At 36.0% G+C, this 57671-nt stretch carries 61 protein-coding genes and 1 riboswitch (1 of these 62 cut by a window edge); of the genes, 44 read left to right on the forward strand and 17 right to left on the reverse strand.

Annotation, left to right across the window (positions count from 1 at the left end):
- Nucleotides 1-56: 56 nt before the first annotated feature.
- Nucleotides 57-173, reverse strand: coding sequence for a YjcZ family sporulation protein (locus tag ACFVQC_RS09800; RefSeq protein WP_002069235.1), 117 nt, complete (start codon nucleotides 171-173; stop codon nucleotides 57-59).
- Nucleotides 174-441: 268 nt separating this feature from the next.
- Nucleotides 442-912, reverse strand: a complete 471-nt coding sequence (locus ACFVQC_RS09805) for a hypothetical protein (protein WP_377894886.1) — start codon at nucleotides 910-912, stop codon at nucleotides 442-444.
- Nucleotides 913-1115: 203 nt separating this feature from the next.
- On the opposite strand from ACFVQC_RS09805, the gene ACFVQC_RS09810 reads away from it, so the two are divergent.
- Complete coding sequence (locus ACFVQC_RS09810) at nucleotides 1116-1427, forward strand: YbjQ family protein (RefSeq protein ID WP_000637510.1); 312 nt, start codon at nucleotides 1116-1118, stop codon at nucleotides 1425-1427.
- Nucleotides 1428-1546: 119 nt separating this feature from the next.
- Here the strand turns inward: ACFVQC_RS09810 and ACFVQC_RS09815 are convergent, their stop codons facing one another.
- The 5 genes from ACFVQC_RS09815 to ACFVQC_RS09835 all read right to left on the reverse strand — a co-directional run bounded on the left by ACFVQC_RS09815 (nucleotide 1547) and on the right by ACFVQC_RS09835 (nucleotide 5814).
- Nucleotides 1547-2734 (reverse strand): MFS transporter, encoded by a 1188-nt coding sequence (locus ACFVQC_RS09815; protein WP_377894916.1) that lies wholly within the window; start codon nucleotides 2732-2734, stop codon nucleotides 1547-1549.
- Nucleotides 2735-2804: 70 nt separating this feature from the next.
- Nucleotides 2805-3485, reverse strand: a complete 681-nt coding sequence (locus ACFVQC_RS09820; protein WP_377898246.1) for a FadR/GntR family transcriptional regulator — start codon at nucleotides 3483-3485, stop codon at nucleotides 2805-2807.
- A gap of 253 nt (nucleotides 3486-3738) precedes the next feature.
- The gene (locus tag ACFVQC_RS09825; protein ID WP_377894889.1) at nucleotides 3739-4044 is read right to left on the reverse strand and encodes a hypothetical protein; all 306 of its coding nucleotides are present in this window, start codon (nucleotides 4042-4044) and stop codon (nucleotides 3739-3741) included.
- Nucleotides 4045-4160: 116 nt separating this feature from the next.
- On the reverse strand, nucleotides 4161-5153 hold the full coding sequence (locus ACFVQC_RS09830) for a zinc-dependent alcohol dehydrogenase family protein (protein WP_377894891.1): 993 nt from the start codon (nucleotides 5151-5153) through the stop codon (nucleotides 4161-4163).
- Nucleotides 5154-5628: 475 nt separating this feature from the next.
- Nucleotides 5629-5814: a hypothetical protein gene (locus tag ACFVQC_RS09835; RefSeq protein WP_002064086.1), complete on the reverse strand. Its 186-nt coding sequence runs from the start codon at nucleotides 5812-5814 to the stop codon at nucleotides 5629-5631.
- Between the two features lie 94 nt (nucleotides 5815-5908).
- Between ACFVQC_RS09835 and ACFVQC_RS09840 the strand changes: the two genes are divergently transcribed.
- The 4 genes from ACFVQC_RS09840 (at nucleotide 5909) to ACFVQC_RS09855 (ending at nucleotide 8846) form a co-directional block, all read left to right on the forward strand.
- Complete coding sequence (locus ACFVQC_RS09840; RefSeq protein ID WP_002150131.1) at nucleotides 5909-7126, forward strand: sensor histidine kinase; 1218 nt, start codon at nucleotides 5909-5911, stop codon at nucleotides 7124-7126.
- Nucleotides 7116-7760 (forward strand): response regulator, encoded by a 645-nt coding sequence (locus ACFVQC_RS09845; RefSeq protein WP_002150129.1) that lies wholly within the window; start codon nucleotides 7116-7118, stop codon nucleotides 7758-7760. The genes ACFVQC_RS09840 and ACFVQC_RS09845 overlap by 11 nt, the downstream gene beginning before the upstream one ends.
- A 152-nt stretch (nucleotides 7761-7912) precedes the next feature.
- Nucleotides 7913-8347, forward strand: a complete 435-nt coding sequence (locus ACFVQC_RS09850) for a hypothetical protein (protein WP_377898247.1) — start codon at nucleotides 7913-7915, stop codon at nucleotides 8345-8347.
- Between the two features lie 100 nt (nucleotides 8348-8447).
- On the forward strand, nucleotides 8448-8846 hold the full coding sequence (locus ACFVQC_RS09855; protein ID WP_377898248.1) for an Ig-like domain-containing protein: 399 nt from the start codon (nucleotides 8448-8450) through the stop codon (nucleotides 8844-8846).
- A gap of 73 nt (nucleotides 8847-8919) precedes the next feature.
- Here the strand turns inward: ACFVQC_RS09855 and ACFVQC_RS09860 are convergent, their stop codons facing one another.
- Entirely contained in the window at nucleotides 8920-9060 is a 141-nt protein-coding gene (locus tag ACFVQC_RS09860) for a YflJ family protein (protein ID WP_377898249.1), read from the reverse strand.
- A 152-nt stretch (nucleotides 9061-9212) separates the two neighbouring features.
- Here ACFVQC_RS09860 and ACFVQC_RS09865 point away from each other — a divergent pair, with 152 nt between their 5' ends.
- A complete protein-coding gene (locus tag ACFVQC_RS09865; RefSeq protein WP_377894898.1) occupies nucleotides 9213-9575 on the forward strand; it encodes a hypothetical protein in 363 nt (120 codons plus the stop codon).
- A gap of 26 nt (nucleotides 9576-9601) precedes the next feature.
- Here the strand turns inward: ACFVQC_RS09865 and ACFVQC_RS09870 are convergent, their stop codons facing one another.
- Nucleotides 9602-9787, reverse strand: a complete 186-nt coding sequence (locus ACFVQC_RS09870) for a YhzD family protein (protein ID WP_377898250.1) — start codon at nucleotides 9785-9787, stop codon at nucleotides 9602-9604.
- Between the two features lie 253 nt (nucleotides 9788-10040).
- On the opposite strand from ACFVQC_RS09870, the gene ACFVQC_RS09875 reads away from it, so the two are divergent.
- The 18 genes from ACFVQC_RS09875 (at nucleotide 10041) to ACFVQC_RS09960 (ending at nucleotide 28829) form a co-directional block, all read left to right on the forward strand.
- Nucleotides 10041-11282, forward strand: a complete 1242-nt coding sequence (locus ACFVQC_RS09875) for a metallophosphoesterase family protein (protein ID WP_377894902.1) — start codon at nucleotides 10041-10043, stop codon at nucleotides 11280-11282.
- Entirely contained in the window at nucleotides 11279-14197 is a 2919-nt protein-coding gene (locus ACFVQC_RS09880; RefSeq protein ID WP_377898251.1) for an ATP-binding protein, read from the forward strand. The genes ACFVQC_RS09875 and ACFVQC_RS09880 overlap by 4 nt, the downstream gene beginning before the upstream one ends.
- 47 nt (nucleotides 14198-14244) lie before the next feature.
- Nucleotides 14245-15189 carry a 3'-5' exoribonuclease YhaM gene (gene yhaM, locus ACFVQC_RS09885; RefSeq protein ID WP_002159025.1) on the forward strand — a complete coding sequence of 315 codons (945 nt, stop codon included), beginning with the start codon at nucleotides 14245-14247 and terminating at the stop codon, nucleotides 15187-15189.
- Between the two features lie 308 nt (nucleotides 15190-15497).
- Complete coding sequence (locus tag ACFVQC_RS09890; RefSeq protein WP_199661887.1) at nucleotides 15498-16475, forward strand: ring-cleaving dioxygenase; 978 nt, start codon at nucleotides 15498-15500, stop codon at nucleotides 16473-16475.
- 120 nt (nucleotides 16476-16595) lie between these two features.
- Nucleotides 16596-17099, forward strand: a complete 504-nt coding sequence (locus tag ACFVQC_RS09895; RefSeq protein ID WP_377898252.1) for a DUF2199 domain-containing protein — start codon at nucleotides 16596-16598, stop codon at nucleotides 17097-17099.
- 388 nt (nucleotides 17100-17487) lie between these two features.
- On the forward strand, nucleotides 17488-18360 hold the full coding sequence (locus tag ACFVQC_RS09900) for an alpha/beta fold hydrolase (protein ID WP_377898253.1): 873 nt from the start codon (nucleotides 17488-17490) through the stop codon (nucleotides 18358-18360).
- Between the two features lie 78 nt (nucleotides 18361-18438).
- Nucleotides 18439-18639: a sporulation YhaL family protein gene (locus ACFVQC_RS09905; protein WP_002064098.1), complete on the forward strand. Its 201-nt coding sequence runs from the start codon at nucleotides 18439-18441 to the stop codon at nucleotides 18637-18639.
- 81 nt (nucleotides 18640-18720) lie between these two features.
- Nucleotides 18721-18873: a hypothetical protein gene (locus ACFVQC_RS09910; protein ID WP_377898254.1), complete on the forward strand. Its 153-nt coding sequence runs from the start codon at nucleotides 18721-18723 to the stop codon at nucleotides 18871-18873.
- 96 nt (nucleotides 18874-18969) lie between these two features.
- Nucleotides 18970-19689 carry a hypothetical protein gene (locus tag ACFVQC_RS09915; protein WP_377898255.1) on the forward strand — a complete coding sequence of 240 codons (720 nt, stop codon included), beginning with the start codon at nucleotides 18970-18972 and terminating at the stop codon, nucleotides 19687-19689.
- 1 nt (nucleotide 19690) lies between these two features.
- The gene (locus ACFVQC_RS09920) at nucleotides 19691-19921 is read left to right on the forward strand and encodes a hypothetical protein (protein ID WP_087970766.1); all 231 of its coding nucleotides are present in this window, start codon (nucleotides 19691-19693) and stop codon (nucleotides 19919-19921) included.
- 172 nt (nucleotides 19922-20093) lie between these two features.
- Nucleotides 20094-21290, forward strand: coding sequence for an oxalate decarboxylase family bicupin (locus ACFVQC_RS09925; protein WP_377898256.1), 1197 nt, complete (start codon nucleotides 20094-20096; stop codon nucleotides 21288-21290).
- A gap of 150 nt (nucleotides 21291-21440) precedes the next feature.
- Nucleotides 21441-22001, forward strand: a complete 561-nt coding sequence (glpP, locus tag ACFVQC_RS09930; protein ID WP_000394293.1) for a glycerol uptake operon antiterminator GlpP — start codon at nucleotides 21441-21443, stop codon at nucleotides 21999-22001.
- A 227-nt stretch (nucleotides 22002-22228) separates the two neighbouring features.
- The gene (gene glpF, locus ACFVQC_RS09935; protein ID WP_070141165.1) at nucleotides 22229-23050 is read left to right on the forward strand and encodes a glycerol uptake facilitator protein GlpF; all 822 of its coding nucleotides are present in this window, start codon (nucleotides 22229-22231) and stop codon (nucleotides 23048-23050) included.
- A gap of 12 nt (nucleotides 23051-23062) precedes the next feature.
- The gene (glpK, locus tag ACFVQC_RS09940; protein WP_377898257.1) at nucleotides 23063-24553 is read left to right on the forward strand and encodes a glycerol kinase GlpK; all 1491 of its coding nucleotides are present in this window, start codon (nucleotides 23063-23065) and stop codon (nucleotides 24551-24553) included.
- Between the two features lie 133 nt (nucleotides 24554-24686).
- Complete coding sequence (glpD, locus tag ACFVQC_RS09945; RefSeq protein WP_377898258.1) at nucleotides 24687-26369, forward strand: aerobic glycerol-3-phosphate dehydrogenase; 1683 nt, start codon at nucleotides 24687-24689, stop codon at nucleotides 26367-26369.
- Between the two features lie 235 nt (nucleotides 26370-26604).
- Nucleotides 26605-27138, forward strand: coding sequence for a sigma-70 family RNA polymerase sigma factor (locus ACFVQC_RS09950; protein ID WP_377898259.1), 534 nt, complete (start codon nucleotides 26605-26607; stop codon nucleotides 27136-27138).
- 4 nt (nucleotides 27139-27142) lie between these two features.
- Complete coding sequence (locus tag ACFVQC_RS09955) at nucleotides 27143-27550, forward strand: PadR family transcriptional regulator (protein WP_377898260.1); 408 nt, start codon at nucleotides 27143-27145, stop codon at nucleotides 27548-27550.
- Between the two features lie 7 nt (nucleotides 27551-27557).
- Nucleotides 27558-28829 carry an FtsW/RodA/SpoVE family cell cycle protein gene (locus tag ACFVQC_RS09960; protein WP_377898261.1) on the forward strand — a complete coding sequence of 424 codons (1272 nt, stop codon included), beginning with the start codon at nucleotides 27558-27560 and terminating at the stop codon, nucleotides 28827-28829.
- A gap of 101 nt (nucleotides 28830-28930) precedes the next feature.
- Here ACFVQC_RS09960 and ACFVQC_RS09965 read toward each other — a convergent pair whose 3' ends face one another.
- Together ACFVQC_RS09965 and helD are read right to left on the reverse strand one after the other, a co-directional pair.
- Nucleotides 28931-29494, reverse strand: coding sequence for a hypothetical protein (locus ACFVQC_RS09965; protein WP_377894911.1), 564 nt, complete (start codon nucleotides 29492-29494; stop codon nucleotides 28931-28933).
- Between the two features lie 86 nt (nucleotides 29495-29580).
- Entirely contained in the window at nucleotides 29581-31911 is a 2331-nt protein-coding gene (helD, locus tag ACFVQC_RS09970; RefSeq protein ID WP_377898262.1) for an RNA polymerase recycling motor HelD, read from the reverse strand.
- A 355-nt stretch (nucleotides 31912-32266) separates the two neighbouring features.
- Here helD and ACFVQC_RS09975 point away from each other — a divergent pair, with 355 nt between their 5' ends.
- Nucleotides 32267-32674: a hypothetical protein gene (locus ACFVQC_RS09975; RefSeq protein WP_377894914.1), complete on the forward strand. Its 408-nt coding sequence runs from the start codon at nucleotides 32267-32269 to the stop codon at nucleotides 32672-32674.
- A gap of 157 nt (nucleotides 32675-32831) precedes the next feature.
- Here the strand turns inward: ACFVQC_RS09975 and prsA are convergent, their stop codons facing one another.
- Both prsA and ACFVQC_RS09985 read right to left on the reverse strand, forming a co-directional pair.
- Complete coding sequence (gene prsA / locus ACFVQC_RS09980) at nucleotides 32832-33698, reverse strand: peptidylprolyl isomerase PrsA (protein ID WP_002150078.1); 867 nt, start codon at nucleotides 33696-33698, stop codon at nucleotides 32832-32834.
- 448 nt (nucleotides 33699-34146) lie between these two features.
- A complete protein-coding gene (locus ACFVQC_RS09985; RefSeq protein WP_000172692.1) occupies nucleotides 34147-34341 on the reverse strand; it encodes a hypothetical protein in 195 nt (64 codons plus the stop codon).
- Nucleotides 34342-34459: 118 nt separating this feature from the next.
- Between ACFVQC_RS09985 and ACFVQC_RS09990 the strand changes: the two genes are divergently transcribed.
- The gene (locus ACFVQC_RS09990; protein WP_002150076.1) at nucleotides 34460-34795 is read left to right on the forward strand and encodes a DUF1878 family protein; all 336 of its coding nucleotides are present in this window, start codon (nucleotides 34460-34462) and stop codon (nucleotides 34793-34795) included.
- A gap of 5 nt (nucleotides 34796-34800) precedes the next feature.
- Here the strand turns inward: ACFVQC_RS09990 and ACFVQC_RS09995 are convergent, their stop codons facing one another.
- The 3 genes from ACFVQC_RS09995 to ACFVQC_RS10005 all read right to left on the reverse strand — a co-directional run bounded on the left by ACFVQC_RS09995 (nucleotide 34801) and on the right by ACFVQC_RS10005 (nucleotide 36663).
- Nucleotides 34801-35358, reverse strand: coding sequence for an HTH-type transcriptional regulator Hpr (locus tag ACFVQC_RS09995; RefSeq protein WP_002150075.1), 558 nt, complete (start codon nucleotides 35356-35358; stop codon nucleotides 34801-34803).
- Between the two features lie 299 nt (nucleotides 35359-35657).
- Entirely contained in the window at nucleotides 35658-36020 is a 363-nt protein-coding gene (locus ACFVQC_RS10000) for a YtxH domain-containing protein (protein ID WP_377894181.1), read from the reverse strand.
- 208 nt (nucleotides 36021-36228) lie between these two features.
- Entirely contained in the window at nucleotides 36229-36663 is a 435-nt protein-coding gene (locus ACFVQC_RS10005; protein WP_001016832.1) for an HIT family protein, read from the reverse strand.
- A gap of 582 nt (nucleotides 36664-37245) precedes the next feature.
- Here ACFVQC_RS10005 and ecsA point away from each other — a divergent pair.
- The 6 genes from ecsA (at nucleotide 37246) to ACFVQC_RS10035 (ending at nucleotide 42904) form a co-directional block, all read left to right on the forward strand.
- Entirely contained in the window at nucleotides 37246-37989 is a 744-nt protein-coding gene (gene ecsA / locus ACFVQC_RS10010) for an ABC transporter ATP-binding protein EcsA (protein WP_001292616.1), read from the forward strand.
- A complete protein-coding gene (locus ACFVQC_RS10015; protein WP_377898263.1) occupies nucleotides 37982-39193 on the forward strand; it encodes an ABC transporter permease in 1212 nt (403 codons plus the stop codon). Before ecsA ends, ACFVQC_RS10015 begins: the two co-directional genes overlap by 8 nt.
- Nucleotides 39194-39206: 13 nt before the next feature.
- A complete protein-coding gene (gene ecsC, locus ACFVQC_RS10020) occupies nucleotides 39207-39914 on the forward strand; it encodes an ecs operon protein EcsC (RefSeq protein ID WP_377894186.1) in 708 nt (235 codons plus the stop codon).
- A 137-nt stretch (nucleotides 39915-40051) separates the two neighbouring features.
- The gene (locus ACFVQC_RS10025; RefSeq protein WP_377894189.1) at nucleotides 40052-40789 is read left to right on the forward strand and encodes a (Fe-S)-binding protein; all 738 of its coding nucleotides are present in this window, start codon (nucleotides 40052-40054) and stop codon (nucleotides 40787-40789) included.
- A 2-nt stretch (nucleotides 40790-40791) separates the two neighbouring features.
- Nucleotides 40792-42222, forward strand: a complete 1431-nt coding sequence (locus ACFVQC_RS10030) for a LutB/LldF family L-lactate oxidation iron-sulfur protein (protein ID WP_377898264.1) — start codon at nucleotides 40792-40794, stop codon at nucleotides 42220-42222.
- Complete coding sequence (locus ACFVQC_RS10035; RefSeq protein ID WP_377898265.1) at nucleotides 42203-42904, forward strand: LutC/YkgG family protein; 702 nt, start codon at nucleotides 42203-42205, stop codon at nucleotides 42902-42904. Before ACFVQC_RS10030 ends, ACFVQC_RS10035 begins: the two co-directional genes overlap by 20 nt.
- A 197-nt stretch (nucleotides 42905-43101) precedes the next feature.
- Here the strand turns inward: ACFVQC_RS10035 and ACFVQC_RS10040 are convergent, their stop codons facing one another.
- The gene (locus tag ACFVQC_RS10040; protein ID WP_377898266.1) at nucleotides 43102-43236 is read right to left on the reverse strand and encodes a sporulation protein YjcZ; all 135 of its coding nucleotides are present in this window, start codon (nucleotides 43234-43236) and stop codon (nucleotides 43102-43104) included.
- 156 nt (nucleotides 43237-43392) lie between these two features.
- On the opposite strand from ACFVQC_RS10040, the gene ACFVQC_RS10045 reads away from it, so the two are divergent.
- From ACFVQC_RS10045 to ACFVQC_RS10100, 12 genes are all read left to right on the forward strand, one after another.
- On the forward strand, nucleotides 43393-43974 hold the full coding sequence (locus ACFVQC_RS10045) for a TetR/AcrR family transcriptional regulator (protein WP_377898267.1): 582 nt from the start codon (nucleotides 43393-43395) through the stop codon (nucleotides 43972-43974).
- A gap of 2 nt (nucleotides 43975-43976) precedes the next feature.
- Nucleotides 43977-44150 (forward strand): hypothetical protein, encoded by a 174-nt coding sequence (locus ACFVQC_RS10050; RefSeq protein ID WP_377898268.1) that lies wholly within the window; start codon nucleotides 43977-43979, stop codon nucleotides 44148-44150.
- Between the two features lie 80 nt (nucleotides 44151-44230).
- On the forward strand, nucleotides 44231-44707 hold the full coding sequence (locus tag ACFVQC_RS10055) for a PH domain-containing protein (protein ID WP_377898269.1): 477 nt from the start codon (nucleotides 44231-44233) through the stop codon (nucleotides 44705-44707).
- Nucleotides 44700-46151, forward strand: coding sequence for a PH domain-containing protein (locus tag ACFVQC_RS10060; RefSeq protein ID WP_377898270.1), 1452 nt, complete (start codon nucleotides 44700-44702; stop codon nucleotides 46149-46151). The genes ACFVQC_RS10055 and ACFVQC_RS10060 overlap by 8 nt, the downstream gene beginning before the upstream one ends.
- 229 nt (nucleotides 46152-46380) lie before the next feature.
- Entirely contained in the window at nucleotides 46381-47034 is a 654-nt protein-coding gene (locus ACFVQC_RS10065) for a DUF975 family protein (RefSeq protein WP_377894210.1), read from the forward strand.
- A 290-nt stretch (nucleotides 47035-47324) separates the two neighbouring features.
- The gene (locus ACFVQC_RS10070; protein WP_377898271.1) at nucleotides 47325-47783 is read left to right on the forward strand and encodes a hypothetical protein; all 459 of its coding nucleotides are present in this window, start codon (nucleotides 47325-47327) and stop codon (nucleotides 47781-47783) included.
- Nucleotides 47784-47952: 169 nt separating this feature from the next.
- Nucleotides 47953-48198 carry a CPCC family cysteine-rich protein gene (locus ACFVQC_RS10075; protein WP_377898272.1) on the forward strand — a complete coding sequence of 82 codons (246 nt, stop codon included), beginning with the start codon at nucleotides 47953-47955 and terminating at the stop codon, nucleotides 48196-48198.
- A 371-nt stretch (nucleotides 48199-48569) separates the two neighbouring features.
- Complete coding sequence (locus tag ACFVQC_RS10080) at nucleotides 48570-49106, forward strand: TetR/AcrR family transcriptional regulator (protein ID WP_377894217.1); 537 nt, start codon at nucleotides 48570-48572, stop codon at nucleotides 49104-49106.
- Nucleotides 49107-49276: 170 nt separating this feature from the next.
- Nucleotides 49277-49369: riboswitch (cyclic di-GMP riboswitch) on the forward strand.
- 61 nt (nucleotides 49370-49430) lie between these two features.
- Complete coding sequence (locus tag ACFVQC_RS10085; RefSeq protein ID WP_377898273.1) at nucleotides 49431-55373, forward strand: SpaA isopeptide-forming pilin-related protein; 5943 nt, start codon at nucleotides 49431-49433, stop codon at nucleotides 55371-55373.
- Nucleotides 55374-55631: 258 nt separating this feature from the next.
- A complete protein-coding gene (locus ACFVQC_RS10090) occupies nucleotides 55632-55928 on the forward strand; it encodes a protoporphyrinogen oxidase (protein WP_377894223.1) in 297 nt (98 codons plus the stop codon).
- Nucleotides 55929-56002: 74 nt separating this feature from the next.
- The gene (locus ACFVQC_RS10095; RefSeq protein ID WP_377894225.1) at nucleotides 56003-56479 is read left to right on the forward strand and encodes a PH domain-containing protein; all 477 of its coding nucleotides are present in this window, start codon (nucleotides 56003-56005) and stop codon (nucleotides 56477-56479) included.
- On the forward strand, nucleotides 56472-57671 hold the 5' portion of the coding sequence (locus ACFVQC_RS10100) for a PH domain-containing protein (protein ID WP_377898274.1). Its footprint extends 216 nt past the window's final position; the window shows 1200 of its 1416 coding nt (coding positions 1-1200); the start codon lies at nucleotides 56472-56474; its stop codon lies beyond the right edge, outside the window. The genes ACFVQC_RS10095 and ACFVQC_RS10100 overlap by 8 nt, the downstream gene beginning before the upstream one ends.

Raw genomic sequence — 57671 nt, forward strand, 5'->3', positions numbered from 1 at the left:
CGGGGATTTTTTCATGAAGAAAAGACACTCACATGAGTGTCTTTTCCGATAGTTTTTTAGCAGAAGCAGCTAGCTCCAACTATGATTAATAAAATAAATAATACAACTAATAAAGCAAATCCTCCAGCGAAGCCACCGCCGCCACAACTACCACAACTACCACCAAATCCCATAATAGTTCCTCCTTTAGATAAGAGGATAAAACAAGGGGTCACTCATGTATTTTAACGGGTTCACTTTACTTTATGTTTTTAAGCATGAATTGAGCAGGTCCTTTTGAAAATAAAGAAAAGACACCTTATAAGGTGTCTTCCTTCGATTTGAAACATTTTAAGTTTAATAATCTAGGGTCTCGCCACTGACCTATTAGACTGAAATTTTATAGTGTTTCTGAACAAAATTTTGTGCTAATTTTGAATCATTAAGTTGATGGGGATCCTTTTACGTTTTATCATTTTTAAAAAAATCCTTCATTATCTTAGCGTCTTTAACGTTCAATGTCACACCTTCTACTTTATCTTTCTTTTCATCTTTAGCTATCGTAATTTGCTCCTTATTATCAACCCACACAAGAAATTCTTCTTTTGAGTCATCTTTATATGTAACGGTTATAGTAGAATGTGCAGATGCTCTCTTTTTTTGATCTAATGTGATTGTTTTCGTTGTTCCTTTTTGGACTGCTGAAGCGATTGATTGTATCATTTCCTGGTTATCTGTTTGAGATTTGGAACTAGTATTACTTGTTGTTCTAAGTAATTCAATGTTTGTAATGTCTGCGGAGTTGAATGGAATGGCATTTTGTACATGTTCTTGCTTAGTTTTTGGAGTATTATTTGTAGTAGAAGTGCTTGTACAACCAATTAAAGTAAAAGATAGAACACTTAGAGCACATATGTAAGTGATTTTTTTCATTTTATCCCCTCCTCTAGTTTAATTATAACAATATTCTGTTAGTTTAGGTGGTTATTGTAAAAGGAAGGTGAAATAATATTTCACCCTTACAAAATTGTCACATTCATGTAAGGTAATTCAATAGATTAGATACTTTTTCCATGTCATAATAAAGACATAAGAAAGCACATTAAAAACTACAACTTATTAGGAGAGTGTCAGTCATGATTGTAACAACAACGTCTGGAATCCAAGGTAAAGAAATTATTGAGTATATTGATATTGTAAATGGTGAAGCTATTATGGGTGCAAATATTGTTCGTGATTTATTTGCTTCAGTTCGTGATGTTGTCGGTGGCCGTGCTGGTTCTTATGAAAGCAAGCTAAAAGAAGCTCGTGATATCGCGATGGATGAAATGAAAGAACTTGCAAAACAAAAAGGTGCGAACGCTATCGTTGGTATTGACGTAGATTATGAAGTTGTTCGTGATGGAATGTTAATGGTTGCTGTAAGTGGTACAGCTGTACGTATATAATTAAATAAAAAACAGGCTCACCCCTTGAAGCGTATGCTTTGAGGGGTTTTTTTTGTTTTCAAGTAGTAGAAGTAAAAAGAATGAGCTTGATCCTTTAGGAAAAAGCTCATTCTTTTTATTTAAGCTATAAGATCTTTTGCTTCTACTTTCTTTTTGTTCATGACTAAAGTTAAAATGAACAAAATTAAGCTTAAAAGTGCCATTATAATAAAAACTTGCGTATAACCATCAAAATAGTCACGAGCGATTCCTGCTAAGACAGGAATGAATCCGCCCATAATATATCCTCCTGACTGCATCATAGCAGTCCATGCACTCGCATCTGCTGAAGTTTTTGTTTCATATAGCGGTAGCATGAGAGCGAGTGGGAATACGCCGCCGAGCCCGATACCTAGTAAAATAGAAGGGATCCATGGTGTAGTTAGTGGGTAAATCATAAGCGATAAACCTACGAGTACGAAGCATATACTCCCTAATAACCAAAGTGCTCGGTTTTTATAAATATCCGCTAATGTTGGAATTAAAAAGCTACATATCATTTGAATAACTGTAAATACAGTTATGAGAGTACCAGCTTGTTCGCTACTGACGCCCATATTTTGATTTGCGGGCGCAAGCCAAGTTGTAATGGAGTAAAAGATTCCTGATTGTAGTCCGAAAAAGATTGTGAACAACCATGCTTTTTTATTTCTTAAAGGTAAACTATTATTCTTTTTATCTTGTGTACTTGTATTCTTTTTTCGTTTCATAACCGGATACCAAAATATAATAGCGATAATAGTAAGTACACCCCAGAAAGCGAGTGCCATATTCCAAGATCCTTTTAATACATGTTGTAAAGGAATCGTTAATCCTGCACTTAAAGAAGCACCAGTTCCCATGCCTACTGAATATATTCCAATCATTAAGCCGATTTTCGTAGGGAATTTTTCTTTAATAAAACCTGATAGTAACGGACCTGCAAGTGCAATTCCAATGCCGATAAATAAAGAGCTCGCGAATAATGTGGAAATGGAAGAGGTAAAAGCCCTCATACATGTAGCAAAGCCAATTAAAATAAGACAAGCCATAATTGCTTTTTCTGCCCCATATTTTTTAATGACCTTCCCAGTCAGTAAGGCGAATGTCCCCATACAAAAAACAGGAATGGCTGTTAAGAAACTAACGGAAAAATTGCTTATATTTAAGTCTTGTCGGATTGTTTCTAATAAAGGTGAAATAGATGTAATTCCGATACGTAAATTAATGGAAACAAAAAATAGTGCTAGTATATACAAATAAGTTCGTACTTGATGTTTCAATTTGATTTTCTCCTCTCTTAAACATCAGATGTTATTGAGTATATCATCTGATGTTTAAGTGCAATATATAAGGAGCTTATTTCAGCTCCAAATTTTGAACGGCGTATGTTCGTGCCTCTTCGGCACTTTGTTTTAAAATAGCTTGGAATAACTTTTCATGAATGTCAGAGTTATCTTCATAGTTCGCTGTATTTAATATTAATTGGCTTAAAATGTGGCGAAGGGCAGGTACAAAAGATTGATACAAATCAAGTAGAACTTCGTTTTTGCTCGCCTTTGCAATTGCTAGATGAAACTGAATATCTGCATCTATGTACGCAACATAATTTCCTTCTTGAAGGGCATTTTTTCTTTTATTCAAATGTCCTTTTAAGTATAAAAGATCCTCTTCACTTCGGCGCTGTGCCGCTAACATCGCTACTTCTTTATCTAACATATTTCTTGCTTCATACACATGATTAATATTAGCTGCTTGCAATCGTTTTTCAAATGAATCTTGTGTTGTATTTAGTGAGACAATACGAGTACCTTGTCCTTGTCGAACTTCTAATATGCCAGCATGTACTAATATCTTTATGCTTTCTCGCAGCGTCGAACGCCCTACACCTAACTCTTCCATTAATTGCGGCTCTGTAGGGAGGCGATCACCAACTTCATACTCGCCAGAAAAGATTTTTTCTTGTAAACGTTCCAACACTTCATCGACTAATTTCCGTCGAGAAACTTTTGAAAAAGATTTCTTTTCGTTTATATTCATCTGCTCATCTCCTGTTATATTCGCTTTTATGATAACCAATTTAAGTTCGGTTGACAATGTTATTTTTTAGGTAGTTGAAGCGGGAGGGGATAACGATGATGAATAAATGAAAGGACAGCACATATTTTATCCCGCTATTTGTGGGAGTCGGGCTGCCCGTAAACGCTCGATTGGTGCGGGCTGATTAAAGTTTCACTTTATATGACTCATATGTACTGTCCTCGCTTATTCCACAATCGCGTCTGTTTCTCGATTATGAAAAATCTTTGCCTGTCTTGCTATAAATTTCATAAGCAAAAAAGCCAAATAAATAGCCTATTCCAGCTCCTAAACCAACTGTAAACAGTGAATAATCCGGGAAAAATATGTCGACAATTATACCGATTAAACACCCTAAAAGCATTCCCATTGGTATTAAACTATCTAATAAAACTTGAGCGTTTTTTGATTTTTTCTTACCTAAGTTACCGTTGTTATATTTATGTTTAAGCCTTCCAATCACATATACTACAATTCCTCCGACTATTACAACAGGCGCAATTACCGTAATTAACCACATGTAGAATCTCCTTTCGCCTTTCAATAGAATTATACCAGATACTTACAATTATGTGCTCCTAAACGTATTATCTAATCTATTTAAAAGGTCGATCAAAAAGACTTCTTCAATTGTATTTAATAACTCGTCAAAAACACTTTCCCTTTTGTTTTTTCAGCAGACTGCACAACATCAACCGCCGTTTTCACATCTACTAAGTCATATGTGGAATGTACTGTCATGAAACGTAATTGTTTATCTTCTACTAAGCGGATTATGTGACGAAATGTTTCTTTCCATTTATATGCTGACACGTCACTATTCCAATGTCGTAAATGAAATATATTCGCGTGCACTTTTGCTTTCGTGACAATCTCTGACCAGTTAACTTGTATTCCTGATAGAAGACCGATAGTTAAAAAATGTCCATTTGGACGTAAGGAGAAAGCTAATTCATTTCCATCCGGTCCCCCGATAGAATCAATCGCAGCATCTGCACCGATTCCGTTTGTTAATTCCATAACTGTTTCATAAAGCGGGGTAGTGGAAGTATCTATTACATGATGGGCACCAAGCTGAAGTAATTCTTCTGTATGTTTACTATTTCTAGTTACTGCAATTAATCGGAAGTTTAAAATTTGTGATAATTGAACAAAAAGGTGTCCAATAGCGGATCCACAAGCGTTCACTAATAAAACATCATTCTGTTTTAAGTTTAGCGTTTCTGTACACGTAACCCACGCTGTAAGGGGATTAATATACATTTGTGCCGCTGTGAAATCATCAATGGAATCAGGAATAGGGACTATAAAATCAGCTGATGTTTTCACATATTCTTGCCAAGTACCTTCTCCGCGTAAAGGTAAAACACGTTTACCGATAAGGTCTCTAGAAACAAAAGCTCCTACATTTTCTATAATACCAACACCTTCATAACCAGGTATGTTAGGTAAAGGGATTCTATGTGCATACGCTCCGGTTATTGGAATTAAGTCAGATGGATTAATCGGTCTAACTAGCATACGAACTAAAACTTCATTATCTTTTAATGGTTCTATATTTTTATATTCAACCTGTAACACATCTTTCGGATTGCCAAACTCATGAAATTGAATGCATTTTCCAAGCAAAATAATTGTTCCCCCTTAGTGTGATTAGATTAATTATAGCATTTTTGGTTGGACTGATTATTCCATTAGCACTAAATAAAAGGGAACAGAAAGTCGTCGTTTATACATCTGATAAAATCGTAGAAAATGGTATTGCTGTGTTTGAAAAATTTAATGAAAAATAGGCTCGGCCCTTGGAGTTTATGCTTTGAGGGGATTTTTATTGTGCAAATTTCAAAAAGATACATTAATTATGTAGCATTGTATGGATTGTAAAATCGATTTCCTGAATAAGTTATTAGGTACATAGTAATATAATAAAAAGACGCCCTTGTGAGCGTCTTTTTCCAACTTGAGATAGATGAATCATTATTGTTCTGCTAAGGTACATAATTCTCGTTTAAAGCTTGCTCACACAAATGATCTGTGTATCAATTTTTTTGATATACAGATCATTTGTATGATAATTCTTATAGATAATTGCTGAATAATAATTTTACATAAATGCTTTTAAAAGTTCTTGAACCAATGGAATTACTCCACCTACAAATTTTAAAACTGCCATTGCGATTTCCATATGATTGCCTCCTTTTTTAAATAGTAAGATGTAATAAATCTTTCTAACCTCATTATAGTAAGCGCTTACAAAAACATCAATGCATTTCGATATGCAATATTTCATATTTGTATTCGGTAATGAGGATAAAGAGGAATCAGTAACCTATCAAAATATAAGTCGTATCTTGTATAGTATAATGTAATGGTGGAGGTCGGATATGAAAAAAATAAATTCAAATATAGATTTGGATACAAATGTATTGGAAGCGGTATTTATTCCAAGAAGGTTTATTATTTTATGGATTACCCTCGTATATATAGCTTCAATGCTTTTAGAATTTCGTAATAATATTTTCTCTATGGATAGTTTCTTTTTTACAATAGTCATTGTTATTCATACTATTTTTCATTGGTATGCGAGTTCATTAAAGAATAGGCAATTGTTGTACTTCTTTTTTATACAACTCTTCATTGTGTTTTTGGCTGCATTTATTGCAACAAATGCTTCGATAGCGATTTTTGTTGGATTAACTCCTATTTTAATTGCCCAAAGTTTATATGTTTATCACAATATATTTAAAGTAATGGCAGTTTTTACTCTCATGTATGCAATATTTTGTGCTGCAATTAGTATTAATTATGGTGTGAATAAAGTAGCTATTCTTCTCTCTATGTTCCTTCTAGTATTAGCAATTATTGTTCCTTTTTCTTATATTAATAAGCAGCAATTTGATGCGCGTAATCGTATACAGAGTTATATTCAAGAGTTAGAGTCTGCATATATGAGATTGGAAGAATTGACATTAGCTAATGAAAGGCAGCGAATGGCAAGAGATTTACATGATACGTTAGCACAAGGTTTAGCAAGCTTAATTATGCAATTGGAAGCAATAGATGCCCATATGCAAAAAGGGAATACAGGACGATCTCAAGAGATTATGAAACAAACTATGATAAGAGCGAGACAAACTTTACATGATGCAAGGTTGGTTATTGATGATTTGCGTCATACTACCAATTCATTTAATGAAGCAGTAGAGGAAGAGGTTCAACGTTTTTCTGAGGCTACGTCTATACAGGTGAGATTTACTATTCAAAGCCCCCCGCATATTTCAAGCTTAGTAAAGGAGCACTGTTTATATGTAATTAGTGAATGTTTAACGAATATCGCAAAACATTCGCAGGCAACAGATGTAAATTTAAAAGTTGAATATCTCGATGATCTTGAAAAACTTACTATTGAAGTTGAAGATAATGGAATTGGTTTTGACACTGGATATATCGGTAAGAATCCTGGACATTATGGTTTGATTGGCTTAAATGAGCGTGTTCGATTGATTAAGGGAGAAATACATATATTGAGTGAAAAGATGAAGGGTACGAAAGTGTATATTCAAGTGCCTATAAATAAAGAAGGAGATAGCCATGAAGTATAACGTATTAATTGTGGATGATCATTTCGTTGTAAGAGAAGGTCTGAAATTAATAATAGAAACGAGTGATTCATTTCAAATTATAGGTGAGGCTGCAAATGGAGAAGAAGCCCTGTCTTTCATAGAGAAAAAGGAACCTGATGTCATTTTAATGGATTTAAATATGCCTAAAATGAGTGGTTTAGAAACAATTGAGGCTTTGAATAAAAAACAAAACCATACGCCGATTATCATATTAACTACTTATAACGAAGATGAATTAATGTTAAAGGGAATTGAGTTAGGGGCAAAAGGATATTTGCTAAAAGATACGGATCGTGAGAATTTGTTTCGAACATTGGAAGCGGCTATTCGAGGTGAGATTTTACTACAACCAGATATTATGGAAAAGATAGTGAAGTATAAAAGGAAAGAAGTACATGCTGATAAGGTTGAAGGGAACAACTTAACAGAAAAAGAATTGTTTGTGTTGAAAGCTATTGCGCGCGGATATAAAAATAAAGAAATTGCATTTGATATGGGGATAGCTGAGCGAACGGTAAAAGCGTATTTAACAAATATATACAATAAACTAGGTGTTAATTCACGGTCAGAAGCAGTAGCTGTATCTATTGAAAGGAAATTAATTCACTTTTAAAACATTATATATGCCCAATCGTACATTATAGGCTTGCCCTTTTGTACGATTTTTTTATTTCTTTCTCATGTTATGCTTCAGAAAGTATGAGAGATCTAAGAACAGTACAATTACAGACGTTTCTAATGTAGGAAAGGAAGAAGAAAAATTAAATGGCAACTTTGTTTTTAATTTCGGTAGTAATTTTCTTTATTTGGATGCAAAGCAAACAAAGAAAATTAAACTGGATAGATATGATAACTTTTCTAATGATGATAGGGATTATTACTTATACGGCGCCGCAACCAATGACTAGGGATTTACAAGCAGAGTTACTGGCAGTTACGCTTTTTTCTTTCGCAATTGGTGTTTGGCAAGGTGGGGGAAGTACAGTCTGTTATAAGGACGGAATTTTATATATTACAAATGGAAAACAGTATTCCATTTCATGGATTCTCTTAATAATTGGCAACATAATTATTATTAATACATTTGAAGATGGATTTATATTTAATGGAGTGTGGTTCCTTTTGTGTAGTGTTGTCATTGCATCTGGGCTAAAAAACTGTATTATATGTGTTCTGTACAAATTAACAGTGCGAAATTGACTGGAAAATCAAAGCTGTTTTCTTTTATCCCAACATAGAACGTATTGCTGTAAATTCATTCAAAGATTACAGTTGATAAGAAATGGGGGAGTTAACACAGATGTTTCTACCTATTACTACATTTTATAGGTTTAGTTGGCTGGGGAGTTTTGCTTTCTCTTCAGAAAAGGTTAGCAGGAATCGAGCGTTTTCGAGGGCCGAAGAACTAAATGCTAATTTGTATGAAAAGAAATGTATAGATTCAGTTAGTAATATTCATGAGAGAATAACGATAGATGTTGTGAAATATGGTGATAATTATGTATCGGGCCATGCGGAACCTTATGCAACAATTGTCATAACGAGCGGCGATATGCTTGTTGGAAGTGGACGGGTTAATGAGTATGGAGAGTTTAAAATATATACGAATAATCATCTGGAAGAGTATTTGATAATAAAAGTTCAGTTGATATTAGATGGTTTTTATCAAGAGAGTATAATAGTAAAGGTAGATTGTTAATTTATAATGATTCCAGTTTTTATTTAGTAAATAAAATTAAAAGGAAGCAACAAATTGTTGCTTCCTTCTTCTATCAAGCCGAAGCCTTCTTCAATCTCTCAAGTAAACTAGATAAAATATGCGTACGATAAGATTCTAGTTTTTTACCTTCATAAGTACGAATACCTAATTTTTTTAGTTCTTTTACATACCAACCTTTGCTTCCGAAATACATGTGATCGCTCCCCTTCAACTTTTTTTATTTGTCCTGATTGTACTTGGAGGTAAGGGTAATATAATGAAGGAAATGAATTTCGCGCGAAAATGGTTAACTTTGTTGCAAAAGACATATATACTAAAGGTAGTATACAACGAGGTGGGCAAGACGTGATTATAGAGAAGCACGAAATTCAAATTGACCAAATTACGAGCGGTAAAGTGAATATCTTTACTTTCTATCGAAATAGAAAGCAAGTTGACGATTACTTTTTACAATTGCAAGAACCATCGCTTACAGCAAACTACTACTTCCATTTTCATTTTGATGCAGAGAGCTTACATCTTCTGCAGGAAGAGTTTCCGAGCGTATATCCGTACGGCGGTAGTGAAACGATTCACGACTGGACGGAAAAGATGAAGAAAGAATTGCAACATCAGATCCAAACAGGAAAATGGAATAAGCGCGTACGTATCGGTAATCGCATTCTAGATGTGGTGTTTACGTGGTGTGACGAAGATATAGTAGAGTGAAAAAGAAGCGGATGACGCTTCTTTTTTTAGCGCTGGAATAAAACGAGCTTGCCTGCAGTAGATGTGCAGCGATGCGTTTTTTCATGCAATCCTTTTTCTCGTAAAATAGATTCACCTTTTGCTTTCGCTTCTACTTCAGTTGCCGCCTCGAATGATTCGTCTAATGCTTTTGAACCATCTTTTTCAAAGACTGTTAGAACGTATACTCCCATGAAAATTCCCTCCAATAATTAAAATCAGAATCTTATAACTATTTTGTCATAAATCACTAGAATATGCAAAGAAATATATGACATTGCGTGTTACAATAAGGTGAAACTTTAATAAGCAGGGGAGTTTTTTCATCCCCTGCTTATTATTAGTTGAACTAATCGGGGAGACTTTTTATCTCCGACGATTATTAGTTTTTAGCAATTTTAATGCTGATAAAATGAAACTTTTGAAACATAGAAAGGATCGTTATTTGTGAAACAACTGAAGTTTATACATGCGGCTGATTTGCATTTGGATAGTCCGTTTAAAGGGATGGAAATGAATGTAGCACAGTCTGTTTGGGAGAGAATGAAGCAAAGTACGTTTGAATCATTCGAGCGTATTGTTGATAAAGCAATTCAAGAGCGCGTTGATTTCGTATTACTAGCCGGGGATTTGTATGATGCGGAGACAAGAAGTTTGAGGGCGCAAGTGTTTGTGCGTGAGCAAATGAAGAGACTTGCGCAGTACGATATTCCCGTTTTTATTATTCATGGTAACCACGATCATTTAGGGGGAAGCTGGGCGGCAATTGAGTTTCCGGAAAATGTTCATGTGTTTACGGAGCCTTATGTAGAAGAGAAGTCGTTTTATAAAAATGGTGAGCTGTTAGCTTCTATTTACGGTTTTAGTTATTTGCAGCAAGCGGTAACGGATAATATGACAGCGCAATATACGAAAATGAGTGATGCGCCTTTTCATATTGGAATGCTTCACGGAAGTGTGGAAGGGGATGCGGAGCATAATCGCTATGCACCGTTTCAAATTCGTGAGCTGAAAGAAAAGCAGTTTGATTATTGGGCTCTTGGCCATATACATAAACGTGAAATTTTATCGGAGGAGCCATGCATGGTTTATCCAGGTAATATACAAGGGCGCCATCGTAAGGAAACAGGGGAAAAGGGTGCGTACCTTATTGAACTCACGAAACAAGGATCGCATTGTTCGTTTTTCCATACGGCAGATGTTGTATGGGATGAGATTGAAGTTAGTATCGATGGACTTGAAACTGTTGATGATCTTATGACGAGCGCGTCAAGTGCGATGAATGAGTGCCGAAGAGAAGAGGAAGGCACGCTTTTAACTGTCGTATTTACAGGACAGGGGCCACTTTCTCCTTATTTACGCGAAGACAAGCGCGTGGAAGAGATTTTTCATATTTTAGCAGCGGGAGAAGAGCGAAAAGACTTTGTGTATGCGATGAAGTGGAAAAACGAGACGGTTTCTTTTGCGGAAATTGAACGTTTGAAAGAAGAAAATCATTTCGTCGGTAGTGTGCTAAAGGAGTTAGAAGCTTTCACAAATATGGACGGAGTGTTGCGCACGATCTGGACATCTCCTGTAGCACGTAATAGTATTGAAGCTTTTACGGAAGAAGAGAAGAAAGAGATTCAAAAGGAAGCGGAAAATATTATTTTAGAGCAATTATTCCAGCAAGAGAGGGATAAAAAATGAGAATTGAAAAACTCCATATTTATGGCTATGGAAAACTAGAAAATGTGGAAATGGATCTTTCATTGCTGACGGTGTTGTACGGTGAAAATGAAGCGGGGAAATCGACAATTCGCTCATTTATGAAAAGTATTCTGTTCGGTTTTCCGACGAGAGGACAGCGCCGTTATGAGCCGAAAGAAGGCGGGAAGTACGGCGGTGCGGTCACTGTGCAAACAGAGAAGTACGGCCGTTTGAAAATTGAACGATTGCCAAAGACGGCAGCTGGTGAGGTGACCGTTTATTTTGAAGACGGGAAAACGGGCGGCGAAGATATTTTAAACGATATATTAAGCGGCATGAATGAAAGCTTATTTGATTCAGTCTTTTCATTTGATATGCATGGCCTGCAAAATATTCATCAGCTCGGTGAAGCGGATATTGGTAATTATTTATTTTCGGCCAGCGCAGTCGGAAGTGATGCGTTATTGCAGTTAGATAAAAAAATAGAAAAAGAAATGAATCAGCGTTTTAAGCCGAGTGGTCGTAATCCTGAAATTAACGTGTCACTGCAAGAGATGAAGAAAATTGAGGAAAAGATGAAAGATTGGCAAGGAAAAATTGGCACGTATGAAAAACAGGTCGAGCAGTTAAAAGAAAGTGAAGAGAAACTTGCTTCTGTTCGTGCGGAGAAAGAGAGTGCGGAAAAACGAAAGCAAGACTATGAAATATTAGCAGCGCTTGAGCCTCTCGTTATTGAAAAGAGTGCGCACGAGAAAGTGTTGAAAAGCGAGAACGGGCAGTTTCCTGTAAACGGAATGGCGCGCTATGAGGCGGTAAAGGCAAAGATAGAGCCACTCCAAGTACAAGTAGATTCACTTCGAAAAAAGATAGAAACAGTGCAATCAGAAATTGATTCCACAGAAATAGATGAAGCATTTTTACAAAAAGAAAGTTATGTAGAAGAACTTCGTATGCAGCATATGTCTTATGAAAATGCACGCCAAGAAATGCGTGATATGACGGGAAGTATTGCGAATATAAAAGAAGAAATCGCAGAATTACAGCAACAAATTGGCACTACTTTTGAACAAGAGACTGTTCTTTCATTTGATATAAGTTTAGCGATGAAAGAATTAATTACACAAACGGTGCAAAAGGCGCGCGAATTAGAAACGCAAAAAGTGCAGCTAGATGACCGTTTTAAAACGGCTCAAGAGCAATTAGAAGAGCAAGAAGAAAATATAAGACAGATCAAGAAACAAATGTTAGCTGATGAAGAACGAAATACGTTAGTTGAGAAAGAAAAATCATTTCAAGATGCTGCATTTTTAGGTATGGGCGCAGAGAGAATGAAGCGTAAGTATGAGGAAAAAGCAGGAGCGGCTATGCAAAAGAAAAAACAGTGGCAAAGAGTTTGTCTTCTGTTACTTCTTATTAACACGCTTGTTTTATTCACGAGTTTATTTATAGATAACCGCGTGCTGTTATTTATTAGTGTTATTGTTTTTGTAGGGATTGTCCTTGCTCTCGTTTTATATAAAAATCCTTCGGGTGGATTACAAGAAGAGCTTCTTACTCTTCAGCAAAGTGCTGGCGGAAGGCAAAGTGAAGAAGCGATGTCGGTTCGCTATCAGTTAGAAAAGGATGAAGAGATTCGGAAATTATTTGAGCGAGAGTCTTATAAATTACAACAAATGGAACGTGCTTATGATAAAGTCGTTTCATCGTATGAAGAGTGGGAGGGAGAAACTTTCCGTACGGGAGAACAAGTAGATGCGTATAAAACGCGCTATATGTTCCCTGAATTTTATACGTATGCGCACATATTGCCAGCGTTTGAGCGTATTGAAAAAATGCAGTCATTATATCGTGATTTAGAGAAGCAAAGTATGCGGAAATCTTCATTACATGAAATGATTTCGCACTTTGAACATAAACTAGAAACTGTTATCGGTAGTAAAGAGTATAGTAATTTGCATGAGGCGCAAAGTCGTATGCAAAATGAAAAAGAGAAGCGCCAAACTTGTAAGCAGCTGAAAGAGAAGCTGGCGGAATGGCAAGAAGAATATGAGTTCATGCAAGAGCAATTAAAACAACTTTTAGTAGAGCGAGATGGGTTGTGGCATATCGCAGAATCTACAGATGAAGAGATGTTTTTAGAAGCAGGTAAACTGGCGGAAAAATGCGAGGATGCCGAGAAACAAGTGGGGCGTTTATTACCGCAAATTGATCTGTTAGAACAGCGTTTAACGAGTTTATCATTAGCTGAACATTATGAAGCTGGCGGTTATGAGGAGAAATTAAAGCAAGAAATTACAACCGGGCAAAACTGTCTTACAAAAGAGAAAGAACTGACAGAGCGTATTGCGAAGCATCGAATAGAAATTGCGAATTTAGAAGAAGGCAGTACGTACGGTGATTTACTACACGAGTGGGAAATGAAAAAATCACAAGTGCGTGAACAAGTGAAGAAGTGGGCTGCATATGCGGCTGCAAAGACAGTATTAACGAAAACGAAGCAATATTATCATGAAGTGCATCTTCCGCGTATTTTACAAAAATCCGAAGAGTATTTCGTGTATTTAACAGGCGGAAGGTATAGTAAAATATTCTCACCGTCAGAGGCGGAACCTTTCATTGTCGAACGTAACGATGGTATGCGTTTTTACAGTCATGAACTAAGCCAAGCGACAGCGGAGCAGTTATATTTATCGTTACGATTTGCACTAGCGAAAACGTTTGAGCATGATTATCCATTTATTATTGATGATAGTTTCGTGCACTTTGATGCGGTAAGGACGAATCGAACGATTGAACTAATAAAGGAAATTGCGAAAGATAGACAAGTTATCTTCTTTACATGTCATGCGCATCTACTCACGTATTTTACAGAAAATGAGATTATAAAATTAACGCGTAAGCGTAAAGAAAACTAGTTGTAGTGTGCTATACTAAAAGTAACTGATTTGGTGGAGGAATTCGAATGAAAAAGAAAATTGTAGAATATGAAGTTGGTGAACAAGTCGATGTTTTCTTGTTAATTAAAACAGCGACAAAAGGTCTCGCAAGTAATGGGAAGCCGTTTTTAACAGTAATCTTACAAGATCCAAGTGGAGATATTGAAGCGAAGCTATGGGATGTATCACCAGAAGTTGAGAAACAATATGTAGCGGAAACGATCGTTAAAGTAGCTGGAGATATTCTAAACTATAAAGGACGTATTCAATTACGTGTGAAACAAATTCGTGTTGCGAATGAGAATGAAGTAACGGATATCTCGGACTTTGTAGAAAAAGCTCCAATAAAAAAAGAAGATATGGTCGAGAAAATTACGCAATACATATTTGAAATGAGAAACCCGAACATTCAGCGTCTAACAAGACATTTGTTAAATAAGCATCAAAACGAATTTTTAGAATATCCAGCAGCGACGAAAAATCATCACGAGTTCGTATCTGGACTAGCTTATCACGTTGTATCGATGTTAGATTTAGCGAAAGCTATCTCAGCTCTATACCCATCGTTAGATAAAGACTTACTATATGCGGGCGTTATTTTACACGATCTTGGTAAAGTATTTGAGCTATCTGGACCAATTTCTACGACGTATACGTTAGAAGGAAATTTACTTGGCCACATCTCTATCATGGTGAACGAAATTGGTAAAGCAGCAGACGAGCTGAACATCGATGCAGAAGAAGTATTAATTCTTCAGCACATCGTCCTTTCTCACCACGGAAAAGCAGAATGGGGTAGCCCAAAACCACCATTAGTAAAAGAAGCAGAAATTCTGCACTACATCGATAACTTAGATGCAAAAATGAACATGATGGACCGCGCATTAGGACGTACAAAACCAGGCGAATACACAGAACGTGTCTTTGCGCTTGATAATCGTTCGTTCTATAAGCCGACGTTCCATAATTAAGATTGTAAATAGTAATGGCCTCATTAAGTGTTAAAAAACTTAATGAGGCTTTTTTTGTATGAATAACATATTAAAAATATCTTGAATCCGAGATAAATCACTTGCTTTTTAATCACTTGAGTTGTAAAGTGATAGTAACGAAAGGAATTACTACTTTCATACGAATCGTTTTACACATTGAATTATTTTTTTAACTATCACTTGACTAGTGAAATGAATTGATTACTTATTATAAATACGTGCTTCGTTGATCAGAGAGCCGAAATAAAACCATTAAATACAAATTAAAACTATTGGAGGAATATATAATGAACCAATTAAAAGGAATACACCACGTTACAGCGATTACAAGTAGTGCAGAAAAGAACTATGAATTTTTCACTTATGTGTTAGGAATGCGTTTAGTTAAAAAAACGGTAAACCAAGATGATATTCAAACGTATCATTTATTCTTTGCAGATGATAAAGGTAGTGCAGGAACAGATATGACATTCTTTGACTTCCCGGGCGTTCCGAAAGGTGTACACGGGACAAATGAAATTTCAAAAACTTCATTCCGAGTTCCAAGTGATGCGGCATTAGCATATTGGGTGAAACGTTTTGATCGTCTTGAAGTGGAACATACAGGAATTAAAGAGCAATTCGGTAAGAAAACTCTTTCTTTCGTTGACTTTGATGATCAACACTATCAATTAATCTCTGACGAATTGGATAAAGGGATAGAATCAGGTACACCGTGGCAAAACGGTCCAGTTCCATTAGAATATGCAATTACTGGATTAGGACCTGTATTTATTCGTATCGCGAACTTTAGTTATTTCAAAGAAGTACTAGAAAAAGTTCTATTATTTAAAGAGATTGCTCAAGAAGGAGAATTCTATTTGTTTGAAGTAAACGAAGGTGGAAATGGTGCCTCTGTCATTGTAGAACATAATACGGTTCTTCCTGAAGCACAACAAGGTTTTGGTACAGTGCACCATGCTGCATTCCGCGTAGAGGATCGAGCTGTATTAGAAGAGTGGATTGAGCGACTAAGTCGAGTTGGACTCCCTTCATCTGGTTATGTAAATCGTCACTTCTTTGAGTCATTATACGCAAGAGTTGCGCCGCAAATTTTATTCGAGTTTGCAACAGATGGCCCTGGTTTTATGGGAGATGAGCCATATGAAACGCTTGGAGAGAAATTATCTTTACCTCCGTTCTTAGAGCCAAAGCGTGAAGAAATCGAAAAATTAGTTCGTCCGATTGATACAGTGAGAAGTACTAAGGAATTTATTAAAGAGTAAAAATAGAGATAATAAGTAGAAGAGCAAGTAGTTTTAGCGGATCGCTGGAATTGCTTGCTTTTTTATTTTCTCTTTATAAGTATTTTGCTAAAATGTATGTAAAACTGATGGAGGAATAGAATGACGAAAATTAGTGGGTATACTTGTAGATGCTGCGATACATATCATGAAGAAATTCCAACGAGTTATGGATCATCAGCTCCTGTTTATTATTATGATGCTGAACCTGAAGAGCGAGAAGATAGATTTGAAATGAACGATGATTTATGCGTGATGGATGGAGAACATTTCTTCATTCGAGGGAGTATTGAAATTCCTATCATTGGTACAGATGAACATTTCATATGGGGTGTATGGGTTTCGTTAAGCGAAGCGAATTTTGATAAGGTGAATGAATTCTGGGATAAGCAACAATTATTAGAGCCGATGTTTGGTTGGCTTTCGACAGATTTACCATATGAGTTGGAGACAGTAAGCTTAAAAGCGATGGTCCATCCGAGAGCGGACGGTATTCGCCCTTATATTGAACTGGAACTGACAGACCATCCTCTAGCAGTGGAGTTTAGAGAAGGAATAACGATGGAACGGGTACAAGAAATAGCGGAACAACTTTGTATAAAGTGAAACTATAATCAGTGGGGGTTTTGTTCATCCCCCACTGATTATTAGCCCTCACCAATCGGGCGTTTACGGGCAGCAGGGCTCCCACCTAACTTCTTTGCTTCAGCCGAATTTTGAGGTGGGAGTTTTACTGCCCGGCAAATAGCGGGATAAATAACGAGGATGATGAAAAAGAGTGCTGATGTCTGTTCAGCGCTCTTTTTCATCAGTAAAATAATTGACTTACTTTTAATATGTAACTATAATGATTACAGAAAGACCGTCAGTAATAGCGGTGAGTAATATTTTTTTGATATAATTGTAACTACAATGGTTACAATTAAAAAAGAACATAAAACAACCAAAAAATGTAAAAACTTTAAATAGCAACTTAAGAAAGGAGACGGGGATTTTGAAACGGTTTAAGTTTTATATGGTTAGTGGCATTGTACTCGTTTTGTTAATAGTATGTAACTTCGTTGATAAGCCGATTGCGAAGGTTGAAGAAGTGAAAGATACTGTTATGATGAGGTTAAATACGAAAGAGAGTATGGCACAAATTGATGGGCAGACGATTTATTTTAAGCAAATTGGTGAGGGGAAACCGCCTTTACTTATGCTTCACGGGTTTGGTGGTTCTTCAGATGGGTTTAGTGATATTTATCCGGAACTTGCGAGAGATCATACGATTATTGCAGTTGATATTTTAGGATTTGGACGTTCTTCTAAGCCGGTTGATTTTCAGTATTCGTTTCCTGCGCAGGTGAATTTATATTATAAGCTAATGAAGAAGCTCGGATACGATCAATTTGCAGTACTTGGTCACTCGATGGGGGGAGAGATGTCCCTTAATTTAGCGTATCTATATCCGGACGCGGTTACCCATCTCGTTTTAGCGGATTCTACAGGAATTGAGTCTTTCCAGCAAAAAGAAAGTTATGAAGTTCCGCCGCTATCAACGGACTTACAAACTGTAACAGCGATTACGGATTATAATAAAAATGAAGTGAAAAATAGCCGCGATGATAAAGAGCATTATGATCAGCTTACGAAAATGAGAGAACGCCGTATTGCGATGGAAGCTGATAAAATTAAGGTTCCGACTTTAATTTTATGGGGACGACACGATAAGAGCGTTTCTTGGAAAAATGGTGAGCTGTATCATCAGTTATTTGCAAATAGTACGTTTCATATTATTGAAAAAGGATACCACGCGCCGTTCCGTCAAGAGCCAATCGAGTTTATGGAATATGTACAAGCGTTCTTCGCGAAGAATCCACAATGAAAAATTTAAGCATAAATCCACTTCTTTCCTCATAGAGTGAAACTAATAAGGCTTGTCTAAGGAAAGGGATGAACGAAAGTGGAAATTTTACCATGGTGGATTTATCTTGTAATCATTGGGATTGTATTGAGTGGCTACATGGTTTTATATACTTCGAAAAAAGAGCAAGAGATGGATAACGATTTTATCGAAAAAGAAGGCGAAGTTTATATGAAGCGTTTAGAAGAAGAGCGTGAGAAACGTAATCAGGATAGTGATAAGGATTCGGTTTTGCTTTAATAGAAACTTTTGAAGAAGAGAAAAGTATTGTATTTCTCTTCTTTTTCTGTTGGATGAAATATTTGTATAGGAGAAAAGCATATGTTTCGTTTATTAGCTGTCATTTTAAAAAAAGTCAATGTGCATATGCGAATTGAAACAGAAGAAGGCCATAGTATGGAAATATACTATGGCCTGTTTTTATATGTACCTTGGCTTTCTTATGCATATGTATTTTTTCAGATAATCAAATAGATTAGCATAAAAAAATGTAATTGATTTTTATTAGAGAGTAGTATATATTTAATTCACGTAATATATAGTTTTAGTATTATTAAAGGATGGTGTATTATGAAAAAAAGTAAATTTAAATTCATTAATTTAACAACGGCCGCTACACTAAGTTTAAGTCTATTATTCACAGGAGCTGTATCTGCCGCTTCTGAAGAAAATTTCAGTCCAAAACAAATTAGTTTAGATGAAGTTACATCTGAAAAAATTGATACGTATCAACTAAGTCAAATTCAAGATACCTTTACAAAAAACACTGAAAATCAGGTGACTTTTTATTGGAAAAATACGCAAGGTATAGAGGAATCAATTGATCTATCTGTTCGAACAGATGCTAGAGGTAATATAACTTCCGTAAACGAAGTAACTACACATGACAACCGAATTGATTCTCTGGTTAAAAAGAAAAAACCCGGAAAACCAGGGAAAGGTTCTAGTCCAAAGGTACCATATAAATTAAATGGTGGAACAAATAAATCTAGCTTTATTAATGAACATGCTTATAATAGACATAAATATAACCCTAAAGAAAAATCTACTTCTAGCAAAACTCAGTATGGTCGAGATGTTGACGTGAAGAAGTTAAGGGAGGAAACAATGCATAATTATGAAAATAAGTGGAGTCAAACGGATAACAATGGTAACAGAACAACAACGTATGCTAAACAATTCGATGGTAATGTAAGTACTTCTGATTCATCAACAAGTCATCATAGGGTTATAATCAATCATTCTGACTCATCAAGAAGTACACAATTCCCATTGTACTTGAAGAACTGATATGAATACAAAAAAATTTCAAACCTATGTGGCGTTGTCAACAAAAGACTGGAGTGCTGAAACATTTGTAAGAACCCTAGAGGAGATTGTGGCTTCGGCAAAAGAATATGAAAATGATTATATTGAAATCCATCAAGTTTTAGAAATGGTTGTAACAGAAGTTGAAGTTGAGTACGTAATCATTCTAAATCATACGAGAAACTTAGATGATTTGGGGAAATATCTGAAATAATAAATTCCAAATACTGTTTATAAAAAAGGAATGGCGTTCTATTTGAATAGAATGGCATTCCTTTTTGAATCTCTGCTAAGAATATAAAGGGTTCGTATCAATAGTAACTGTAACCATCCAAAGCCCAATTCATACACTATGATTAATAATCGGATGAAAAAGGAGTGTAATGATGAAAAAACGTACTGTTAATGAAACAGGAGGGAATGTGCCACAACCAATCCGCAGTGATGGAGCAGGTGCGATTGATTCTGGGCCACGTAATGTTATGCGGGATATTCAAAATCCGAATATGCTCGTGCCGCCTATTACGGATGCGGGATTAGTTCCTAACTTGAAATTTTCGTTCTCAGACACTTCTATGATCTTAAAACAAGGTGGGTGGTCTCGGGAGATTACTGTTCGGGAACTTCCGGTTTCGACTACGATTGCTGGGGTAAATATGAGCTTAACGGCCGGTGGGGTGCGTGAACTTCATTGGCATAAGGAAGCGGAATGGGCGTATATGCTTTTAGGACGGGCACGAATAACTGCAGTTGATCAAAATGGCCGGAATTTTATTGCTGATGTTGGTCCGGGGGATCTTTGGTATTTCCCGCCTGGTATCCCGCATTCCATTCAAGGGATGGAACATTGTGAATTTCTGCTCGTTTTCGATGATGGACATTTTTCTGATCTATCTACCCTATCCATCTCCGATTGGTTCGCGCATACTCCAAAAGAGATTCTATCGGCTAATTTCGGAGTACCAGAGAGTGCTTTTAACTCTATTCCTTCAGAGCAAATCTATATTTATCAAGGAGAGGTACCGGGTTCGCTTGAGAGTCAGGAAGTCCAGTCACCTGAAGGAGAAATTCCTTTAACCTTCAAGCACGAATTGTCAAAACAAACACCTATCAAGACCCCTGGTGGTAGTGTCCGAATTGTAGATTCTACGAATTTTCCTATTTCAAAAACAATCGCAGCAGCGCTCGTTGAGATTGAGCCTGGTGGAATGAGAGAGCTTCATTGGCACCCGAATAATGATGAGTGGCAATATTATCTTACCGGGCAAGCGAGAATGACGGTGTTTCTTGGGGATGGTGCAGCTCGTACATTTGATTATAGAGCTGGTGATGTTGGATATGTACCGTTTGCTACCGGACACTATATTCAAAACACTGGTACCGAAACATTATGGTTTTTAGAGATGTTCAAAAGTAACCTTTTTGAAGATGTATCGTTAAATCAATGGATGGCACTGACTCCTAAAGAAATAGTGGAAAGTAATGTACATGTTGGCCCGCAATTGATGGATTCCTTACGTAAGCAAAAATGGCCTGTTGTGAAATATCCGGGTTTTTCATATAATCCAAAATCAGATGAATGAAATGGAGATGTACGCTATTCTTTCTGTAGAAGTATAGGAAGGGATGGTGTTTTTGTTTGTATGAATAAATTAAAAGAAATTCCCTACACTAGCTGTTCTTTCCACTTAAATTGTGTACTATAAAGAATAGACAGGAAGGGGACATTTAGAATGGAATTTCATGAACAGAAGATATTGCCGGCAGTGAGGCAAATTAAAGATTTGGAAAAGCTATTACATAGTTCGTATGAGTATATTGTTATTTTAGATATTCATGTTGGTCAATTGAAGAGTGTTGTGTCACTCGCGAAGCAGCATAATAAAAAAGTATTTTTACATGTTGATTTGATCCATGGATTACAAAGTGATGGGCATGCGACGGAATTTTTATGCCAAGAATATAAACCGTACGGGTTATTATCGACAAAGGCGAGTGTAATTATGAAGGCGAAGCAAAAAGGTGTTGTCTCCATTCAACGCATCTTTTTAATTGATTCTAGCGCGATGGAAAAGAGCTGTAATTTGCTAGAAAAGACGAAGCCGGATTATATAGAGGTGCTTCCCGGTGCGTTAACGGGTGTCATTGCTGAGGTGAAAGAGCGTACAGGTGTACCGATTTTAGCAGGTGGTTTTATTCGAACGGTAGAAGACGTTGAAAGAGCGTTAAATGCTGGTGCGACAGCAATTACGACATCGAAAAAAGAATTATGGAAACATTACCAAAAAAAGTGACGAAAATGTGAAAAATTCTATTGACACCGCTTTCATTAGAGGTTAACATTATAGACAAGTTAATAAACGTGACGGAGAAAAGAAGAGATCCACATTTTATTGTTTCTATATATATATTATAGAAGCATGTAAGCTGTGGATCTTTTTCTTTTGAAAAAAAACGAATGGCCATTCATTTTACCTCTATCACTTTTCGAAAGCATTTAAATTGATTGTGGAGGGATTTTATGTCAGCATTTTTAGGGGAATTAATAGGGACAGCGTTGTTAATCTTACTTGGTGGCGGTGTTTGCGCTGGTGTAAGTTTAAAGAAGTCGTTTGCGAAAGATTCTGGTTGGATTGTAATTACAATGGGCTGGGGCTTAGCGGTTGCTATGGCAGCGTATGCAGTTGGATCAATTAGTGGGGCACATTTGAATCCGGCTTTAACGATAGGACTTGCTTTTAAGGGAGCGTTCCCATGGAGTGACGTACCTATGTATATCGCAGCACAAATGATTGGGGCAATTATCGGGGCAGTTCTCGTATATTTACATTACTTACCACACTGGAAAGAAACAGAGGATCCAGGAACAAAGTTAGGTGTATTTGCAACAGGTCCAGCAATTCCGAACACATTTACAAACCTTTTAAGTGAAATGATTGGAACATTCGTTTTAGTATTTGGTATATTAGCAATTGGAGCAAATAAATTTGCAGATGGTTTAAATCCATTTATCGTAGGTTTCTTAATTGTAAGTATTGGTTTATCATTAGGTGGAACAACAGGATACGCAATCAACCCGGCTCGTGATTTAGGTCCGCGTATTGCACACTTCTTCCTTCCGATTGCAGGAAAGGGCGGTTCAAACTGGAAGTATGCATGGATTCCAGTAGTTGGTCCAATTCTAGGTGGATCACTTGCAGGATTATTCCATCAAGTTGTATTTGAAGGAAAACAAAATTCAGCACTTATTTATGTGATTATTGCAACTGTGATTGTACTAGCAATCTCTTATATGACAAGTAAAAAAAGTGGAGCTACTACAAATAGTAGAAAAGTAGCATAGGGGGAAACTGATATGAAAAAATATATTCTTTCATTAGACCAAGGAACAACTAGCTCACGCGCAATTCTTTTCAATAAAGAAGGAAAAATCGTTCATTCAGCTCAAAAAGAGTTTACGCAACATTTTCCAAAGCCAGGCTGGGTTGAGCATAATGCACAAGAAATTTGGGGATCTATTTTAGCAGTTATCGCAACTTGCTTAAGCGAAGCAGATGTGAAGCCAGAACAAATCGCTGGTATCGGTATTACGAACCAACGTGAAACAGCGGTTGTATGGGATAAAACAACTGGAAAACCAATTTATAACGCAATCGTATGGCAATCTCGTCAAACAGTTGAAATTTGTGATGAGTTAAAAGAAAAAGGTTATAGCGAGATGGTTCGCGAAAAAACAGGTCTTTTAATTGATGCATACTTCTCTGGTACGAAAGTAAAATGGATTTTAGACAACGTTGAAGGTGCAAGAGAAAAAGCGGAAAACGGCGAGTTATTATTCGGAACAATTGATACATGGCTTGTATGGAAATTGTCTGGCGGGAAAGCGCACGTAACAGATTACTCAAATGCATCACGTACATTAATGTTTAACATTCACGACTTACAGTGGGATGATAAACTTCTAGACATGTTAACAGTACCAAAGAGCATGCTTCCAGAAGTACGTCAATCATCGGAAATATATGGAGAAACAATTGATTACCACTTCTTCGGTCAAAATGTACCGATTGCAGGTATAGCTGGTGACCAGCAAGCGGCATTATTTGGACAAGCTTGTTTCGGTGAAGGTATGGCGAAGAACACTTACGGAACTGGTTGCTTTATGTTAATGAACACAGGCGAAAAAGCAGTAGCTTCTGAGCATGGCCTATTAACAACAATTGCATGGGGTTTAGATGGTAAAGTGAATTACGCATTAGAAGGAAGTATTTTCGTAGCAGGTTCTGCAATTCAGTGGTTACGTGACGGAATGCGCATGTTTAAAGATGCGAGTGAGAGTGAAGTGTATGCTAGCCGTGTTGAATCAACTGAAGGTGTATACATAGTACCAGCATTCGTAGGATTAGGTACACCGTACTGGGATAGTGAAGTACGCGGCGCTATGTTTGGTGTAACGCGCGGTACGACGAAGGAGCATTTCATTCGTGCAACGCTAGAATCGTTAGCATACCAAACGAAAGATGTATTATGCGCGATGGAAGCTGATTCAGGTATTGAACTGAACACATTACGCGTTGACGGGGGAGCAGTTAAGAATAACTTCTTAATGCAGTTCCAAAGCGATATGTTAGACGTTCCTGTAGAGCGTCCGGTGATCAGTGAAACGACAGCTTTAGGTGCAGCATACTTAGCTGGTCTTGCGGTTGGATATTGGAAAAACCAAGACGAAATTAAAGCGCAGTGGAATATGGATAAACGCTTTACACCGGCAATGGAAGCGGAAACAAGCGAAGAGCTATATGCTGGATGGAAAAAGGCAATTGAAGCAACAAAAGCTTTCAAATAATCATAAACAGTGTTATAATGATGACAAGTTAATAATTCGGTAGGAGATTTGGAGAGACCACAACACGCTATAGAGGCGAAATCTATAGCGGAGTTCGTGGTCTCTTTTTTCGTTATCAAAGGGAGGAATTACCATGAAATTTTCAAGTAAACAACGTAAAGACGTATTAAACGGAGTAAATAAACAAGAGTTAGATGTGATCGTAATTGGTGGAGGTATTACTGGTTCTGGTATTGCATTAGATGGGGCAACACGCGGTTTATCAACAATTGTGTTTGAAATGCAGGACTTTGCAGCAGGTACATCAAGTCGTTCAACGAAACTTGTACACGGCGGTTTACGTTATTTAAAACAACTTGAAGTGAAAATGGTAGCAGAGGTGGGGAAAGAGCGTGCGATCGTATATGAGAACGGTCCCCATGTAACAACACCAGAGTGGATGTTACTTCCGTTCCATACAGGCGGCACGTTCGGGTCATTTAGTACATCAATTGGTCTTCGTGTATACGACTTCCTAGCAGGTGTAAAACGAAGCGAGCGCAGAAAGATGTTTAACCGTGAAGAAACGCTAAATAAAGAGCCTCTTGTAAAACAAGAAGGATTAAAAGGCGGCGGTTACTACGTAGAATATCGTACAGATGATGCGCGTCTTACAATTGAAGTAATGAAAGAAGCAATTGAACATGGTGCGAAAGCTGTTAACTACGCAAAAGTAGACAATTTCTTATATAAAGATGGAAAAGTATGCGGTGTACGTGTAATCGATTTACTAGACGGAGAAGTGTACGAAGTTTACGGTAAGAAAATTGTAAACGCAGCCGGTCCTTGGGTAGACACACTTCGTGAAAAAGATAACTCGAAAAAAGGGAAAGTACTTCAATTATCAAAAGGTGTTCACTTAGTAATTGATCAAAAACGTTTCCCATTAGGGCAAGCGATTTACTTTGATACACCAGATAAACGTATGGTGTTTGCGATTCCTCGCGAAGGAAAAACGTACGTAGGTACAACGGATACGTTCTATGATAAAGACGCAGCTGTACCACACATGACAACAGAAGATCGCACATACATCATTAATGCGATTAACTACATGTTCCCGAGTGTGAAAATTACAGAAAAAGATGTGGAATCAAGCTGGGCTGGTGTACGTCCGTTAATTTACGAAGAAGGTAAAAACGCATCTGAAATTTCTCGTAAAGATGAAATTTGGACTTCTGAATCTGGTTTAATTACAATCGCAGGCGGTAAATTAACAGGATACCGCAAAATGGCTGAAATGGTAGTAGACTACGTAACGAATCTATTACAAAAAGAAGGTCATAGCGCATATCCGAAGAGCGATACGAAACATATGCCAATCTCTGGTGGTCATGTAAGTGGTTCACACGGATTCTCGGCATTTATCGCGAAAAAAGCAGGCGAAGGTACAAAATACGGTTTAACGACAGCGCAAGCGGAAGAATTCGCGAAATTCTACGGCTCTAACGTTGACGTACTGTTCGATTTAGCGAAAAAACATAAAGAAGAAGCGAAAGAATACAACATGCCGCTAGACGTTCTAATCCCGCTTGTATACGCAATGGATTACGAAATGACAGCGAAACCAGTTGACTTCTTCGTACGCCGCAGAGGCGCTGTATTCTTCAACATCCACTGGGTATACGAGTGGAAAGAAGCAGTAATCAACTACATGGCTGCGAAACTTGGCTGGAGCAAAGAAGAGCAAATGAAATACACAGCTGAACTAGAAAAAGCGTTAAGAGACGCTGTAATTCCTGTAGATCAACAAGAGCAGGCAGCTGCGTTAGCGTAAAATAGAGAACCACCTGAAGGGGAGCCTTTAGGTGGTTTTTTGTTATATTATGAATGCGCTAAAATTTTGACTATAAGTGAATATAAAGTGTTGTATCATAATAAAAGGTTTACTCTTAGTAAAGAAAAATTAAGGTTTAAAAAAACGGTACGGACATTGCCAACCGTTTTTTTTATGGATTTATAAAACTTTTCCATAGAGTGCGTCGTCTAATATATGGGAAGGAGGAAATGATGTGGATGAATTAACGGTAGAAGCGTTTGAAATAGAAGATAAGGAGGACCTTATCGACGAAATAATGAACAAGTATGGACAAGAAGTCTTACAGCTTGTGTACTCATATGTGAATAATAAAGAAGTTGCGGAGGATTTAACGCAAGATATATTTGTGAAATGCTATAAATCTCTTCATACATATAAAGGGAATTCGAACTTAAAAACATGGTTATGGAGAATCGCAATTAATCATTGTAAGGACTATATAAAAAGTTGGTATAACAAAAAGGTAATCGTGACAGAGGATGAATCTGCTTATATTGAGGTTCAACATGATAGTGTCGAGCAAACAGTTATTCAAAATGCAGAGGATAGTAGGCTTGCTTCTGCAGTAATGAATTTACCGATAAAATATCGAGAAGTGATTTATCTATTTTATTATGAAGAATTATCAATTAAAGAGATTGCGATTGTAATAGAAGTGAAGGAAAATACGATAAAAACTAGACTGAAAAAAGCGAAGGAGCTTTTGAAGAAAGGATTGGAGGAATAATCAAATGGAAGATCGATTAAAAGGCTTGCAAAAATCAATGGAGAACACAACTTTTAAACATTTGAGTTTTTCTGATCAGCATCGAAAGCGGGTACGTGAAAAAATCAATCAATCACACGAAAATGAAGAAGACATCTCTTTAGCGGTTTTACAACTTCTTATGAATGAAAAAACAGGGTACGAACTGGGGCAGCTATTGCGAGGGAGAGGAATTCAAAAATTCGAAGGAAATGAAGGTTTTTTATACACTTTATTACACCGCTTGGAACAGAATCGCTTTATCCAATCTAGCTGGGATCATGCGGGAGCTAAATATTATCAATTAAATGATAAAGGAAACAAGATGTTACGAAAGGCAGAAAAAGATTCTACGAAGGCACGATTTATATTAAAAGGATTAGTACAGGAGTGAGGCGGAATTGAATAAAAAAGGGGAGCATTTTTTAAGCGAAGTTACCAATCATATTAAATCAAAAGAAGCAAAGAGCTTTGTGGCTACTGAACTAGATTTTCACTTGAAGCAAGCGGAAAATATGTGGATGGATAAAGGGTTAAGTAAGGAAGTTGCTGAAGACAAAGCTGTTGAACAAATGGGAAGTCCAATTAAACTTGGCCGGGAACTTAACAAACTTCATAAGCCAAAGGTTGAGTGGTTTCTAATTATTTTATTAGTGACTGCTATGGGGTTAGGTTTTCTGCCAGTTATAGCTTTTGGACATACGAATGATTTACTAATGAATAAGATAATATTTGTTATTCTTGGCGTTGCAGCAGCTCTTGGGATGATGCTGATTGATTATCGGAAGTTAGAAAGACTCGGATGGTTGTTTTACACAATCGGAGTACTTATCCTGTTAATGCTATACTGTTTTCCGAACGCTTCGATGGCTGGCGAACCGTTAATAAAAATTGGTCCCATTGCAATTGACTGCTTAATGGCAGTGCCGTTCTTTTTTCTAGCTTGGGCTTCTTTTTTCAATAACGGTAGGTTAAAGGTTATACATCTCGTGGTTTTGTATTTATTTTCTTTGTATTTATTCTTCATTGTATCAACTCTTTCAACAATTTTTATTTATATCACGATGATATTTGTTATGCTTTGGTGGAGTAAGTTAGGAAAGAAAAAAGCATTGATTATTACAATTGTACCAATTTGTTTATTGAGTATAAGAGTATTTTTTTCCTGGTCCGCATTAAAAGGATATCATTTGGATAGATTTTTAGGTTATTTAAATCCAGAGCGTGATGCAGGGGGCGCAGGGTTTATGTATGTACGTTTAAAAGAGGTAATGTCGTCAGCGGGTTGGTTTGGTACATCTGGAGATACAAAGTTTATCCCTGCTCCAGATACTGATTTTGTGTTTGCAAGTTTGACTTATTATTATGGATATGTGCTTGCGCTAATTCTTGTCTTCGTTCTTTCTCTTTTTGTAGCAAGGATAATGGTCATATCTTATAAAATAAATGATCGGTATGGTAAATTGCTTCTCGTTGGAGGAATGACCCTTTTCGTAGTCCAGTTCATTTATAACGTTGGAATGATCCTAGGTTTATTACCGATTGCTGCTATATCCTTGCCTTTTATTAGTTATGGATTAACACCAACTGTATTTCATGCGCTTTTAATGGGGATCGTGCTGAGTGTATATCGGCGTAAAGATATGTCAGTGAGAATGCAAAAGACACCTTGATACTTATATAAGTTGTATATAAAAGAATTCATTATTATGATCAAGTATAAACGTAAATAGATAGTAGTGGAGGGTTATGACAAATAACCCTCTTGTTGTATTTAAATAAGTGAACTAGCCTCAATAGAAATACATAATTCAGAACGAGAGATTGATTCAGCTAGTTGTTGTAAATATAAGTATTCTTTCGCATCTTTTTCGGAAGTGTTAGGATCTAATAAAGGTGAAGAAAGAAGTACATCAATTGTAAGTATGTCTGAATCATGAGAAGAGATATTATAGCCCGCAAATACAGGTCGTTTTAAGTCTTTTACTTTTTGAATCATCTTATGGAATTTCGTAACACTTATATTAATTTTGGCTAATGGAAAGCATTTTTGGATAGGGTTCTCGATGGTCTTTCTAATTTTATAATCGTATACGTAATAGTACTTCTCTTGCTGTTCAAGTGATTGTAATTCTTTCGTTAATAAGTGGTATTTGTCTGTAAGTCCAGTTGTGAGTGCATCATTTTCTGCACCAACTAATAAGGTGAAAGGTCTTGATGATGAGATTGAAATGGTGCGGACGTTTAGTTCGGTAAAAGTGGGATTAGATTGTAAAATGGTATGTAATTTTTCGGTAGAAAACTCACCGTCATAAATAGCAATGAAATAATGATTCATCTTTTCACTCCTTAATTTTTTCTAAAATGATATATTCTATTTTTTAGTTGTAAGTCCTGCATAAAAAAGAAACACCTTGATTAATATCAAGGTGTAATAAGCTCAAAACTCTCCGTATCAGCCCCCATCACAAAAGGACTAACCTCACCAACGCTATAAAGCTGCAATTCATGCATCGCGCGCGTACAAGCAGTGTAGAACAATCTACGAAGGCTTGCATCACTGTACACATCTTTAGAGGCATTGTAAATAATAACAGCATCAAATTCGATACCCTTCGCTAAATAAGCAGGGATAATGACAATGCCTTGCTCATACTCAGCAGAGTTACTTTTCACAAGTTTAATATTCTCGATATGACTGAGTGCTTCGTAGGCAGCGGCACTTTCGGCTGCGGATTTACATATAATTGCGATCGTATTGTGCTGTTGTTCTTGTAGTTCAACAACTTTGGAAGTAATACAATTATGCAGTTCGCTGTAATCAGAAACTTTAGTCACTGTAGGTTTCTCGCCGTCACGTTCAAAGGCGTTAATATTCTTTCCTTCCGGTACGAGATAGCGTGTGAATTCAATAATCGGTTTTGTTGAACGATAGCTACGAGTTAAGTTGATGCCGTTCGTTTCATCAGGTCCGTATAAGCTAGTAAGTGTATTGAAATTCACTGCTTCACTCGCATGAGCAAATATCGCTTGGTTAAAGTCCCCGAGTACCGTCATTTTTGCGGCAGGGAAGAGACGTTTTAAAAACTCGAATTGAAACGGAGAGTAATCTTGCGCTTCGTCGACGAGTACGTGTTTAATCGATCTGTTCGTTTGGAAGCCTTCGATTAATTCTTTTAAGAGTAAAAATGGAGTCGCATCCTCGTAATATAGTTTTCCTTCATCAAGCATGTTCACAGTTAATGAGCAAATTTCGTCCCATTCTTTAGGCTTTTCTCCAGTAACCCATGATGCATCTGTGAAGAGTTGTTTATATATGCCTGTGAAATTGATAAAGCGTAGTGTTTGAACGCCTTTACGAAGTGGCTTCAATTTTTTGCGGACAATCATACGTCCAAGTACTTTCGTTTCTTTTTCATAATCATTAAAGGAGTTGTCGTCAAACTCGCCCTTTTTCTGTAAATATTTATAAGCCTTTTGATATTCATCTTTACTAAGTAGTTCAATTTCCTCTTCTACCCAAGGTTTTTTCAGTTCTGCTTTTTCGATTGCATCTATTTGTTTATTTAGCCAATCCGTTAACTTTTCAATTCTATTATGGAAACGGAGGGAGGAGTCTGTATTGTAAAATTGCTCTGTAATTTCTTTAGCAGAGGCAATCAGTTTTCCTCTAAACTTCATTCCTCTAAATAACATGCCTGAAGATTCAAGCGATTGTCTGTACGTTCTAATCATATCGAAAAATTGAGTAGATGCTTTAAATCGAATGCTCGCATTTCTAGTTTTATAGGCAGGGCTATTCGTTTCAGTTAGCATATATTCTAGTTGTTCGTAAGGATCTTCAACGTCAAATGACTTACTGAGTCTATGGTTTAAATATTCTTGGAATGTAACTTGCTGCATATTCTCTTCACCGAGTTCAGGTAGTACGTTAGATACGTAGCTGTTGAACATGGAGTTAGGGGAGAAGAGAATAATTTGATCAGCTTTTAACCATTCGCGATATTTATATAGTAAGTAGGCGATTCGCTGCAGGGCAGCCGACGTTTTACCGCTACCAGCAGCTCCTTGAACGATAAGTAGTCGCCCTTCATCGTGACGGATAATTTCATTTTGCTCGCGCTGGATAGTAGCAACAATACTTTGCATATGTTTGTTTGTTCCTTTTCCAAGCGCTTGTTGCAGGATTTCATCTCCAATTGTGAGGCTCGTATCGAACATAGAATCAATCTCGCCATTTTGAATAATATATTGTAATTTCTTCTCCACATTGCCGCGGATTACGCCTCCTGGTGTGCTGTACTCAGCCGGTCCTGGTGGATAATCGTAGTAAACACTTGAAATTGGTGCGCGCCAATCGTATATAAGAAAATTTTCTCCGCTTGCATCGGTAAGTGTAGCAACGCCGATATAAATTTGCTCTGCGCCAGATTCTCCTTCTTCTTTGAAATCGATTCGTCCGAAGTAAGGTGCTTTATGCATACGGCGTAGTGCGGCAAGTCGATTAAAGGTGTGCTTATGGGTGATTTGTGTTACGGCTAGTGACTGAGCTTGTTGTCTTAAGTTGATAACTGTTTCAAGATAATCGTCAAAAGTATCAGTGTTAACTTTTACATCATCCCAGAAGTGTTTACGAATGTTGATTACTTCTGCCCGGCGTCTGCCAGTGTCACTTTCCAGTTTATCAATTTGCTCCGTAATAGTTTCTATTACGCTATCCAATCGTTTTTGCTCTTGATCAAGTTTTTTGTTCATACGTAAGCACTCCTTTAAAAGTGAAAAATAGAGGTTGACTGAAGATGTGTTTTGGTGTATAATTAAGATACGGATAAATACATTCTCTTGTTTTTTAAGAATGCGTTTCTGTACTAATTTAACATAGTTTTTTAATTTAATCAATGATAATGAGATAAACCTTGGTTCCGTGTGTGATGGAATCGAGGTTTTTTGTGTTGAATGGAGTAAGAGGGGTACGGAAATGATTCTGGGTATTAGGGGCCACTATGGGATTTAAAATGGTGTAGAAATTCATTATGTTAAAAATACTAGAACAGATGAATTTGATGATTTTAAATTTAAAAATTAATTTTTTGTTGATAGGAGCTTGTATATGAAGGTACTGTGTATAAAAAATTCAGGAGATACATTTTCAGAGGGTTTATTAAAACAAGGATATAATCGAGAATCGATTATAAATTTAGAAATCCATAAGGAATATGTGGTTTATGGTATTAGTTCATTGAATGGAGAATTAGACTATTTAATCTTAGGTGAAAATGAAAACTTGCCTTCATGGTACCCAGCCGAATTGTTTGAAGTATCTAATCCTTTACAACCTTTAGAATGGTATTTTGCGGATCATAAAAATAGTAAAGTGACAACAATAGAATATATATGGGGTTATAAAGAATTAGCTTTAAATGATAGACATGCTCTTGGTTTAATGGAAAGAGAGAATAAAGATATGGAAATATTTTTAAAGCGTAAAGCTGAAATTGATGAATTTGATGAATTGTAATAGTAAAGGAACTGATTAACTTATAAAAAACGTAGGAATTAAATATGCCTATGTTTTTTGTACATAACATTTAAATAAACACATATCCACAAATAGCGGGATAAAACTACTACAAAATAAAAAAAAGCTTGGGGCTACCCAAGCTTTTTTTACTTCATTATTTCTTTTCGTCTTTCTTAGCGTCAGCTTTTTTCTCTTCGAAAAGATCTTTCAAATCTTTATCGTCAACTTTTACGTCAGCTTTTTTGATTTCTTTCATCATAAGATCGTTCATGAATTCGCCGTCTTGTGCTTTCTTCGCAACTAACTCTTTTTTCAGGTCAGCTTTTGATTGCTCAAATGATTTTTCTGGTTCTTTAATGTCTGTTACTTTAATGATATGGTAACCAAATTGTGTTTTTACAGGCTCGCTTACTTCATCTTTTTTCAGTTTATAAGCAGCATCTTCGAATTCTTTAACCATTTTACCATGTTCGAAGAATCCTAAGTCGCCACCTTTTTCTTTTGAAGCAGTATCTTCAGAGTATTGTTTCGCTAACTCTTCGAAAGATTTACCTTGTCCAAGTTCTTCTTTAACCTTTTTAGCAGTCGCTTCATCTTTTACAAGAATGTGGCTTGCCTTAACTTGAGGCTTGTAGTTATCTTTTAATTCTTTATCAGTGATTGTTTTCTCGATAGCTTGTTCTTGAGCTAATGAAGCGCGAACGCCATTTTTAACTGTTTCTTCTTTAAGGCCTTGTTGTTTCATTAGTGTATCGAATTGGTCACCGACTTGCTTTTTCATTTCATCGAACTTTTTGTCTACTTCTTTGTCATCGACTTTGTAGTTTTTAATAAGTACTTTTTCCATAACCATGTTATTTAGTACTTGTTTACCAGCTTGTGTCTTCATTTGATTGTAGAACTCTTCTTTAGTGATGTCACCAGCTTTAGATGTAACAATTTTGTCTGATGATGATGATGTTCCACATGCTGATAATGCGATTACACTTGTTGCGGCTAAGGCAAGCATAGCTTTCTTCATTCAATAAACACTCCTACTATTATGTATTTTTAATTTATCCCGTACAAATGAAGAAACGCCTTATGATAGGTTATTTTCGTTCATAAGAACCTGATTAAGTCTCACTGATGTCTTTGCTTTTTTAATATGTAAAAGCACGCTTAACAGGGCTTACCGAGGCTTTAGGATAAAGTTTAGATGCGTGTCGTTTATTTCATAGTATAAGCAATATGTACAAAATTTAATATATCATATTTCGACGAGTTTTCCTATTGATAAAGAAATTTTAACCAGTTTGTGTCAGATTTTGAAAGGGTACCATATTGGGCACATGTCGCATATACAGAAAAGAGGAGGGGATGGGGGATGAATTCTCAACTTATTTTATTACTTGTACTGTTTATTTTATTAGTTATAGTAGGTATAATTTGCTTATAGAGGAAAAAAATGAGGAAGGGGCTTTCCTTCCTCACTTTCCATGGAATATAATTTCTATATAACTAGAAATTAATAGAATGGTAATACATACATTAATAACTCGAAAGACACCGGGCTGGCGGCTCGCAGATATTTGTTTTCGCTCACACAGTGTATGTGTCATGAAATTCGTGTAAAATATAACAAGAAGTGCGAATGCGACAAAGACAACGGTTATAAGAGTCATGAGGCGAGACCTCCTTTTGGCTAAAATACATATACTTTATATATTGTATCATACGATATTTTGTTCGTGTTACAAAATTCAGAAATAGAAGACTTTGTGTTAGGAAGCGAGGGAGAAAATGGACGTTGTAAGAAGACTAGAACAAGCTGAATATTACGTAGACCTACTATTTAAAATGATTGATGAAGAAAAGTGTCCATTTTATTCTTTAATCATAAAGAAAAAAGCTCGTAAAAAAGACATTGAACGTATACTAAAACTTTGTGAAAAGCTGAACGAACAATATGTAGTGGAGAAAGCAGAAGGCCTTCTATTGTTTGATGCGCTATTAGATCAATTTGAAAAAGCGCTTCCACATCAGCTCGAAGTACACGAAACTGCGGAAGCGCTAGCAAAACAAGGTTTATTTAAGCCACTTATGAATGAATTCTTACGCATGATTGCGAAAAAATAAATAGATTATTTCTTAACTAACTTTTGATCGGATTCCGTAAAGTTCTCCTCGATATCTTCTAATGATTTCTCAAAAATATCGATGAAGTCTTGTCCATAAATATTGCGCAGGATTGCAATCAGTTCGATATTTTCTGGGAACTTACCGTAAAAATTACGAAGTTCAAGTGCCCCATTAAAAACAGAATTATTTTCAGGATCATACTCCTCCATTAAGCGAAGTAGCAATTCTTCCCCTTTGTCTGTAATTTCAATGTACGTATTTCGTTTATCATCTTCTTTTTTTGAGAATACAAGATAGCCGCGTTCTTCAAGCTTTTTAGAGAAGTTAAACGCCGTTGAGACGTGCATAACTCCAAACTTAGCAATTTCAGAAATAGAAGCCCCTTTTAAATGATAAGCGATGGTTAAAATGTGATGCTCATTAATGTTTAAATCGTAAGGTTTAATCCACTGTTGCCAATCTTTCTCTACGCATTTCCATAACGCTTTCGATAATTGAGCAATACGTTGGCTGAAAATCATCGCTTCTTTTACCGAGTAATTTTTTTCTCCACTTTTCATTTACTCACCCACTTTAACATTCTTTTTTCATTATTATCTATTATGCCAGTAAAATAAAAATTAATAAAGTCTTTTTGTGAGAATTGTGAAAATTTTTCGGAAAAACAACATTCTATACAAATCATGCATAACTATGGAAGCGTTTTATGAGTCGAGAATACATGTGTTGTCTTTACATGTTAAAGGATAACATATATTGTAAATGCATAAAAACACGACATATCTATGTGATATGCCGTGTTAAGGTCAATTCGTATGAAAAATATTTGTTATATGCAAAAAACTAAGCAGGAATATGTTTACGCTTTTTCTGGAACGGCTTCTTGTAGTTTCTCAATTGACTTTTGAATGTCTAAAATTTCTTTTTCAATATGTCGTTTGTTTTGAGAAATATCTTGTTTCCAGTTAGAAAACGTGTCATGCATATCGTCTTTTAGTTCTTGGAATACTTCTTTACCTTCTGAAGCAGTTTCAACGATTTGACGCTTTAATAACTTTGTATCAGCTGTAATATCAGCTAAAGTCTTTTTAATATCAGTTCCTTTTTCTTTCAGCTTACCGCGCATAGCTTTACCAGAAGAAGGAGTTGAGAAAAGAACGGCTAGTCCAGCAACTGCTCCGCCGCAAAGTACACCTGTAATAAAGGATTTAGCTTTTGACATAAAAGGAAACCTCCTTATTTTTCGTTCGTATTCATGATGTATAAAAGTGTGCATATCTTTAAGACAAGGGGAAGAAAAGTGAGCTTTTCTCTCTTGTACATGCTATGCACAAAAAATCATATCCCCGGCATTTTTTGTGAAGAAACAAGCCATACAATAAATGCCAGAGGAATCGGCTTGATATGTATTACTTCTTATTATAGTGGCACTATTTCACACTATTTGCAATTGTACTTGCGATGTTTTGTAAATTTTCCATTGTATATTCATTTTGGTGTGATTTCCAAACAGCACCGAAACCATCGTTTTCACCGTAGCGTGGAATTAAATGAAGGTGGAAGTGGAATACAGTTTGTCCAGCTTTCTCGCCGTTATTGTTAAGTAGGTTGAAGCCAACTGGATTAAATTCTGCTTTCATTGCATTTGCGATTTTTGGAACGACAGCAAAAATATGTGATGCGATTTCTGGCGTTAACGCAAAAATGTCTTGTTTGTGAACTTTCGGAATAACAAGAGTATGTCCTTTTGTTACTTGACTAATATCTAAAAATGCAAGTACATGTTCATCTTCGTATACTTTTGAACAAGGGATTTGCCCGTCAATAATTTTACAAAAAATACAATTGTCCGCTGTATGATTCATCGATCTCATCCTTTCAAATATCCTTAGCCGTATTTTACCATAATTACATAGGAGAACAAACACGAAAAACAGGAAGCTGACTCAGCTTCCTGTTTTCTGAAGAGGGATTGAAAAAGCATTTTTTTATAATTTACGGTTCGCAGACACCTCATTTATATAAGAAATGCACGGTAAATCGGCTAAAGTTTCTGCCGTAGACACCCCATTTTCAAGTGAAATGAATTGCAATCTTTTTAAAAATGAAATTGTTTATTTTATAAAACAGTATATGCTCTTTCGGAGACACCCCGTTTCGAAAATGAAACAAATTATCTGGTTATGTGTAAATTTCATTGTCCAATTTGGACACCCCATTTCATGATGACTTCACTATGTTGTTGTACTCATCAATTGGTGGTTGCTTTTTCAAGTGTGTTCCTTCTTCACTAATTATGATGTCCGCTTTCGTAAAAATATATGCGAAGAAATTTAAATTTTTTTTTGGAGACATCGATACTATGTAGTGCACCATGATTTTTGGTAAGATGAATATATACATTTCTTACAAAAGTGAATGAATATAAATGAAGAAAGTGGTGTCGTATGAGCGAGTTATTGCGTGTAGAAAATGTTACAGGAGGATATACGAAACGACCTGTACTGCAAAATGTTTCGTTTTCTGTTAATAAAGGCGAACTTGTCGGCTTAATCGGTTTAAATGGAGCCGGGAAGAGTACGACAATTAAACATATCATCGGTTTAATGGAGCCGAAAAAAGGAACTGTCACAATTAACGGGAAAACAATTCGTGATGATATGACAGCGTACCGTTCTAGTTTCTCCTTCATTCCAGAAACGCCAGTATTATATGATGAGTTAACGTTAGAAGAGCATTTGAAATTAACAGCGATGGCGTACGGTGTAGATGAGAAACAGTACGAAGAACGTGTAGGACAACTATTACAAGAATTTCGCATGAAAAATCGCTTGAAATGGTTTCCGTCTCATTTCTCAAAAGGGATGAAACAAAAAGTGATGATTATGAGTGCATTTTTAGTTGAACCATCACTTTACATTGTGGACGAACCTTTCGTTGGGCTTGATCCGTTAGCGATTCAATCACTTCTTCAAATGATGGATCAAATGAAAAAGAGTGGTGCGGGCATCTTAATGAGTACACATATTTTAGCGACGGCAGAGCGCTATTGTGATTCATTCATTATTTTGCATCAAGGTGAAGTGAGAGCGATGGGAACATTATCAGAACTTCAGTCCGGGTTTAACATGCCTGGTGCAACGTTAGATGATATTTACATTGCATTAACAAAGGAAGAAGACTATGAATAGCACAGCGTTATGGAAAGAACGATTTCGGCACTTTCTAAAAGAAGTTCGTACATATAGTAAATACGTATTTAATGATCATTTGAAATTTATTTTCGTATTTATCATCGGCGCAGGAGCGTATTATTACCAGCAATGGTTACAAACGTTAACACCTTCGTTTCCGACAGCGTTCGTTATGGCAGTCTTACTTGGCCTCGTATTAACAGCCGGATCTATACAAACGCTATTAAAAGAAGCGGACCTTGTGTACTTGCTGCCAGTTGAAGAAAAGTTAAAGCCTTACTTTACAAAGGCATTTCTCTTTACGTTTATGATTCAGTTATACATAATCGCAATGGTAGCCGCTGCGCTTGCCCCGTTATACTTCCAGCAAATGAAACAAACAGGAGCGGCTTACATATGGATTGTAATCGCGTTTGTCATTGTAAAAGCGTGGAATTTATTCGTAGCGTGGGAAAAATCATTTTTAACAGATCAAAGCGTTCAAAAAGCAGATTGGTTCATTCGTTTTATCTTAAACGGCTTATTTGTGTACTTCCTTGTAGAACGTACTTCAGTCATTTTTACTGGTGTAATTGTCTTTTTAATGGCGCTATACCTTGCTGTTATGCATCAAAAGGTCAAAGGAAAGCCGCTGAACTGGGAGTATTTAATTTCTGAAGAAGGTAAAAAAATGATGCTGCTGTACCGCATTGCGAATATGTTCGTTGATGTACCGGCGTTAAAAGAGAGAGTATCACGCCGAAAATGGCTTGATTTCATTCTTTCGATGATCGGTGAGAAGCGTACATATTTATACTTATATACGAGAACATTTTTAAGATCAGGTAACTATTTCGGCTTATATGTGCGTTTACTCGCTCTTGGCGGGATTATTCTTTACTTCATCCCATTTTTATATGGACGCTTTATCGTAAGTCTTATTTTCTTATACTTAATCGGCTATCAGCTATTAACCCTTTGGAAACATCACCGCATGAAAATTTGGCTTGATTTATATCCAGTAGGGGGAGATGAGAAGACGAAAGATTTCCTTACTTTATTAAATGCGATTCTCATCATCGGTAGCGTTGTGTTTACAGTTATATTTGCACTTGCGACGAAAGATTTCATGATGACCGGCATTTTATTTGTAGTAAGCATATTATTTAGTATTGGTTTCGTTTATCAATACGGTGCGAAACGCATTGAGCGTTTAAATTGAAAGGAATGAACCTATGATTACATATGAAGAGAAAGTTATAAAAGAATTGGAGCAGTGGAAAGCTACATTCATGAAAGATTCTTCTATGATGACACGGTTCTCTAAAAAAGTGCAGGTGAAAGTGCAACAACTAGTGCCGGCGAAAGTGCAAAAGGTACTAACAGAAACGATTCGGATGATGGTACAAACAATTAGTGCTGGATCAAACTTCATAAAGCCGAAGCTAAAAGAAACGAACTGGTCACTGCAAAGACGAGACGATGAAGTACGTAAAAAAATGGATGAGTACAAAAAAGTCGCAGCGGCAGAAGGAGCAGGAACGGGAGCAGGTGGTATTCTCCTCGGTCTTGCTGATTTTCCGCTTCTACTTACCATTAAAATAAAATTTTTATTTGATGCAGCGACATTGTACGGATTTGATACGAGTAAAAAAGAAGAGCGTCTTTTTATTCTTCACGTTTTCCAGCTTGCTTTTTCGAGTGATGACCATAGAAAAGAAATATGGAAAGCAATTGAAACGTGGGATACAGAAGAAGAAAATCATATGGACTGGGAAAAGTTCCAAACAGAATACCGAGACTATATCGATTTAGCGAAAATGCTTCAGCTTGTCCCAATCATCGGCGCCCCGGTCGGAGCGTATGCGAACTATCAATTATTGCAAAGGCTTGGGGAAGTGACGATGAATTGTTATCGTTTGCGATTGCTTAATAGAAATTAATTTGCGTTACAAAAAGCATCCTAAATTACACATTTAGGATGCTTTTTTTTATTTTTATTCATATTTTTTATTTTTTTACCAATAATATACAAATAAAGTTACTTGAGCTTACTTTACTGTATTTAGGGGTGCAAAATATGAAAGTATCAATATTTATTACTTGTGTTGCAGATGTTTTTTATCCAGAAGTAGGGAAAGATGTTGTGGAAATTCTTGAAGATTTAGGGTGTGACGTGGATTTTCCTAAAACTCAAACGTGCTGCGGACAACCTGCTTATAATAGCGGGTACGTTAAAGAAACAAAAACAGCTGCAAAACATATGATTGAAGCTTTTGCTAGTTCAGAATATGTTGTGGCACCATCGGGGTCTTGCGCTATGATGGTTCACGAGTTTTCTAGCTTATTTTCTGAAAGTGAAGCGGATTGGAAGAAAAAAGCAACTGAACTTGGGAATAAAACGTATGAATTCACACAATTTTTAGTTGAAGTATTAGGGAAAGAAGATTTAGGTGCAGAGCTTCATAAAAAAGCAACGGTTCATACATCTTGTCATATGAGCCGATTAATGGGGATTAAGGAACCGCCGCAAAAATTATTAAAATGTGTAAAGGGACTGGAAGTTGTTTCACTGCCGCATAATTATGATTGCTGCGGATTCGGGGGTACATTCTCAGTGAAAATGCCAGAAATCTCTGAGCAAATGGTCGAGGAAAAAGTAAAGCATATTATGGAAACCGGTGCGGAATTGTTAATTGGGATGGATTGTAGCTGCTTAATGAATATAAAAGGACGTTTAACACGTAATGGTTATCCAATTGATGTAAAACATATTGCTCAAGTATTAAATGAAGATCGAAAACAAGGGGGGATATAGAGATGGGAATGAAAATTGGGAACGATCCCTTTCATAAGCGTACTAAAACGGGTATTGGGGATCAATTTATGCGGCAAGCTGTCAGGAAAGCGCAAGATGGTCTTAGAATCAAGAAATTAAAAGCTACTGAGAGTCTTGGGAACTGGGAAGAATGGCGAGCTTTAGGAGAAGAAATTCGAAAGCATACATTAGAAAACCTTGATTATTATTTATATGAGCTGAGTGAAAATATTGAGAAAAACGGTGGTTTCGTTTATTTCGCAAAGACTGCAGAAGACGCAAGGGAATATGTAAAAGAGATTGTAAAAAAGAAAAACGTGAAAAAAATTGTGAAATCAAAATCGATGGTAACGGAAGAGATTAGTTTAAATGAAGCGATTGAAGAAGCTGGAGCGGAAGTGTTAGAAACAGATCTTGCTGAATTTATTCTACAAGTGAACGACCACGATCCTCCATCACATATTGTTGTTCCGTGTCTTCACAAGGATAAAGAACACATTTGTGAAATATTTAAAACAAAGTTAGATTATACGGGAACATCTGATCCTACGGAAATGGCGAGGTTTGTAAGATCGTATTTACGTGATGATTTTTTTGCAGCGGATATAGGGGTGACTGGATGTAACTTTGCTGTTGCAGAGTCTGGGTCAATTTCTATCGTAGCAAACGAAGGAAATGCAAGACTTACTACGACACTTCCAAAAACGTTGATTACAGTTATGGGGATGGAACGTATTGTTCCGACATGGGAAGAGCTTGATGTTTTAGTAACACTTCTATGCCGAAGTTCTGTAGGACAAAAGTTAACAAGTTATCTTACAGGGTTAACTGAGCCTGGCGGGGAAGATGGACCTGAGGAATTTCATTTAGTCATTGTTGATAATGGCCGTTCCGATATTGTAGGAACAGAATTCCAAAGTGTCCTTCAGTGCATTCGTTGCGCGGCATGTATTAATGTGTGTCCTGTATACAGGCATATTGGTGGACATGCATATGGCTCTATTTATCCAGGACCAATTGGAGCTGTGTTGACACCGCTTTTAGGCGGATATGATGAATATAAGGATTTACCTTACGCATCTAGCCTTTGTGGTGCTTGTACAGAAGCGTGTCCAGTGAAAATCCCGTTACATGACTTATTAATTAAACACCGCAGCCGCATTGTAGAAGAAAAACAATCACCTGTAGCTTGGAACGTGGCTATGAAAGGTTTTGAACAAGCGGTGAAGAGTCCTAGACTATTTTCTTTTGCAGCGAAGAGCGCTCCGTATGCATTAAAACCTCTTGCAAAAGGGGATAAGATCGAGCGTGGAATTGGGCCGTTAAAAGCTTGGACGGATGCGAGAGATTTTCCAGTTCCGAAAAAACAACCGTTTCGAGAGTGGTTTGAAAAACACGAAAAGGAGAACAATGATGGCCATCCAAAATCGTGAGGAATTTTTACTCCAGTTATCAGAAAAGCTTGGTAGGAAACGTCCAGAAGCAGTGAAAAAACCGAACTGGTCTTTTTCCCCGCAGTGGACTGTTTTTGAAGGAATCGCGCAAGACGAACTTGTACTAAAGTTAATGGAGCACTGCGAAGTTATTCATACAGAAGTAAAGCGAACAACAAAGGAAAATCTTGTTGAAACATTGGGGTCTTTTATAAAAGATTGGAATATCAAATCTGTTATATGTTCGAATGATGAGCGCTTTAATGAGTATGGTCTTACACCATGTTTCAGCAATGAAGGAACAACACATTTTCGTACATGGGGATTAGATCATAAAGAAGAGGACATAAAATTTGCGAAAGCTGCTGACCTTGGCATTACGTTCAGTGATATGACTTTGGCAGAATCAGGAACCGTTGTACTATTTAATGACGGGTTAAAAGGAAGACATGTGAGTCTTCTTCCGGAGTCATATATTGCAATCGTTCCTAAAAGTACGATTGTACCAAGATTAACCCAAGCTACAAAACTTATTCATGATCAAAATAAAGCGGGAGAAAAACTGCCTGCTTGTGTGAATTTCGTTTCTGGTCCGTCAAATAGCGCGGATATTGAAATGAACCTTGTCGTAGGTGTACATGGGCCAATTAGAACAGCATATATTATTGTGGATGATCAATAATGATTTATGTTTGTGACAGAGCGCGAAATATAGCTGAAATATTATAAGAGTACTGAAAATAGAAAGCGCTGGCTGTTAAATATAACCGGGGCTTTCTATTTTGTGTGCCCTTACTGGTGAAGAAACCTTAAGAAGGAAAATTTAAATCTCTGTTTCAGTTTTCTACACTACTATAACTAACTGAATTGTGTCTTTTCTTAGAAGCTAAACACACTATAACTAGCTCCAATTATAATGAATACGATAAAGAGCAGAATGAGTAATAAAAGCCCACTACTACCGCTCTTACCATCTTCACCACCGCCGCTACCGCCTTTACCGCCAGATCTCATATGAAAATCCTCCTTATCGTTATACATTGTTTTTACTTTATATTTTTCTAGGTTCATCAAGAAGTTCCTTTTAAAACTCTAATTAACTTGCAAATCATTCCTTTTCATTTTACAATTTACTTACCGACCGGTAAGTAAAAAAAGAAGAGGTACAGTATGACAAAAAATTTACAAACATCGCAGCACATTGTAGATGCATCATTTAAACTAATGGCAGAGCATGGCATTGAGAAGATGAGTCTTTCCATGATTGCGAAAGAAGTAGGCATATCAAAGCCCGCTATTTATTATCATTTTCCGTCTAAAGAAGCTCTAGTTGACTTTTTATTTGAAGAAATATTTTCTGGATATTATTTCGTCAATTACTTCGATAAAGAACAATATACGAAAGAAAACTTTGCAGAAAAGTTAATTGCAGATGGTTTACATATGTTGTCCGAGTATAGAGGTCAAGAAGGCATATTACGCGTTATAAATGAATTCATCGTAACTGCGACGCGAAATGAAAAGTATCAGAAACGCTTATTTGAAATACAAGAAGATTTCTTAAATGGATTCCACGATTTATTAAAGCAAGGTGTGAGACTTGGTGTTGTGTCACAACATGCAACAGAAGAAAACGCGCATACGTTAGCGCTCGTTATTGATAATATGAGTAATTACATATTAATAGGATTCCAGTTAAAGTATAAAGCAATTTGGATTCGAAATGTGAAAAACGTAATGAAGGGGGGATGAAGATGAAAATGCAAAAAAACTGGTGGCTCGGGTTTCTTGGATTTGTAGGAGTTTATAAAATTCCAGGTATGATGGAAGCTTTTCAAGCGGATAAAGGTTGGTTTGCATTAATCGGTTTCGTTTGGCTACTTTGGTTCGGATATTTTATTCCTGAGAAGCAAGAGGAGAAAAAATAAAATTTCAATTTTATGTAAAGTTATGTAAAATATAGATTAGAAGTATTCATATATTAGATTACTAGATTTGGAGTGGTTACATGGATCCATTGAAAAATGAAATTCATCCTGACATGGTCAAGGTGTGGAAAGTTCGTGCTGTAATTGAAGAAGGAATCGGTATTCTCGTCATTTTAGCTTACCTTTTTCTCATGATAAAGTTTGACTGGTGGGCGTGGATTCTGTATGTACTGATCGGGTTAACCGTTGCACTAGCACCAATTGAGTACTTCGTATTCCCGAAACTACGTCAGCGTTATTACAGCTACCAACTAAATGAAGAAGAACTTGAAATTCAGCACGGTCTTTTTGTCGTAAAACGCGTATTAGTTCCAATGATTCGTGTACAGCACGTAACGATTGAACAAGGGCCAATTATGAGAAAACATGGATTAGCAGAATTACATATTTCAACAGCGGCAACTTCTCATAGCATTCCAGGCTTAACGATGTATGAAGCAGAAATGTTAAAAACGAGAATCGCAGAATTAGCGAAAGTGAGTGATGAGGATGTATAAGAGACAACATCCAATCACGATGTTATTAGAATTAAAAATAACAGATTTTATCCCATTACTTATTTTTATGTTTAGTTTAAATGGAAAGTTTCCATTTTGGTATTTAATTCCCGCTGGATTCGGTTTACTCACCGTTTTTTCAGCGTTTGAAAAATGGTATTACACAACATACTGGGTTGAAAATAACGTATTACATGTTAAACAAGGGCTCTTTGTGAAGAAGGAGAGCTACTTAAATAAAGAACGTGTTCAAACGATTAATACAAGTTCTAACGTGTTATATCAAATGCTCGGTTTAAAGAAAATTCAAATCGAAACAGCTGGCGGAGGCGATGATGCAGAAGTGAGCTTAGCTGGTATTACGGAAAATGAAGCGAAGGAGCTTATTTCCTTACTAAATGAGTCGACTCCAGAAGTGAAAGCAGAAGAAGCGTTAGATGAAGAAGCAGAACATGCAGTAAAAAAAGAAATCATTACAGAGGAAAAACAAGCGACAGAATACAAGTTAACTTGGAAAGAAATTTTATTAGCGTCTATTACATCTGGTCAATTTGGATTACTATTCTCTTTAATATTTTTCGTTTACCATCAAGTAGATGAGTACATTCCGAAATGGATTAAAAACAGGGTAGAGTCTTATGTTATGGACCATGATGTATATGGGTGGATTTACATGGCAGCTATTTTACTCGTCATTTCGTGGATTGTATCCACGATTGGTTATGCATTAAAACATGGGAATTTCACAGTAAATCGAAAAAATGATGAAGTGCGTATTTCTCAAGGTTTGCTTGAAAGGAAAGAGCTTGTACTAAAGTTACACCGTATTCAAGGTATTACGATAAAAGAAGGTATTTTACGTCAGATGTTCGGTTATTGTGCTGTACAAGTAGAAGTCATTCAAAGTAAGGGAATGGGAGAAGAGAAGGACAAAGTTACACTGCATCCGATTATTCGAAAGGATCGTGTGCAAGATTTACTTGTACATTTACAATTACCATATGAACTGAATACGAACATTACATCATTACCAAAAGTGGCACTACGCCGCTACTTAATAGATAGTTTTATTTTCTTTGCTATGCTAGCAATCCCGCTTACAGGAATAAGTATATACTTTGAAAAGTATTTCATCATGTGGGCTGTATTACCGCTTGCTATCCTCATCTTTACACTTGGATATGCAACATTTAAAACAAATGGTTACGGTGTAAACGGAGAACAAATTACACTTGTTTACCGCAGTATTGGGAAACATACAGGACTTGTAAGAAGAAGACACGTCCAATCAATTGAAAAAGCACAATCATATTTCCAGCGCCGGGCGGATTTATGTACGTATACGTTTTCTAGTGCATCATCGAATTATAAACTAGAGCATACGAGAGTAGAAGATGCGGAGAGAATGCAGGATTGGTATAAGAAGAGAATAAGTGAGAATTAATTTGAAAAGGCTTGCCTAGTATGAAGGGCAGGCTTTTTTGTTATAGAGAAATGAGTAGTTTGCAATTGGACTAGGTTTTCTTTAGTGTAATTTATATGTGGGTGCAAATACAGCTCACATTTCTCAATACGTATCAGAAAAAAGGTTGTAGACTTCTATTTCAGGGAAATTCGTGGAATTTTTGATATAAATGGTATACTAAAATAGAAATAGTATTAGGAGGTTGTATATGATAAGTCAGTTGAAAAGAGAAGCACTTGATGCATTAAAAGGAAAATGGGGATTAGCGGTAGGGGCAACCTTATTACTTGGAATCCTTATTGGAGCTGTTGAACTTCTAATTACAGGTGTTTTCTCGATGTTTTGGGGTTGGGAAGAAGCAAGTGATTCGCTTACAGTAAGTATTATTGCAATGCTTGTTATCGGTCCGTTAACAATAGGCGCCTATTATCTTGTTTTAAATGCAATCCGTGGGACTAGTGCTCGCATTGGTCATTTATTTAGATGGTTTAGCGATGGAAGTAAGCTTATGAAGTCGTTTTTAACATATTTACTAATGTATGTATACTTGATGCTATGGACATTACTTCTTATTATTCCGGGTATTATTAAATCATTTTCTTATTCTATGACGTATTTTATTTTGAATGATTATCCAGAATACACAGCGAATCAAGCAATTACCGAAAGTCGCCATATGATGAATGGACATAAAATGGATTACTTTTTACTATGCTTAAGTTTCCTTGGCTGGTTCATTTTAAGTATTCTTACCTTAGGAATCGGTTTCTTATGGTTAGCGCCTTATTTCTACGCGACATCGGCAGCATTTTATGAAGAGATTTCAAAAGAATATTATAAAAAAGAAGGTACTACCTTCTAACAAAACACCTAAACCACGTATCCCCTAAAGAATATAGGGAACAGATGGTTTAGGTGTTTTGATATGTGTTCTGTTTTCGGGGTTCACTTCAGGATGAGGTATAGGTTTTTATCCCGCTATTTGTGGGAGTTTTACTGCCCGTAAAAGCCCGATTGGTGCGGGCTGATTAAAGTTTCACTTTATATAGAAATTCTTCCCTCTATGTTTTATCATAGAGGGTTATTTTTTTATGTAAAAATGATAGAAAATAATGAATAATATATGTAAAGGAAAAAGTGAGGTGAATGAGAGTGAGCAAATTTTTAATTCCGTATTCATTTTCTATATTAAGTTTCTTTATTTCAGTAACGGTACTTGATTTATATGATAGGATGGGAAAAAATAATGAGATGACTTCGCCGAACATACTTGGAAAGGTAATTCAATCTACTTCGCAAATGGGAGTCCTTACATTGTATTTTGGAGCACCTATTATTTTAGGTGGCTGTCTACTTGGTGAGCTATTGTTTAGAAGTATCATTTTACGATTTAAACTAAGCTATATTATATCTTTATTATTATATCTACTTTTAGCTTTTAGTATTGTTTTTATCTTTTTGTCTGTAATGGTAGGAGTTCCAGCTGCATATGAAGAAGTTCGTACTCTTCAAATGATGTATTTCATGGGGATAACTATGATTTGCGCTGTAACATTCTTTGTGAGTCGGAATATATGGGGAAAACAAATGAATAATGGAGTGACAAAATGAAATATACATGTCCATGTTGCGGATATAAAGTGAAACTTTAATCAGTGGGGATTTTGTTCATTCCCCACTGATTATTAGTTGAACCAATCGGGCATTTATGGGCAGTTGATCTTGCGCCTAACTCCTTTGTTCTAGCTGAATTTTGAGGTGGGAGTTTTACTGCCCGTTAATGCGGGATAAAACATTAGAAGAAGAACCACCAGGTACATATGAAATTTGTAACATATGTTATTGGGAATATGATGAGGTTCAATTTAACGATCCTGACTTTGAAGGCGGGGCAAATGAAGCTTCGCTAAGACAAGCACAGAAAAATTTCATTGCATTTGGTGCTTGCGGGGAATGTTTTGTTGGATCAGTTAGAAAACCGACTAGTGAAGATGTGAAGGATGTTAGTTGGAAGCAAATTTGTTAAGCAGTTTATAAATAAAAAATGTTATTACTCCATTCAACAGGAGGAATAACATTTTTTATTTAGTACTGAAAGAATTACAGTTGTCTAATAAGGAAAATCAATAAAGATGATAAAATAATAGGAAAAGCTAAACTAGTAAATCCTATTCATGGATATATTAGGAATGAATATAAAAGTATAGATGTATAGTCAACGTTGTGTATTTGATGTTATCATATTGTGATATGGAAATTTTTAATAGAAGAAGCAACTAACAATTTAAAGGTAGTGAAGCCTTTGTTGTATAAAGAAAATACTTAGTAGTCCTCAACAATATTAAAAATAAGATACGCATTTATATAATTTTAGTAGAAATGGGGTTTTAAAAAGGAATGAGTACAAGCATAACACGGCAAAAAATTTTAGCCGCCGCTTCTCAAATTGTTCAATTTAAAGGCGTAGCTAAGTTAACTTTAGAAGCAGTAGCAAAAGAAGCGGGTGTAAGTAAAGGTGGACTGTTGTATCATTTTTCAAATAAAGAAGCTTTAATAGAAGGTATGATACTTAAAGGCGTAGCGGATTATGAGGGGGCTATTCACAATAAAGTAGAGGAAGACCCAGAGAGGAAAGGCAGATGGGTACGCTCTTTTGTAGAGGAAAGATTAAGTAATGAGAGAAGAACAGAAGAGTTGTCTAGTAGTATGATGGCAGCATTAATGCTAAAACCTGAACTACTTGAACCGTTACAACAATCATTTCAGCAACTGCAAAATAATATAGAAAATGATGAAATGGATTCAGTTTGTGCAACAATTATTAGATTAGCAGCAGATGGGTTATGGTATTCGGAATGTTTAGGGGTTGGAAGACTAAGCTCCGAATTAAGAGAAAAAGTGATTCGAGCTCTTGTTAAATCTTCTTATAAATAGAATATACAAACTATATAATATAAAATAATTCACCGTTGGCTATTTAATCCGATGGTGAATTATTTTTTTATCAGAATAATAGAACAATTTTATAGGGTGTTGAATTATAACCGTCCAGACGGTATAGTAATATTTGGTTTAAGAGGAAAATGAAACAAAAAAAGAATAAAAAATATTTTTAGCACACTATTCGAAAGGATAGGCCGCAAAGCTTAGAGTCTACGGTAATATTTATTGGTTACTAAGATCGTCTGGTTGCACATTTTTGATGCAACCGGACGGTCTTTTTTTTGTTATATAAATATAAAAAATCAGGAGGAAATTATGCAAAAGAAAAGTACTAAAAGGCACATTTCAATGGTTTCATTAGTTTTTCTAGTATTATTTTCAGTGCTGAATGTATGGGCTCCAGTTATTCAAGCCGCTGTGATAAAAAATCCAGTGGACGAGATTAATATTTCCCGTACTGATGGCACAACATCTGAACCATATCAGGCCTCAGACGGTATGAAAGTAGAAGTGAAGTGGTCAGCTAAAGAGCAAATAAAAGCTGGAGATCAATTCACAATTGATATGCCAAAAGAATTTAGAAAAGACCTTATGAATATGAGTTTTCCTTTAAAAGATGCTGAAGGAAAAACAGTTGGTACATGTGAGATGAAAAAGGGTCTATTAACGTGTACTATGGGTGATTATGTAGAAGGAAAGAATAACGTTAAAGGTTCTTTATTTGTAGAATTCTACTTTGGTCTAGAAGCATATGATGGTGTGAAAGAAATTCCATTAGAATTTAACGTTGATGGTCAAATCGTAAATAAAGAAGTAAATGTAAGTAATACGACAGAGAGACCGAAGCCACAGCCCAATACAGATAATCTATTGAAATGGGGTTCTTATAATCAAGAAGATCCGTCCATTGCTGATTGGCTTGTATATGTAAATGCAACTGGAACTGAAATGCAAGATCTTAAATTAACAGACACATTAGGACCTGGGCACGAGTTAATTACAGACAGCGTAGTATTAGAAGAGGCTGTATTTGAAGATGGTTATGCACCAACAAATATTAAACCAGCAGATTTATCTAAAATTAAAATCAATGCAACGAAGACTGGATTTACAATTGAATTCCCAGACAGTTCAAAAGGTTATATTTTAAGATATAAAACAAAGATTACAAATCCTGCTGCAAAACCTCATAAAAATACAGTGAAATTAGAAGGCAAAAATATTAAAACTGAAGAAAAAGTAGGACAAGTATTCGTAAGTGGTGGGGGAGGAACCGGTTCAGGTGACGATAATCCACCTAGCATTGAAAAGAATATAGTTGATGAGAATGGTAAGCTTGTAGAGAATCAGCAGTTAACACAAATGGATCAACCTATTCAATACCAAGTTGGTACGCATATACCGAAAGATCCGCCTAAGTATACATCAATGGTAATTAGTGATGATTTAGAAGATGTTTTAGAAGTATTAGAGGCAAAAGTATATGATCAAAATGGCCAAGATATTACTTTTAAAGGAACACTAACGATAGATAAACAAAAAAGTGAAGTAACATTTACGTTCGGTGAGAGTTTTGACTATAAGTCATATGAAGACCAGATAATTAACTTGAATATTAAGGCGAAAATTAAAGCTGATGCAGACTTATCTTCTTATGTAGATAAGAAGATTCCTAATAAAGCAGAGTTACATTATGATGATAATAAATTAACATCGAATGAAGTAACGGTTACGCCGCCTGAACCTCCAAAAGACGGTACAGTAGCTATTCATAAAATAGATGCTGAGAATCCGAATAAAGGGTTAACAGGTGCAGAATTTGAAGTTCGAAATAGTGCGGATAAGGTTGTTGCAGTACTGAAAACGGACGAAAACGGTTTTTCGGTACCTCAAACTTTAGCTCCTGGGACGTATAAAGTTTATGAAACAGTAGCACCAGAAGGATATCAAAAATTAAAAAGTCCATTAGAAGTTACACTTCAAGCTGGAGAAACAAAAACAATTGAAATTAAAAATACTATGCAAAAGGGTCAAATTGAATTAAAGAAAATTGATTCGGAAAATGGTGAAAAACCATTAGCAAATGCAGAGTTTGATATAGTAAAAGACGGTGTAGTAGTTGAACATATTGTTACAGATAAAGATGGTAAGGCAATCTCTAAACCGTTAGCACCAGGAAAATATATTTTAAAAGAAACGAAAGCGCCTGAAGGATACCAATTAAAAGAAAAAGAGTTCGAAGTAAATGTAACAGGGGACGGCATATTCCCAATAAAAGTAGAAAATGCAATGGTAGACAAGGGTAATGTAGAAATTACAAAAGTGGACAAAGAAAACGGTGCAGTATTAGCGGGTGTCGAATTTGAAGTCCAAAATGAGAAAAGTGAAGTAGTAAGAAAAGTAACAACGGATAAAGATGGAAAAGCAAACGTTTCAGATCTATCAGTAGGAAAGTACAAATTAGTAGAGACGAAAAGCTTACCAGGTTACAAGAAACTAACAGAACCAGTATCATTTGAGATTACAAAAGGTATGACGATAGTCCTATCATTGAAAGTAGAGAATGAGCAGTTAGATAAAGGTTCAGTAGAAATTACAAAAGTAGATAAAGACAGCCAAAAAGCATTAGCAGGCGTAGTCTTCGAAGTGCAAGATGAAAAAGGCAAAGTGGTGAAAAAAGTAACGACAGATAAAGATGGAAAAGCGCATGTCTCAGACTTATCAGTAGGAAAATACAAATTAGTAGAGACGGAAAGCTTACCAGGTTACAAAAAACTAACAGAGCCAGTATCATTCGAAATTAAAAAAGGTATGACAGAAGTCTTATCATTGAAAGTAGAAAATGAGCAGTTAGACAAAGGTGCAGTAGAAATTACAAAAGTAGATAAAGACAGCCAAAAAGCATTAGAAGGTGTAGTTTTCGAAGTGCAAGATGAAGCTGGAACAGTAGTAAAGGAAGTAAAAACAGATAAAGATGGTAAAGCAAAAATCTCTGATTTATTAGTAGGGAAGTACAAATTAGTAGAGAAAGAAAGTTTACCAGGTTATAAGAAACTAACAGAGCCATTATCGTTTGAAATTAAAAAAGGTATGACTGAGGTCCTATCATTAAAAATAGAAAATGAAATGGTAGATACGGGAAATGTAGAGATCACAAAGATAGATAAAGATAATAAGGCACCGTTAGCGGGAGTAACGTTTGTTGTCCAAGATGAAAAGGGCAATGAGGTGAAAAAAGTAACGACAGATAAAGATGGAAAAGCAAATGTTTCAGATTTACCTGTAGGAAAGTATGAATTAGTAGAGGTAGAAAGTTTACCAGGTTATAAAAAACTAGAAAAACCAGTATCATTTGAAATTAAAAAAGGTATGACGAAGTCTTTAACATTTACTGTAGAAAACGAAATGGTAGATACAGGTAATGTAGAAATAACAAAGATAGACAAAGATAGTAAAGCACCATTACAAGGTGTTGTGTTTGAAGTACGTGATTCAAAAGGGAAAGTAGTTACTAAAGTAACAACAGATAAAGATGGAAAAGCAAATGTTTCAGATTTATCTATTGGAAAGTATGAGTTGGTAGAAGTAGAAACACCATCAGGATACAAACCGCTTGAAAAACCAATTTCATTTGAAATTGAAAAAGGCAGAGTAACAGCATTACAATTAACTGTCGAAAATGAATTAGTGGATACAGGAAATGTAGAAATTGCAAAAGTAGACAAAGAAAATAAAGATGCTTTAGCTGATGCCGTATTTGAGATTCAAGATGAAGCAGGACAAGTGGTTGCTAAAATAACGACAGATAAAAAAGGACACGCACAAGTTACTAATTTATCAGTTGGAACATACAAGTTGGTAGAAGTAAAAGCACCAAAAGGATATAAGCAATTAGTAGATCCTATTACTTTCCAAATTGAAAAAGGCATGACAAAATCTCTTGCTTTAACAGTAGAAAACGAAATGTTAGACAAAGGCTCAGTAGAAATTACAAAAGTAGATAAAGAAGGCCAAAAAGCATTAGCGGGCGTAGTCTTTGAAGTTCAAGATGAAGCAGGCAAAGTAGTAACAGAAGTAACGACAGATAAAGATGGAAAAGCAAAAGTCTCAGACTTATCTGTAGGCAAGTACAAATTAGTAGAAAAAGCAGGCTTACCGGGATACAAAAAACTAACAGAGCCAGTATCGTTCGAAATTAAAAAAGGTATGACAGAAGTCCTATCATTGAAAGTAGAGAACGAACTGTTAGATAAAGGTTCAGTAGAAATTACAAAAGTGGACAAAGAAAGTGGCGCAGTATTAGCGGGCGTAACTTTCGAAGTGCAAGATGAAAAAGATAAAGTAGTAACAAAAGTAACAACAGATAAGGATGGAAAAGCGACAATTTCAGATTTATCAGTAGGGAAATATAAGCTAGTAGAGGTAGAAAGCTTACCAGGATACAAAAAATTAGAAAAGCCTGTACCATTTGAAATTAAAAAAGGTATGACAAAATCTCTAGCGTTCACTGTAGAAAATGAAATGGTAGATACAGGGAATGTAGAAATCACAAAAATAGATAAAGATAGTAAAGCACCATTAGAAGGTGTTGCGTTTGAAGTACGTGATTCAAAAGGGAAAGTAGTTGCTAAAGTAAAAACGGATAAAGAAGGAAAAGCAAACGTTTCAGATTTATCTATTGGAAAGTATGAGTTGGTGGAGGTAGAAACACCAGCCGGATACAAACCACTAGAAAAACCAATTTTATTCGAAATTGAAAAAGGTAGAGTTACAGCATTACAATTAACTGTCGAAAATGAATTAGTGGATACAGGAAATGTAGAAATTACAAAAATAGACAAAGAAACGAAAGATGCTTTAGCTGATGCAGTATTTGAGATTCAAGACGAAGCAGGACAAGTAGTTGCTAAAATAACGACAGATAAAAAAGGACAAGCAAAGGTTACTAATTTATCAGTTGGCACATACAAGTTGGTAGAAGTAAAAGCACCAAAAGGATATAAACAATTAGTAAATCCGATTACTTTCCAAGTTGAAAAAGGCATGACAAAATCTCTTGCTTTAACAGTAGAAAACGAAATGTTAGACAAAGGATCAGTGGAAATCACAAAAGTGGATAAAGATAGCCAGAAAGCATTAGAAGGCGTAGTCTTCGAAGTGCAAGACGAAAAGGGCAAAGTAGTAGCAAAAGTAACGACAGATAAAGAAGGAAAAGTAAACGTTTCAGATCTATCTGTAGGAAGTTACAAATTAGTAGAGGTAGAAAGCTTACCAGGTTACAAAAAGCTAACAGAACCAGTATCATTTGAAATTAAAAAAGGTATGACGAAGGTCCTATCATTGAAAGTAGAGAATGAGCAGTTAGACAAAGGTTCAGTAGAAATTACAAAAGTAGATAAAGAGAGCCAAAAAGCATTAGCAGGCGTAGTCTTTGAAGTGCAAGATGAGCAAGGTAAAGTAGTAACAGAAGTAACAACAGATAAAGAAGGAAAAGCGAAAATTACTGATTTATCAGTAGGTAAGTACAAATTAGTAGAGACGAAAAGCTTACCAGGATACAAGAAGTTAACAGAACCAGTATCATTTGAAATTAAAAAAGGTATGACGGAAGTCTTATCATTGAAAGTAGAGAATGAACAGTTAGACAAAGGTTCAGTGGAAATTACAAAAATGGCTGCTGAAAGCAAGAAAGTATTATCAGGAGCTGTGTTTGAAGTTCATGATGAAAAAGGAAAAGTAGTAGCGAAAGTAACAACAGATAAAGATGGAAAAGCAAAAGTCTCAGATCTATCTGTAGGTAACTACACACTAGTAGAAGTAGAAGCACCAAAAGGATATGAAAAATTAACTAATCCAATTCCATTTGAAATTACAAAAGGGATGATAATTTCAGTTCAATTAGAAGTATTAAACAAATTGAGTCATTTAGCACCACCAGATCCAGAAAAACCTGGAACAACAGATCCAGAGAAGCCTGAAACAACAGATCCAGAAAAACCTGGAACAACGAATCCAGAGAAGCCTGAAACAACAGATCCAGAAAAACCTGGAACAACGAATCCAGAGAAGCCTGAAACAACAAATCCAGAAAAACCTGGAACAACGAATCCAGAGAAGCCTGGAACAACGAATCCAGAGAAACCTGGAAAAGAATTACCGAAGACAGGGCAGAAAATGCCTGTGGAACCATATATGGGAGCACTTCTTGTAATGATGAGTTTTGGCTTACTTGCATTAGGTAGAAAAAAACAGAGATAATGAAAGTGAAAAGGTATCCTCAAAGTATTTGAGGATACCTTTTTTATATTATTTGGCATAAAAAAAGCATCTAGCAAAAGTACTAGATGCAAATAAAAACACAAGGGAAGATAAATGTCTTCCCGTTTCCCGTATGTAATTATATCAAAAAAATTATAAAAAACTAGCTTTATTTTTAATATAATGAATGTGTGAAGCTATGAAAGTAAAAGATTACACTGTTTTCATAGTGTTTTATTAAGAAAAGGAGTTATGTCTATGATTAATTTCAAACCAGAAAATTTAAACCAACTACTAAAAGTGACGCTTATAAGTGCGAATAAGTCTTATGACGCGATTAAAGATTATGAATTTACGGGAGAAGCGGTAGCATTCCGTATAGATTTTGAGTATATAGATGTTGCTCTTATGGTTACAGATATGTTAGGGAGATCTGCTTCTAAATTTAACATTTTGCCATATGCTCGTCCTAATACGAATGAACTAGATTATATTCAGTTTCAGGTGTATTCAATTAATGAAGGGAATTTTAAAGAAATGCTCGACACGATGTAAGGAACTATAATTTTACAAAACTGTATATAACAACTAATATATAAGTAATAAATTCATATAATTGGAGTGATGAGATGCAGCCGTTAGAAAAAGAGATTCATTCTAATATGCTGAAAGTGTGGAGAATTCACGCTTTAATTGGAGCAGCAGTTATACTAGCAGTCGTAATTGCCTATTTCTTTTTTATGATTAATTTTCATTGGTGGGGCTGGTTGTTTGGGCTGTTAGTAACAGGAGCCATTATATACATACCACTCGATTATTTCGTGTTTCCAAATTTACGTCAGCGTTATTATAGTTACAGATTAAATGAAGAAGAGATTGAGATTCAAAAGGGAATGTTTGTTGTTAAGCGCGTACTTATTCCGATGATCCGTGTACAGCACGTTACGATTGAACAAGGACCGATTATGAGAAAGTATAATTTAGCAGAATTACATATTTCAACAGCGGCAACTTCTCATAGTATTCCTGGTTTAACGAAAGAAGAAGCAGAACAATTGAAAAGACAAATTGGAGAACTTGCGAAAGTGAGTGATGAGGATGTATAAGAGGCAACATCCGATTACGATTTTATTAGGTATTAGGGTTGCGAGTTTGTTGCCACTGATTATTCTTGTTTTATTTAAACCTGACGAACAAGTGGAACCTTGGTATTTATTTTATCTTTTCCTTTTGTTTGTTTTATTCATTATGGCTATTTTTTCAGCAATCAAATGGTATTTCAAAGTGTACTGGATTGAGAATAATATTTTACATATAAAACACGGTGTTTTTGTGAAGAAGGAAAGTTATTTAAATAAAGACCGTGTGCAAAATATTAGTACGTCTTCTAACGTTATTTATCAATTACTTGGGCTTACGAAGTTAAACATAGAAGTAGCGGGCGGCGGTAGTGAGCCAGAAGTGATGTTAGCTGGTATTAAAGAAGACGAGGCAAAACATTTAATCTCTTTATTACATAAGAAAGAAGTTACTGTAAATGAAGAAATAGAAGAGGAAGAAAGCAAGACGGTTTATCAGTTAACATCGAAAGAAGTTTTAGCAGCAGCGATTACATCTGGTCGGTTGGGACTAGTGTTTTCTGGACTAGTACTTCTTTACACAAAGTTTAATTTTGTTCTTCCGGAAAGGTTCACAAATAAAATAGAAGTGTATGTGATGGGGAATGGTGTCTATAAACTAATTGTAATTGCAGTAATTTTAATGGCGATTTCATGGATTGTTTCTACGGCGGGATATGTGTTAAAATATGCAAACTTTAAAATTGAGCGAAAAGGGGAAGAGATTTGTATCGTTCAAGGGTTATTTGAAAAGAAAGAGTTTGTCTTAAAATTGCACCGCATTCAAGCGATTACTGTGAAAGAAGGTATTTTTCGCCAACCATTTGGTTATTGTGCTGTTGAAGTGGAAGCAATTCAAAGTATTGGAGCAGCAAGTAACGAAGTGATGCTGCATCCTTTTATGAAGAAAAAAGATGTACAGCACCTGCTCACATATTTAGAGTTACCTTATGAAATCGAAGAGGAGATCGTTCACTTACCAAAAACAGCGTTGCGTCGTTATTTCATTATAGGCTGGTTAATAAGTATCATGCTCACGGTTCCAATTGTCGGCGTGAGTATATATTTTAAACAATATATCACTTTATTTGTTCTTTTACCGTTATTTATCGTGTTTTCGTTACTTGCGTATGCTAGATATAAAAGTGGCGGCTATGCAATAAGAGAAAATCAACTAACG

Origin of the sequence: Bacillus sp. NPDC057893, from assembly GCF_042796455.1 — a bacterium.
Lineage (GTDB): Bacteria > Bacillota > Bacilli > Bacillales > Bacillaceae_G > Bacillus_A.

What these genes read in the sequence shown, in the direction of transcription:
- ACFVQC_RS09800 (WP_002069235.1), bottom strand. Translation starts at nt 173, where the DNA reads ATGGGATTTGGTGGTAGTTGTGGTAGTTGTGGCGGCGGTGGCTTCGCT.
- ACFVQC_RS09805 (WP_377894886.1), bottom strand. Translation starts at nt 912, where the DNA reads ATGAAAAAAATCACTTACATATGTGCTCTAAGTGTTCTATCTTTTACT.
- ACFVQC_RS09810 (WP_000637510.1), top strand. Translation starts at nt 1,116, where the DNA reads ATGATTGTAACAACAACGTCTGGAATCCAAGGTAAAGAAATTATTGAG.
- ACFVQC_RS09820 (WP_377898246.1), bottom strand. Translation starts at nt 3,485, where the DNA reads ATGAATATAAACGAAAAGAAATCTTTTTCAAAAGTTTCTCGACGGAAA.
- ACFVQC_RS09825 (WP_377894889.1), bottom strand. Translation starts at nt 4,044, where the DNA reads ATGTGGTTAATTACGGTAATTGCGCCTGTTGTAATAGTCGGAGGAATT.
- ACFVQC_RS09835 (WP_002064086.1), bottom strand. Translation starts at nt 5,814, where the DNA reads ATGAAATATTGCATATCGAAATGCATTGATGTTTTTGTAAGCGCTTAC.
- ACFVQC_RS09840 (WP_002150131.1), top strand. Translation starts at nt 5,909, where the DNA reads ATGAAAAAAATAAATTCAAATATAGATTTGGATACAAATGTATTGGAA.
- ACFVQC_RS09845 (WP_002150129.1), top strand. Translation starts at nt 7,116, where the DNA reads ATGAAGTATAACGTATTAATTGTGGATGATCATTTCGTTGTAAGAGAA.
- ACFVQC_RS09850 (WP_377898247.1), top strand. Translation starts at nt 7,913, where the DNA reads ATGGCAACTTTGTTTTTAATTTCGGTAGTAATTTTCTTTATTTGGATG.
- ACFVQC_RS09855 (WP_377898248.1), top strand. Translation starts at nt 8,448, where the DNA reads ATGTTTCTACCTATTACTACATTTTATAGGTTTAGTTGGCTGGGGAGT.
- ACFVQC_RS09860 (WP_377898249.1), bottom strand. Translation starts at nt 9,060, where the DNA reads ATGTATTTCGGAAGCAAAGGTTGGTATGTAAAAGAACTAAAAAAATTA.
- ACFVQC_RS09870 (WP_377898250.1), bottom strand. Translation starts at nt 9,787, where the DNA reads ATGGGAGTATACGTTCTAACAGTCTTTGAAAAAGATGGTTCAAAAGCA.
- ACFVQC_RS09880 (WP_377898251.1), top strand. Translation starts at nt 11,279, where the DNA reads ATGAGAATTGAAAAACTCCATATTTATGGCTATGGAAAACTAGAAAAT.
- yhaM (WP_002159025.1), top strand. Translation starts at nt 14,245, where the DNA reads ATGAAAAAGAAAATTGTAGAATATGAAGTTGGTGAACAAGTCGATGTT.
- ACFVQC_RS09890 (WP_199661887.1), top strand. Translation starts at nt 15,498, where the DNA reads ATGAACCAATTAAAAGGAATACACCACGTTACAGCGATTACAAGTAGT.
- ACFVQC_RS09895 (WP_377898252.1), top strand. Translation starts at nt 16,596, where the DNA reads ATGACGAAAATTAGTGGGTATACTTGTAGATGCTGCGATACATATCAT.
- ACFVQC_RS09910 (WP_377898254.1), top strand. Translation starts at nt 18,721, where the DNA reads ATGTTTCGTTTATTAGCTGTCATTTTAAAAAAAGTCAATGTGCATATG.
- ACFVQC_RS09915 (WP_377898255.1), top strand. Translation starts at nt 18,970, where the DNA reads ATGAAAAAAAGTAAATTTAAATTCATTAATTTAACAACGGCCGCTACA.
- ACFVQC_RS09920 (WP_087970766.1), top strand. Translation starts at nt 19,691, where the DNA reads ATGAATACAAAAAAATTTCAAACCTATGTGGCGTTGTCAACAAAAGAC.
- ACFVQC_RS09925 (WP_377898256.1), top strand. Translation starts at nt 20,094, where the DNA reads ATGAAAAAACGTACTGTTAATGAAACAGGAGGGAATGTGCCACAACCA.
- glpP (WP_000394293.1), top strand. Translation starts at nt 21,441, where the DNA reads ATGGAATTTCATGAACAGAAGATATTGCCGGCAGTGAGGCAAATTAAA.
- glpF (WP_070141165.1), top strand. Translation starts at nt 22,229, where the DNA reads ATGTCAGCATTTTTAGGGGAATTAATAGGGACAGCGTTGTTAATCTTA.
- glpK (WP_377898257.1), top strand. Translation starts at nt 23,063, where the DNA reads ATGAAAAAATATATTCTTTCATTAGACCAAGGAACAACTAGCTCACGC.
- glpD (WP_377898258.1), top strand. Translation starts at nt 24,687, where the DNA reads ATGAAATTTTCAAGTAAACAACGTAAAGACGTATTAAACGGAGTAAAT.
- ACFVQC_RS09955 (WP_377898260.1), top strand. Translation starts at nt 27,143, where the DNA reads ATGGAAGATCGATTAAAAGGCTTGCAAAAATCAATGGAGAACACAACT.
- ACFVQC_RS09965 (WP_377894911.1), bottom strand. Translation starts at nt 29,494, where the DNA reads ATGAATCATTATTTCATTGCTATTTATGACGGTGAGTTTTCTACCGAA.
- helD (WP_377898262.1), bottom strand. Translation starts at nt 31,911, where the DNA reads ATGAACAAAAAACTTGATCAAGAGCAAAAACGATTGGATAGCGTAATA.
- ACFVQC_RS09975 (WP_377894914.1), top strand. Translation starts at nt 32,267, where the DNA reads ATGAAGGTACTGTGTATAAAAAATTCAGGAGATACATTTTCAGAGGGT.
- prsA (WP_002150078.1), bottom strand. Translation starts at nt 33,698, where the DNA reads ATGAAGAAAGCTATGCTTGCCTTAGCCGCAACAAGTGTAATCGCATTA.
- ACFVQC_RS09985 (WP_000172692.1), bottom strand. Translation starts at nt 34,341, where the DNA reads ATGACTCTTATAACCGTTGTCTTTGTCGCATTCGCACTTCTTGTTATA.
- ACFVQC_RS09990 (WP_002150076.1), top strand. Translation starts at nt 34,460, where the DNA reads ATGGACGTTGTAAGAAGACTAGAACAAGCTGAATATTACGTAGACCTA.
- ACFVQC_RS09995 (WP_002150075.1), bottom strand. Translation starts at nt 35,358, where the DNA reads ATGAAAAGTGGAGAAAAAAATTACTCGGTAAAAGAAGCGATGATTTTC.
- ACFVQC_RS10000 (WP_377894181.1), bottom strand. Translation starts at nt 36,020, where the DNA reads ATGTCAAAAGCTAAATCCTTTATTACAGGTGTACTTTGCGGCGGAGCA.
- ACFVQC_RS10005 (WP_001016832.1), bottom strand. Translation starts at nt 36,663, where the DNA reads ATGAATCATACAGCGGACAATTGTATTTTTTGTAAAATTATTGACGGG.
- ecsA (WP_001292616.1), top strand. Translation starts at nt 37,246, where the DNA reads ATGAGCGAGTTATTGCGTGTAGAAAATGTTACAGGAGGATATACGAAA.
- ACFVQC_RS10015 (WP_377898263.1), top strand. Translation starts at nt 37,982, where the DNA reads ATGAATAGCACAGCGTTATGGAAAGAACGATTTCGGCACTTTCTAAAA.
- ecsC (WP_377894186.1), top strand. Translation starts at nt 39,207, where the DNA reads ATGATTACATATGAAGAGAAAGTTATAAAAGAATTGGAGCAGTGGAAA.
- ACFVQC_RS10025 (WP_377894189.1), top strand. Translation starts at nt 40,052, where the DNA reads ATGAAAGTATCAATATTTATTACTTGTGTTGCAGATGTTTTTTATCCA.
- ACFVQC_RS10030 (WP_377898264.1), top strand. Translation starts at nt 40,792, where the DNA reads ATGGGAATGAAAATTGGGAACGATCCCTTTCATAAGCGTACTAAAACG.
- ACFVQC_RS10035 (WP_377898265.1), top strand. Translation starts at nt 42,203, where the DNA reads ATGGCCATCCAAAATCGTGAGGAATTTTTACTCCAGTTATCAGAAAAG.
- ACFVQC_RS10040 (WP_377898266.1), bottom strand. Translation starts at nt 43,236, where the DNA reads ATGAGATCTGGCGGTAAAGGCGGTAGCGGCGGTGGTGAAGATGGTAAG.
- ACFVQC_RS10045 (WP_377898267.1), top strand. Translation starts at nt 43,393, where the DNA reads ATGACAAAAAATTTACAAACATCGCAGCACATTGTAGATGCATCATTT.
- ACFVQC_RS10050 (WP_377898268.1), top strand. Translation starts at nt 43,977, where the DNA reads ATGAAAATGCAAAAAAACTGGTGGCTCGGGTTTCTTGGATTTGTAGGA.
- ACFVQC_RS10055 (WP_377898269.1), top strand. Translation starts at nt 44,231, where the DNA reads ATGGATCCATTGAAAAATGAAATTCATCCTGACATGGTCAAGGTGTGG.
- ACFVQC_RS10060 (WP_377898270.1), top strand. Translation starts at nt 44,700, where the DNA reads ATGTATAAGAGACAACATCCAATCACGATGTTATTAGAATTAAAAATA.
- ACFVQC_RS10065 (WP_377894210.1), top strand. Translation starts at nt 46,381, where the DNA reads ATGATAAGTCAGTTGAAAAGAGAAGCACTTGATGCATTAAAAGGAAAA.
- ACFVQC_RS10075 (WP_377898272.1), top strand. Translation starts at nt 47,953, where the DNA reads ATGCGGGATAAAACATTAGAAGAAGAACCACCAGGTACATATGAAATT.
- ACFVQC_RS10080 (WP_377894217.1), top strand. Translation starts at nt 48,570, where the DNA reads ATGAGTACAAGCATAACACGGCAAAAAATTTTAGCCGCCGCTTCTCAA.
- ACFVQC_RS10085 (WP_377898273.1), top strand. Translation starts at nt 49,431, where the DNA reads ATGCAAAAGAAAAGTACTAAAAGGCACATTTCAATGGTTTCATTAGTT.
- ACFVQC_RS10090 (WP_377894223.1), top strand. Translation starts at nt 55,632, where the DNA reads ATGATTAATTTCAAACCAGAAAATTTAAACCAACTACTAAAAGTGACG.
- ACFVQC_RS10095 (WP_377894225.1), top strand. Translation starts at nt 56,003, where the DNA reads ATGCAGCCGTTAGAAAAAGAGATTCATTCTAATATGCTGAAAGTGTGG.